Source organism: Streptomyces sp. NRRL F-5630 (assembly GCF_000719475.1).
Lineage (GTDB): Bacteria > Actinomycetota > Actinomycetes > Streptomycetales > Streptomycetaceae > Streptomyces.
Genome location: NZ_JOGO01000037.1, coordinates 1 through 56934 on the forward strand (window position 1 = coordinate 1; position 56934 = coordinate 56934).

At 72.2% G+C, this 56934-nt stretch carries 35 protein-coding genes and 1 pseudogene; 18 read left to right on the forward strand and 18 right to left on the reverse strand.

The features are described 5' to 3' along the window. Positions 1–17778 (reverse strand): type I polyketide synthase (locus tag IF99_RS34985; protein ID WP_051703553.1); only part of this gene is annotated, 17778 nt, incomplete at its 3' end. A gap of 251 nt (positions 17779–18029) precedes the next feature. Then, positions 18030–19181, reverse strand: coding sequence for a glycine amidinotransferase (locus tag IF99_RS0118230; RefSeq protein WP_030997593.1), 1152 nt, complete (start codon positions 19179–19181; stop codon positions 18030–18032). Between the two features lie 266 nt (positions 19182–19447). Between IF99_RS0118230 and IF99_RS0118235 the strand changes: the two genes are divergently transcribed. Further along, a complete protein-coding gene (locus IF99_RS0118235; RefSeq protein ID WP_030997594.1) occupies positions 19448–20653 on the forward strand; it encodes a cytochrome P450 in 1206 nt (401 codons plus the stop codon). 175 nt (positions 20654–20828) lie between these two features. Then, positions 20829–21611: a thioesterase II family protein gene (locus tag IF99_RS0118240; protein ID WP_030997595.1), complete on the forward strand. Its 783-nt coding sequence runs from the start codon at positions 20829–20831 to the stop codon at positions 21609–21611. A gap of 419 nt (positions 21612–22030) precedes the next feature. Here the strand turns inward: IF99_RS0118240 and IF99_RS0118245 are convergent, their stop codons facing one another. Then, positions 22031–22831 carry an aminoglycoside adenylyltransferase domain-containing protein gene (locus IF99_RS0118245; protein ID WP_107048980.1) on the reverse strand — a complete coding sequence of 267 codons (801 nt, stop codon included), beginning with the start codon at positions 22829–22831 and terminating at the stop codon, positions 22031–22033. A 341-nt stretch (positions 22832–23172) separates the two neighbouring features. After that, the gene (locus IF99_RS0118250) at positions 23173–24111 is read right to left on the reverse strand and encodes an alpha/beta fold hydrolase (RefSeq protein WP_030997598.1); all 939 of its coding nucleotides are present in this window, start codon (positions 24109–24111) and stop codon (positions 23173–23175) included. 254 nt (positions 24112–24365) lie between these two features. Here IF99_RS0118250 and IF99_RS0118255 point away from each other — a divergent pair, with 254 nt between their 5' ends. Together IF99_RS0118255 and IF99_RS0118265 are read left to right on the forward strand one after the other, a co-directional pair. Continuing rightward, entirely contained in the window at positions 24366–24950 is a 585-nt protein-coding gene (locus tag IF99_RS0118255; protein WP_030997599.1) for a TetR/AcrR family transcriptional regulator, read from the forward strand. 701 nt (positions 24951–25651) lie between these two features. Beyond that, positions 25652–26434, forward strand: coding sequence for a hypothetical protein (locus IF99_RS0118265; protein ID WP_234340742.1), 783 nt, complete (start codon positions 25652–25654; stop codon positions 26432–26434). A gap of 573 nt (positions 26435–27007) precedes the next feature. Here the strand turns inward: IF99_RS0118265 and IF99_RS0118275 are convergent. Further along, positions 27008–27793: an SDR family oxidoreductase gene (locus IF99_RS0118275; RefSeq protein WP_030997602.1), complete on the reverse strand. Its 786-nt coding sequence runs from the start codon at positions 27791–27793 to the stop codon at positions 27008–27010. Between the two features lie 36 nt (positions 27794–27829). Further along, a complete protein-coding gene (locus tag IF99_RS0118280; protein WP_030997603.1) occupies positions 27830–28192 on the reverse strand; it encodes a nuclear transport factor 2 family protein in 363 nt (120 codons plus the stop codon). A 78-nt stretch (positions 28193–28270) separates the two neighbouring features. Between IF99_RS0118280 and IF99_RS0118285 the strand changes: the two genes are divergently transcribed. Next, positions 28271–29065, forward strand: coding sequence for a MerR family transcriptional regulator (locus IF99_RS0118285; RefSeq protein ID WP_030997604.1), 795 nt, complete (start codon positions 28271–28273; stop codon positions 29063–29065). Positions 29066–29197: 132 nt separating this feature from the next. Here IF99_RS0118285 and IF99_RS0118290 read toward each other — a convergent pair whose 3' ends face one another. Further along, positions 29198–30148, reverse strand: a complete 951-nt coding sequence (locus IF99_RS0118290; protein WP_030997606.1) for an SDR family NAD(P)-dependent oxidoreductase — start codon at positions 30146–30148, stop codon at positions 29198–29200. Between the two features lie 285 nt (positions 30149–30433). Here IF99_RS0118290 and IF99_RS0118295 point away from each other — a divergent pair, with 285 nt between their 5' ends. After that, complete coding sequence (locus tag IF99_RS0118295; protein WP_030997607.1) at positions 30434–33577, forward strand: discoidin domain-containing protein; 3144 nt, start codon at positions 30434–30436, stop codon at positions 33575–33577. Positions 33578–33934: 357 nt separating this feature from the next. Here IF99_RS0118295 and IF99_RS0118300 read toward each other — a convergent pair whose 3' ends face one another. The 4 genes from IF99_RS0118300 to IF99_RS0118315 all read right to left on the reverse strand — a co-directional run bounded on the left by IF99_RS0118300 (position 33935) and on the right by IF99_RS0118315 (position 38425). Beyond that, positions 33935–35140 (reverse strand): NAD(P)/FAD-dependent oxidoreductase, encoded by a 1206-nt coding sequence (locus IF99_RS0118300; protein WP_030997608.1) that lies wholly within the window; start codon positions 35138–35140, stop codon positions 33935–33937. Then, positions 35137–35331, reverse strand: a complete 195-nt coding sequence (locus tag IF99_RS0118305) for a ferredoxin (RefSeq protein ID WP_030997610.1) — start codon at positions 35329–35331, stop codon at positions 35137–35139. The genes IF99_RS0118300 and IF99_RS0118305 overlap by 4 nt, the downstream gene beginning before the upstream one ends. A gap of 26 nt (positions 35332–35357) precedes the next feature. Further along, positions 35358–36587, reverse strand: coding sequence for a cytochrome P450 (locus tag IF99_RS0118310; protein ID WP_030997611.1), 1230 nt, complete (start codon positions 36585–36587; stop codon positions 35358–35360). A gap of 1007 nt (positions 36588–37594) precedes the next feature. Beyond that, positions 37595–38425: an alpha/beta fold hydrolase gene (locus IF99_RS0118315; RefSeq protein ID WP_030997612.1), complete on the reverse strand. Its 831-nt coding sequence runs from the start codon at positions 38423–38425 to the stop codon at positions 37595–37597. A gap of 767 nt (positions 38426–39192) precedes the next feature. Here IF99_RS0118315 and IF99_RS0118320 point away from each other — a divergent pair. The 3 genes from IF99_RS0118320 (at position 39193) to IF99_RS0118330 (ending at position 41829) form a co-directional block, all read left to right on the forward strand. Further along, a complete protein-coding gene (locus IF99_RS0118320) occupies positions 39193–39831 on the forward strand; it encodes an SMI1/KNR4 family protein (RefSeq protein WP_030997614.1) in 639 nt (212 codons plus the stop codon). 730 nt (positions 39832–40561) lie between these two features. Continuing rightward, complete coding sequence (locus IF99_RS0118325; RefSeq protein WP_030997615.1) at positions 40562–41410, forward strand: IS5 family transposase; 849 nt, start codon at positions 40562–40564, stop codon at positions 41408–41410. Further along, positions 41407–41829 (forward strand): hypothetical protein, encoded by a 423-nt coding sequence (locus tag IF99_RS0118330; RefSeq protein WP_030997616.1) that lies wholly within the window; start codon positions 41407–41409, stop codon positions 41827–41829. The genes IF99_RS0118325 and IF99_RS0118330 overlap by 4 nt, the downstream gene beginning before the upstream one ends. Before the next feature lie 59 nt (positions 41830–41888). Here the strand turns inward: IF99_RS0118330 and IF99_RS0118335 are convergent, their stop codons facing one another. After that, complete coding sequence (locus IF99_RS0118335; RefSeq protein ID WP_030997617.1) at positions 41889–42512, reverse strand: DUF6461 domain-containing protein; 624 nt, start codon at positions 42510–42512, stop codon at positions 41889–41891. Positions 42513–42934: 422 nt separating this feature from the next. Next, on the reverse strand, positions 42935–43846 hold the full coding sequence (locus IF99_RS0118345; protein WP_030997618.1) for an SDR family oxidoreductase: 912 nt from the start codon (positions 43844–43846) through the stop codon (positions 42935–42937). A gap of 113 nt (positions 43847–43959) precedes the next feature. On the opposite strand from IF99_RS0118345, the gene IF99_RS0118350 reads away from it, so the two are divergent. Continuing rightward, positions 43960–44583 (forward strand): TetR/AcrR family transcriptional regulator, encoded by a 624-nt coding sequence (locus IF99_RS0118350; RefSeq protein ID WP_051703554.1) that lies wholly within the window; start codon positions 43960–43962, stop codon positions 44581–44583. A gap of 50 nt (positions 44584–44633) precedes the next feature. Here the strand turns inward: IF99_RS0118350 and IF99_RS0118355 are convergent, their stop codons facing one another. Together IF99_RS0118355 and IF99_RS0118360 are read right to left on the reverse strand one after the other, a co-directional pair. Next, positions 44634–45662 (reverse strand): P1 family peptidase, encoded by a 1029-nt coding sequence (locus IF99_RS0118355; protein ID WP_030997620.1) that lies wholly within the window; start codon positions 45660–45662, stop codon positions 44634–44636. Positions 45663–45739: 77 nt separating this feature from the next. Beyond that, positions 45740–46576, reverse strand: coding sequence for an endonuclease I family protein (locus IF99_RS0118360; protein ID WP_030997621.1), 837 nt, complete (start codon positions 46574–46576; stop codon positions 45740–45742). Between the two features lie 456 nt (positions 46577–47032). On the opposite strand from IF99_RS0118360, the gene IF99_RS0118365 reads away from it, so the two are divergent. Continuing rightward, positions 47033–47299: a DUF4235 domain-containing protein gene (locus IF99_RS0118365; protein WP_030997622.1), complete on the forward strand. Its 267-nt coding sequence runs from the start codon at positions 47033–47035 to the stop codon at positions 47297–47299. A gap of 557 nt (positions 47300–47856) precedes the next feature. Then, complete coding sequence (locus IF99_RS0118370) at positions 47857–48621, forward strand: MBL fold metallo-hydrolase (RefSeq protein WP_030997623.1); 765 nt, start codon at positions 47857–47859, stop codon at positions 48619–48621. A gap of 3 nt (positions 48622–48624) precedes the next feature. On the opposite strand, the gene IF99_RS0118375 is transcribed toward IF99_RS0118370, so the two are convergent. Further along, entirely contained in the window at positions 48625–49572 is a 948-nt protein-coding gene (locus tag IF99_RS0118375) for an SDR family oxidoreductase (protein WP_051703555.1), read from the reverse strand. 477 nt (positions 49573–50049) lie between these two features. Between IF99_RS0118375 and IF99_RS0118380 the strand changes: the two genes are divergently transcribed. From IF99_RS0118380 to IF99_RS0118390, 3 genes are all read left to right on the forward strand, one after another. Continuing rightward, positions 50050–50271 carry a DUF2945 domain-containing protein gene (locus IF99_RS0118380; RefSeq protein WP_030997626.1) on the forward strand — a complete coding sequence of 74 codons (222 nt, stop codon included), beginning with the start codon at positions 50050–50052 and terminating at the stop codon, positions 50269–50271. Positions 50272–50391: 120 nt separating this feature from the next. Beyond that, positions 50392–51123: a bifunctional class I SAM-dependent methyltransferase/NUDIX hydrolase gene (locus IF99_RS0118385; protein ID WP_030997627.1), complete on the forward strand. Its 732-nt coding sequence runs from the start codon at positions 50392–50394 to the stop codon at positions 51121–51123. A gap of 345 nt (positions 51124–51468) precedes the next feature. After that, a complete protein-coding gene (locus IF99_RS0118390) occupies positions 51469–52572 on the forward strand; it encodes a PP2C family protein-serine/threonine phosphatase (RefSeq protein ID WP_199806513.1) in 1104 nt (367 codons plus the stop codon). A 38-nt stretch (positions 52573–52610) separates the two neighbouring features. Here the strand turns inward: IF99_RS0118390 and panD are convergent, their stop codons facing one another. Further along, the gene (gene panD / locus IF99_RS0118395) at positions 52611–53042 is read right to left on the reverse strand and encodes an aspartate 1-decarboxylase (protein ID WP_030997629.1); all 432 of its coding nucleotides are present in this window, start codon (positions 53040–53042) and stop codon (positions 52611–52613) included. A gap of 434 nt (positions 53043–53476) precedes the next feature. Here panD and IF99_RS34035 point away from each other — a divergent pair, with 434 nt between their 5' ends. After that, positions 53477–53617, forward strand: coding sequence for a hypothetical protein (locus IF99_RS34035; RefSeq protein WP_158716619.1), 141 nt, complete (start codon positions 53477–53479; stop codon positions 53615–53617). 121 nt (positions 53618–53738) lie between these two features. On the opposite strand, the gene IF99_RS0118405 is transcribed toward IF99_RS34035, so the two are convergent. Beyond that, entirely contained in the window at positions 53739–54035 is a 297-nt protein-coding gene (locus IF99_RS0118405) for a hypothetical protein (RefSeq protein ID WP_030997630.1), read from the reverse strand. Positions 54036–54124: 89 nt separating this feature from the next. On the opposite strand from IF99_RS0118405, the gene IF99_RS33500 reads away from it, so the two are divergent. Together IF99_RS33500 and IF99_RS30895 are read left to right on the forward strand one after the other, a co-directional pair. Further along, positions 54125–55005, forward strand: a protein-coding gene (locus tag IF99_RS33500; protein WP_107048981.1) for an IS5 family transposase whose coding sequence is annotated in 2 segments (ribosomal slippage) — positions 54125–54491 and positions 54491–55005 — 882 coding nt in all. Because the reading frame shifts where the segments join, the coding sequence is not laid out codon by codon here. A 75-nt stretch (positions 55006–55080) separates the two neighbouring features. Next, positions 55081–56696: pseudogene (locus IF99_RS30895) on the forward strand (tyrosine-type recombinase/integrase). The last annotated feature ends 238 nt before the right edge of the window (positions 56697–56934 follow it).

A 56934-nucleotide genomic window follows, 5' to 3' on the forward strand; every position in this document is an offset into this window, starting at 1 on the left:
AGCCCCCAACCACCGGGCCAACTGCACCGCGGCCATCCCCACCCCACCCGCCGCCGCATGCACCAACACCGTCTCCCCCGACCGCACACCCGCCACATCCACCAACGCGTAAAACGCCGTCACAAACGCCACCGGAACGGACGCCGCCTCCACGAACGACCATTCCTCCGGGATCGCCACCACGACCCGCTCGTCCACCACGACGGAGGACCGGAACCCGTCCTGCCAGACGCCCATCACCCGGTCGCCGACCGCGACACCTGTCACGCCGGGACCGGTCCCGGTGACCACCCCCGCGCCCTCGCTGCCCATCCGCGCGTTCTCCGCGTCCGGGTACATGCCCAACGGGATCAGCACGTCACGGAAGTTGAGCCCGACGGCCCGGATGGCGATGCGCACTTCGTGTTCGCCCAGCGTGCGACGGCCCTTGCCATCGCCACCCTCGTTCTCGGGCGACGGACCCCAGACGATGCCTTCGAGGGTGCCGTTCCCGGCGTGGGCGAGCCTCCGCTCCCCGGCCAGGTCCTCGTCGTGCGCCGGGACCGGCTCCGCCCGCTCCCCCGCCGGGACCGACTCCGCCCGTTCCCCCGCCGGGCTCGGCCGGTGCTCCGGCGTCGGCGGCTCCTCGCCGCGCACCAGCCGCGGAGCGAGGATGTCGTCACCGCGGACGGCGAGTTGGGCCTCGCCCGTGGCCAGGGCACGCAGCACCGTGCCGGGCGTCGCGTCGGTCCGGTCGAGGACGTCGAGGAGGACGAAGCGCCCGGGGTGCTCGGTCTGTGCCGAACGCACCAGTCCCCACACGGGGGCGGCCGCGAGGTGGTCCATGCGTTCGGCGCCGTGGACCTGCACGGCGCCGCCGGTGACGAGGACGAGCCGCGACTCCGAGAAGCGCTCGCTCGCCAGCCACCGCTGCACGAGTTCCAACGCGCGAAGGGCGAGGCTCTCGGCGGCCTCGGCCATGTTCTCGTCGGCGCCCGGGGACGCGTCGGTCCTCAGGTCCACCAGGACGTGACCAGGCGCCGACAGCTCTTCCCCGCCCGTCAGGTGTGCCTCCAGTGCTTCCAGGTCGGCGAATCCGGCGTGCTCCGAATCCGTCCCGGGCAGCCCCTCAGCCGTGTCGCCGAGCACCGCCACCCGCGACGCTTCACCCTTCTGGTCCGATGCCGGTACCCGGGTCCAGGCGACCCGGTAGGCGGCGGCGACGCCGTCCTCGGGCGGAGCCGGGAGCCGCGCCTCGTCGAGCGGACGTGTCAGGAGTCCGTCGGCGGACAGGACCGGCAGCCCGGCGCTGTCCGTGACCTGTACCGAGCAGGCGCCCTCAGCGGTCGGGACGAGCGTGGCCCGCAGCCGCGTCGCGCCGGTGGCGTGCAGGGTGACGCCGGTCCAGAGGAAGGGCAGACGTCCGATGGCCTCGTCGTCCGCGCAGGCGGGCCAGGCGTGCAGCGCTGCGTCGAGGAGCGCCGGGTGGATGCCGAAGCCCATCACGTCCGCCTCGGGCAGGCGGACGTCCGCGAACAGTTCGCCGTGCGGCCCGCGCCAGACCTGGGTGAGCCCTCGGAACTGATCCCCGTACGTGAAGCCCCGCTCGTGCAGCCGCTCGTAGAGGCCGGTGATGTCCACGGGCTGCGCGTCGGCCGGGGGCCAGTTCCCGGAGCCCGTGGCTTCCGGGTGCCCGGCGTCGTTCACGAGCGTCGCCCGTGCGTGCCGCACCCACTCCGTGTCCTGGGAAGCGGGGTCCTCGGACGCGGGGGCCTGGACCCGGGCGTGCAGGTCCACCGTACGGCTGCCGTCCTCCGCCGGCCCGGCCACCAGCACCTGTACCTGTGTCGGCCGGGAGGCGTCGAGGAGCAGCGGGGTTTCGAGGATCAGTTCCTCCACGCGGTCGCAGCCGACGGCGTGCGCGGCGCGCAGGACCATGTCCAGGAGGGCCGTGCCCGGCACCAGTACGCGACCGTGTACGGCGTGGTCGCGGAGCCAGGGGGAGTCCCGGAGGGACAGCCGCCCGGTGAACAGGGCCCCGCCGGTGCCGGGCAGCGGCACGGCGCGGCCGAGCAGGGCGTGCCCGGTGGCTTCCGCGCCGTCCTGGTGCGGGGCGCTGCGGCGGCCGGCGGCTCCGCCGTCCGCCACCCAGTAGCGCTTGTGCTGGAAGGCGTACGTGGGCAGCTCGACCCGCCGGACCGGGCGGCCTTCGTAGGAGCGGGCCCAACGCACCGGTACGCCGGTGACGAACGCCTCGGCGAGCGACCGCACGAGGCGGGGCCGGCCGCCGTCGTCGCGGCGCAGTGTGCCGGTGACTGTCACGTCCGTCCCGTGGTCCTCGGCGGTGATCTGCACCCCGGTGGTCAGCACCGGGTGGGCGCTCGCCTCGACGAACCTGCGGAATCCCGCGTCGAGCAGGGCGCGTACGGTCTCCTCGAAGCGGACGGTGGACCGGAGGTTGCGATACCAGTAGGCGCCGTCCAGCTCCGTGTGGGCGAGTTCGCCTCCGGTCACCGTGGAGAAGAACGGAATCCTCGTGGGCCGGGGCACCACATCGGCCACCGCCTTCTCGACCTGGGCGCGGATGGTCTCGACCTGTGAACAGTGAGAGGCGTAGTCGACGGGGACCCGGCGGGCCCGGATGCCGCGCTTCTCGCACAGCGCCATCAGGCCGTCGAGCGCCTCCGTGCCGCCGGAGACCACCGTGGTGGCGGGGCTGTTCACCGCGGCGACGGTCAGTTCCCCGTCGTAGGCGGCGAGGATTTCCTCCACCTCGGCGACGGGCTGTGTCACGGCCACCATGCCGCCGAGGCCCGCGAGTTCGGCGGCGATGGCCCGGCTGCGCAGCGCCACCACGCGCGCCCCGTCCTCCAGACTCAACGCACCCGCCACGACGGCCGCCGCGATCTCACCCTGCGAATGACCCACCACAGCGGCCGGACGCACCCCGAACCACTCCCACACCCGCGCCAACGACACCATCATCGCCCACAAAGCGGGCTGCACCACCTCCACCCGCTCCAACGCCGCACCCTCACCCAACGCCTCCAGCAGAGGCACATCCATGAACGGCTCCAACGCCGCCGCACACTCCCCCAACCGCTCAGCGAACACCGGAACATCCGCCAGCAACTCCCGCGCCATACCCACCCACTGCGACCCCTGACCCGGGAACACGAAGACGACGCGGTCGTCGGAGGGGGTGGCCGTGCCGCGGACGATGTCGGGTGTCTGCCGGCCCTCCGCGAGGTCGGTCAGGGCGTCGGCCAGGCCGCTGCCGTCGGCGCCGAGGACGACCGCGCGGTGGTCGAGTACGGCGCGTGCGGTCGCGAGGGTGTGACCGATGTCGCCGCTCCGGGCGGTCCCCTCCCGTGCCAGCGGGAGCAGGCGCCTGGCCTGCTCCCGCAGCGCCGCGTCGGACCGCGCCGACAGCGTCCAGGGGGTGAAGGTGCCGTCGGGGCGGTGGTCGTCGTCGTGGGGGTCGGTGTCCGGTCCCTGTTCCAGGATGACGTGGGCGTTGGTTCCGCTGACGCCGAACGAGGAGACTCCGGCCCGCCGGGGCCGTCCCGTCTCGGGCCAGTCGCGCGGCGCGGTGAGGAGGGCCACGGCGCCGGAGGACCAGTCGACATGCGCTGACGGCTCCTCGGCGTGCAGGGTGGGAGGCAGGGTGCCGTGCCGCAGGGCGAGGACGGTCTTGATGACGCCCGCGACACCGGCGGCGGCCTGGGTGTGCCCGATGTTCGACTTCACCGACCCCAGCCACAGGGGCCGTTCCGGGCCCCTGCCCTGCCCGTACGCGGCCAGCAGCGCACCGGCCTCGATCGGGTCGCCCAGCTTCGTACCCGTGCCGTGCGCCTCCACCGCGTCCACGTCGGACCCGTCGAGTCCGGCGTCGGCCAACGCCGCCCGGATGACGCGCTGTTGAGCGGGTCCGCTGGGCGCGGACAGACCGTTCGACGCACCGTCCTGGTTGACCGCGCTGCCCCGCACGACCGCGAGGACCTGGTGGCCGTGGCGGCGGGCGTCCGAGAGTCGTTCGACGACGAGGACGCCGACGCCCTCGGCGAACCCGGCGCCGTCCGCGCCGGCTCCGAACGCCTTGCTGCGCCCGTCGGGGGCCAGGCCGCCCTGGCGGGTGAACTCGGTGAAGATGCCCGGGGTGGACATGACGGTCACGCCACCGGCCAGGGCCAGGTCGCTCTCGCCCTGGCGGAGCGAGCGCACGGCCAGGTGCAGGGCGACGAGGGAGGCCGAGCAGGCGGTGTCGACGGTGAGGGCGGGGCCCTCCAGTCCGAGGGTGTAGGCGACGCGGCCGGACAGGACGCTCCCGGTGTTGCCCGTGGCGACGTATCCGGCGGTCTCCTCGGGGACGTCGGGGCTGATGGCGAGGTAGTCGCCGCCGTTGGTGCCGGTGAACACGGCGGCGCGGGTGCCGCGCAGGGCGGTCGGGTCGATACCCGCCTGTTCGAGCGCCTCCCAGGAGGTCTCCAGGAGCAGGCGCTGTTGCGGGTCCATCGCCAGCGCCTCACGCGGCGAAATTCCGAAGAACTCCGCGTCGAAGTCGCCCGCGTCGTGCAGGAATCCGCCCTCCTGGGCGGTCGACGTGCCGGTCCGCTCACCGGAGCCGGTCCCCCGGAGGGTCTCCAGGTCCCAGCCGCGGTCGTCGGGGAACGGGGTGATGGCGTCGCGCCCGTCGCGGAGCAGTTGCCACAGTTGCTGCGGAGAGCGGACGCCTCCGGGGAAGCGGCAGCCCATGCCGACGATGGCGATCCGGTCGTCGTCCGCCGGAGCCGGGGCGGGGCCGGGGGCGGCGGTAGGGGCGGGGTCCGTGGCGCGTCCGCCGAGGAGTTCGTCCCGCAGATGGGCGGCGAGATCACGGGCCGTGGGGTGGTCGAAGACGAGGGTGGAGGGGAGCCGGAGCCCGGTCGCCTTGTTCAGGCGATTGCGCAGTTCGACGGCGGTGACCGAGTCGAAGCCGAGATCGCGGTAGGCGGTCGTGGGGTCGACGGCCTCGGGGCCGGAGTGGCCGAGGACCTTGGCGGCCTGTTCGCGGACGAGGGAGAGCAGGGCGGCCTGCTGTTCGGCGCGGTCGCCCAGGGCGGCGACGCGCGCGGCGAGCCCGTCGGCGCCCGGGGCCGCGTCGGGGGCGGGCCCGGCGGTCCCGGTGGTGAGCTGCCGGACCTCGGGAAGATCGGAGAGGAAGGGGCTGGGACGGGTGGCGGTGAAGGCCACGTGGAACCTGTCCCACTCCACGTCCGCGATCACGACGGTCGGTTCGGTGTCGCCGGCGACCGCGACGAGGGCCGAGGCGGCCAGGTCGGGGTCCATGACGGGCAGACCGTGGCGGCCTGCGGTCGCCTCGATATCGCCCTCGGTGGCCATACCGCGCTCGTCCCAGATGCTCCAGGCGATGGAGGTGGCGGGCAGGCCCAGGGCGTGCCGCTGCTCGGCGAGCGCGTCCAAGTAGGCGTTGCCGGGCGCGTAGTTGCCCTGCCCGGAGGCGCCCAGGGTGCCGGCGAGGGACGAGAAGAGCACGAAGGCGTCCAGGTCGGCGTCCCGGGTCAGCTCGTGCAGGTGCCGGGCGCCGTCGGCCTTGACCCGCAGGACCTGGTCGATCCGGTCAGGGATGAGGCCGTCGACGACGGAGTCGTCCAGGACCGCCGCGGTGTGCACGACCGCCGTCAGGGGTCGCTCGGCGGGCACGGTCGCGAGCAGTTCGGCGAGGGCAGCACGGTCTCCGACGTCGCACGAGCTGAGGGTGACGCCGACGCCACTCTCCTCCAGTTCGGTGCGCAGTGCGGCGGCGCCCGGCGCGTCGGGGCCGCGCCGGCTGACCAGCAGGAGGTGCTCGGCACCCTGCCCGGCGAGGTGACGGGCCACGCGGGCGCCGAGACCTCCGGTGCCGCCGGTCACCAGGACGGTGCCGCGCGGACGCCACCCCGGTCGCGCCCCGGAAGCGCCGGCGCGGGACAGGCGCCGCACGAGCGCGCCGGACGGGCGCAGGGCCACCTGGTCCTCGCCGCTGTCTCCGGCCAGGACCGCCGCGAGGAGGCGGCCCGTGGGCCCGACGGGGCGGGCGGGCAGGTCGACGAGCCCGCCGAACCGCTCGGGGTGTTCCAGGGCCGCGATCCTGCCGAAGCCCCACACCATCTGCTGGGCGGCGGCACGGTCGCGGACGGTCCGCGCGTCCTGGGCGGTGGCGGTGATCGCGTCGTGGGTCAGGCACCACAGAGGGCCACGGTTCTCGGCCTCGCCGAGCGCCTGGAACAGAGCGGCGGTGGTGGTGAGGCCGGTGCGCTCGACCCTCTCCTCGGTGTCGCTGTGGCTGTCGACGACGCTCAGCAGGGACAGCACCCCGGAGAACGTCCCCTCGGGCAGCAGCTCCGCGATGTCGTCCCGGGTGGCGTCCGCGGCCACCGTGAGCGTGGTCACGTCACCCCCGTGGTCGCGTACGGCGGCGGCGACCGTCTCGGCGCAGCCGGCCGCCACGACGGAGTCGGCGGGGACCGCCAGGAGCCACGTCCCGGTCAGAACGGGAGCCGCGGGCAGCGCGGTGGGAGCCCAGCGCACGTGGTACCGCCAGGAGTCGACGGCGGCCCGCTCCGTACGGTGCCGGCGCCAGGTCCGCAGAGCGGGCAGCACACGCGCCAGGGCGTCGCCGTCCACGTCGAGCAGGCCTGCGAGGGTCTCGGTGTCGTCGCTTCGCACCGCTTCCCAGAAGCCGGTGTCGTCGCCGGGGCGCGCGGTGTCCTGCGCGGCGGCGGGCCCGTGCGGCGTGGCGGGCTCCCACCAGTAGCGTTCGCGCTGGAAGGCGTAGGTGGGGAGATCGACGTGCGCGGCGTCGGCGGCGGCGAACGCCCGCGCCCAGGCCACCGGCGCGCCCTGCGCGAAGACCTCGCCGAACGAGGCGAACAGGCGTCGCGTCCCTCCGTCGTCGCGGCGCAGGGTTCCCGTGACCGCGGCCTCGTGACCGGCTTCCTGAAGGGTGTCCTCCACCGCCGCGGTCAGCACCGGGTGCGCGCTGCACTCCACGAAGGCGCCCGGACCCGTCGCGGCGAGGGCGCGTACGGCTTCCTGGAACCGCACCGGCCGGCGCAGGTTGCGCACCCAGTAGGCGGCGTCCGGCACGTCGTCGCCGAGCCAGTCGCCGGTGACCGTCGAGAAGAACGGCACCTGGGCACGGCGCGCCCGGATCGGGGCCAGGTCGGCGAGGATCCGGTCGGCGAGGGCGTCCACCTGCCCGGAGTGGGAGGCGTAGTCGACCGGGACGCGGCGGTAGCGCACTCCCTCGCGCTCGCACCGGGTCCTGAGCGCGTCGAGCCCTGCGAGGGTGCCGGAGACAACGGTGGTGGCCGGCCCGTTGACCGCGGCCACGGTCACGGGCTCCGTGATGCCGTCCAGAAGGGCCCGGACGTCCTTCTCCGAGGCCGCCACCGACGCCATGCCGCCGTGACCGGCGAGTTCGGCGGCGATGGCCCGGCTGCGCAGCGCCACCACGCGCGCCCCGTCCTCCAGACTCAACGCCCCCGCTACGACGGCCGCGGCGATCTCACCCTGCGAATGCCCCACCACAGCGGCCGGACGCACCCCGAACCACTCCCACACCCGGGCCAACGACACCATCACCGCCCACAAAGCGGGCTGCACCACCTCCACCCGCTCCAACGCCGCACCCTCACCCAATGCCTCCAAGAGAGGTACATCCATGAACGGCCCCAACGCCGCCGCACACTCCCCCAACCGCTCCGCGAACACCGGAACTTCCGCCAGCAACTCCCGCGCCATACCCACCCACTGCGACCCCTGACCCGGGAACACGAAGACGATTTGTGCGGCGTCATCTCCGGCCCGAGCCGCCGAACCGGCGTCGCCCTCCCCCCGGGCCACCGCCCGCACCGCGTCGAGCAGTTCCTCGCGCGACGCACCGGCCACCACCGCACGGTGCCCCCGCACCGCACGGCCCGTCGCGAGTGCCGCGCCGATCTCTGTGGCCGAGGTGTCCGGGTGTGCCTCCACGAAGGCGGCGAGGCGACCGGCCTGTGCCCGCAGGGCCTCGCGGTGGTGTCCGGTGATCACCCATGGCACGACCGGGGGTTCGACGCGTCGCTCCGCTCCGGACCCGGTCTCGACGGGTGCCTCTTCCAGGATGAGGTGGGCGTTGGTGCCGCTGATCCCGAACGAGGACACACCCGCCCTGCGCACCCGCTCCGCCCCGGACCACTCCTGCGCCCGAGCCAGCAACCGCACTCCACCCGACGCCCAATCGACGTGCGGCGACGGCCGTTCGGCGTGCAGAGAGGCGGGCAGCGCGCCATGACGCAGCGCCTCCACCATCTTGATCACACCCGCCACACCCGCAGCGGCCTGCGTATGCCCGACGTTGGACTTCACCGACCCCAGCCACAACGGCCGCTCAGGACCACGCCCCTGGCCATACGTCGCGAGCAACGCCTCCGCCTCGATCGGGTCACCGAGCCTCGTCCCCGTCCCGTGCGCCTCCACCACGTCCACATCGGAGGCCCCGAGCCCCGCATCCGCCAACGCCGCCCGAATCACCCGCTGCTGGGCCGGACCGTTCGGTGCCGTGAGGCCGTTGCTCGCCCCGTCCTGGTTGATCGCGCTGCCCCGCACGACCGCGAGCACGCGATGGCCGTTGCGCCGGGCGTCCGACAGCCGCTCCAGGACGAGGACGCCCGCGCCCTCGGACATGCCTATGCCGTCGGCGTCCGCCGAGAAGGGCTTGCACCGGCCGTCGGCCGCCAGGCCCCGTTGCCGGGAGAACTGGACGAAGGGGGCGGGGGTGGCCATGACGGTCACGCCGCCGGCCAGGGCCAGATCGCACTCGCCCGACCGCAGGGCCCTTCCCGCCAGGTGGATCGCCACCAGGGACGAAGAGCACGCCGTGTCCACCGTCACCGCCGGGCCCTCGAAGCCGAACGTGTAGGCCACCCGGCCGGACAGGACACTGCCCGCGCTGCCGGTCATGAGCAGGCCCTCGACGTGCCCGGGGGTCTGGTCCGGGGCCGGTGCGTAGTCGTGGTAGACCTGCCCCGCGAAGACTCCGGTGCGGCTGCCGTGCAGCCCGTCCGCGTCGAGTCCGGCTTGTTCGAGGGCTTCCCAGGAGGTTTCCAGGAGCAGCCGCTGCTGCGGGTCCATCGCCAGCGCCTCGCGTGGCGAGATCCCGAAGAAGCCCGCGTCGAAGTCGCCCGCGTCGTACAGGAATCCGCCTTCGCGGGTGTACGAGGTGCCGGTGTGGTCCGGGTCGGGGTGGTGCAGGCCGTCGAGGTCCCAGCCCCGGTCCGCCGGGAAGCGGCCGATGCCGTCGCCGCCGGTGGCGACCAGCTCCCACAGTTCCTCGGGGCTGGTGACGCGTCCGGGGTAGCGGCAGGCCATGCCGACGATCGCGAGGGGTTCGTCGGTGGGGGCCGTGGGCGCGGCGGGCTCCTCCCTCGGTACTGCGCCGACCAGTTGATCCACCAGGTGGGCGGCGAGTTCCGTCGGGGTGGGGTGGTCGAAGACGAGTCCTGCGGGAAGGCGCAGTCCGGTGGCGTTGTTCAGCCGGTTGCGCAGTTCGAGCGCGCTGAGCGAGTCGAAGCCGAACTCACGGAACGCGCGCGTGACCGGGACGCGGTCGGCCGAGGCGTGGCCGAGGACGGCGGAGGCCAGATCACGTACGAGTCGGAGGGCCAGGTCGAGCCGCTCGTCGGACGACAGCGCCGTCAGGCGCTCGGTGAACGTTCCGTCGCCGCCCGCGGGCCGCGGGGGCCGGACGAGGCCGCGCAACAGGGCCGGTATCCCCTCGCTCTCCGCCTGTTCACGCACCTGCCGGAGGTCAAGCCGCGTGGGCACGGTGAGCGGAGCGGGGTCCGCGACGGCCCGGTCGAACAGCGCGAGGGCCTGCGCCTCGGGCAGCGGCGCCACGCCGAGCCGGGCAAGCCTCGCGCGGTCGGTGGTGCCGAGCCCCGACGCCATGCCGCCGCTGTGGTCGTCCTGGTCCCACAGGCCCCAGGCCTGGCTCTGTCCCGGCAGGCCGAGGCCGGCCCGGTGGGCGGCCAGGGCGTCGAGGAAGGCGTTGGCGGCGGCGTAGTTGGCCTGTCCCGCGCCGCCGAGGACGCCGGAGACCGAGGACAGGAGGACGAACGCGGTCAGCGGCTCGTCGCGGGTGAGGTCGTGCAGGTTCCAGGCGGCGTCCACCTTGGGACGCAGTACGGTGGTGAGCTGGTCGGGCGTCAGGGAGGTGACGGTTCCGTCGTCGAGGACGCCCGCCGCGTGCACCACGGCGGTGAGGGCGTGGTCGGCGAGGGCGCTCCGCAGGGCGTCGTGGTCCGCGGGATCGCAGCCGAGGGTGGTCACCTCGCAGCCGTCTCCCGCGAGTTCCGCGGTGAGGTCGCGGGTCGCCTCGCCTCCCCGGCGGCTGACGAGGACGAGTCGGCGTACGCCGTGCTCACGGACCAGACGCCGGGCGATCAGGCGGCCGATGTGTCCGGTGGCGCCGGTGAGCAGGACCGTGCTGTCGGGACCGAAGGGGACGGCGCTGTCCTCGGCCCGGCCGGTGACACGGGCGAGCCGGGGGACGTGAGCCTGGCCCGCGCGCAGGGCGACCTGGGGTTCGTCGCCCGCGGCGACGGCGGGCAGGACACGCAGCGACGCGGGCTCCCGGTCGGTGTCGGCCAGGAGGAACCGTCCGGGGGTCTCGGTGTGCGCGCTGCGCAGGAGGCCCCAGACGGTGGCGGCGGCGATGTCGGTCACCGGGGCGGGGCCCGCCGCTCCCTCGGTGACGGCGAGCAGTCGCGTACCGGCCAGCCGGTCGTCGAGAAGCAGGGCGCGGGCGGTCGCCAGAGCCGTGGCCGCGTGGGCGTGGGCCGCGGTCACCGTGGCGTCCCGCCGCCGGTCGTCCACGGTCCCTGGCCCGTCGCCCACGGCCCATACGAGGATGTCGGGAGCGGCGGCACCGGCGTCGAGGGCGGCGCGCAGTCCGTCGAGATCGCGGTGGGCCTCCGGCGCGGCGCCGGCGTTCCGGAGCGCTGCGAGGACGGGCGCTTCGTCATCGCCGAGGAAGGCCCACTGCCCTGTGGGGCGCGCCTCGCCGGGCAGCGTCAGCGGCTCCCATTCCACGGCGAACAGGGACCGGGGCGTCGTCTCGCGGGAGGTGGTGAGCCGTGCGAGGTCCGCGGGCAGCAGCGTGAGGGACCCGATACTCGCCGCCCGCTGACCCGACGGTGCGGCGAGGTCGAGGGCGACGGTGGATTCACCGGAGGGGGTGATCCGCGCGCGCAGTGCGCGGGCGCCGGGTGCGGTGACGGCGACGTCGTGGAAGGCGTACGGCAGGCGCACGCCGTCCTCGGAGCGGGTGGTGGTGATCACGGCGTGCAGGACGGCGTCAAGGAGGGCCGGGTGGAGGGCGAAGTCCTCGTCGTCCGGGGCGGCGGCGTCGTGCTCGGGCAGCCGCGCCTCCGCGTAGACGGTGTCGTCGGGGGCCTTCCAGAGGCGGGCGAGGAGCTGGAAGGCGGGGCCGTAGACGTAGCCCTCGTCGGCCAGTTCGTCGTAGAGGCCGGTGAGGTCGGTCTCGGTGGTGCCGGGGGGCGGCCAGGTGGCGGCCCAGTCGAGGGGGGCGGGGGCCGGTGCCGGGGCGGCCGTGCGCAGGGCCGCTGTCGCGTGGTGCGTCCAGGGCAGGTGGGCGTCCCGGGCGTCCTGGCGGCCGTCGGTGGCGGCCCGGCTGTGCACGGTCGCGGTGGCGCGGTCGGGGCCGTCGGCGGTGACGGTGACCTGGAGATCCGTGGCGCCGCTTCCGGTGGGCAGCGGAAGCGGCACGTGCAGGGTGAGTTCGTCGAGGTGGGGGGTGCCGTTGTGGACCCCCGCGTGCACCGCCAGTTCGAGCAGGGCGGTTCCCGGCAGCAACGGGAGGGCACCGACCGCGTGGTCGTGGAGCCAGCGGTGGCTGTGCGGGGTGAGCCGTCCGGTCAGGACGAGGCCCCCGTCGCCCGCGGTGCGCAGGACCGCGCCGAGCAGCGGATGGCGGGCCGGGGTGAGCCCGGCGGACGCGACGTCCGGGGCACCGCCGCCGGTGACGGGATCGAGCCAGTAGCGCTCGCGCTGGAAGGCGTAGGTGGGCAGCGCGACACGACGGGCACCGGTGCCGGTGTAGAGGCGGGTCCAGTCCACGGACCCGCCGTGGGCGAAGACCGTGCTCAGTGAGGTGAGCAGGCGCCGCAGGCCGCCGTCGCCGAGGAGCAGGGAGCCGGTCACGACCGCGTCCCGGCCGGTCTCCTCCAGGATGTGCGTCATGTTGCCGGCGAGCACCGGGTGGGCACTGCATTCCACGAAGGCGTCGAAGCCGTCCGCGGCCAACTCCCGTACAGCTTCTTCGAAGCGGACCCGGTGGCGGAGGTTGCGCACCCAGTAGGCGGCGTCCGGCACGTCGTCGCCGAGCCAGTCACCGGTGACCGTCGAGAAGAACGGCACCTTGGCGCGGCCCGCCCGGATCGGGGCCAGGTCGGCGAGAATCCGGTCGGCGACGGCGTCCACGTGCGCCGAGTGGGAGGCGTAGTCGACGGGGATGCGGCGGGCCCGGATGCCGCGGCTCTCGCATCGCGCCATCAGGTCGTCGAGCGCGGCGGTGCCGCCGGAGACCACGGTGGATCCGGGCCCGTTCACCGCGGCGACGGTCAGTTCCCCGTCGTAGGCGGCGAGAAGCCCCTCCACCTCGGTGAGGGGCCGCTGGACGGCGACCATGCCGCCACGGCCGGCGAGTTCCTCGGCGATGGCCCGGCTGCGCAACGCCACCACGCGCGCCCCGTCCTCCAGACTCAACGCCCCCGCTACGACGGCCGCGGCGATCTCACCCTGCGAATGACCCACCACCGCGGCGGGGCGCACCCCGAACCACTCCCACACCCGCGCCAGCGACACCATCACCGCCCACAACGCGGGCTGCACCACCTCCACCCGCTCCAACGCCGCACCATCACCCAGCGCCTCCAGCAACGGCACATCCATGAACGGCTCCAACGCCGCCGCACACTCCCCCAACCGCTCAGCGAAAGCCGGAACGTCCCCCAGCAACTCCAGAGCCATCCCCACCCACTGCGACCCCTGCCCCGGGAACACGAACACCGTCCGTGCCACATCCGCGGCCACACGAGTCACACCGGAATCGCCCTCGCCCCGCGCCACCGCCCGTACTCCGTCGAGCAGCTCTTCCCGTGACGCGCCCGCCACCACCGCCCGGTGCCCGTGCACCGCGCGGCCCCCCGCCAGGGAGAGGCCCACGTCCGCCGCGGACACGTCGGGCCGGGCGTCCACGAACGCCGCCAGCCGCTCCGCCTGGCCCCGGAGCGCGTCGACACTCCGGGCCGAGAGCACCCACGGCACCACGGAGGGCACCTCGCGGCTGCACACCGGCTCCGCCTCAGCGGGTGCTTCCTCCAGGATGAGGTGGGCGTTGGTGCCGCTGATCCCGAACGAGGACACCCCCGCCCTGCGCACCCGCCCCGCCCCGGACCACTCCTGCGCCCGAGCCAGCAACCGCACTCCACCCGACGCCCAATCGACATGCGGCGACGGCTGCTCGGCGTGCAGAGAGGCGGGCAGCGTGCCATGACGCAGCGCCTCCACCATCTTGATCACACCCGCCACCCCGGCAGCGGCCTGTGTGTGCCCGACGTTGGACTTCACCGACCCCAGCCACAACGGCCGCTCAGCACCACGCCCCTGGCCATACGTCGCGAGCAACGCCTCCGCCTCGATCGGGTCACCGAGCCTGGTCCCCGTCCCGTGCGCCTCCACCACGTCCACATCGGAGGCCCCGAGCCCCGCATCCGCCAACGCCGCCCGGATCACCCGCTGCTGCGCGGGCCCGCTGGGCGCGGACAGGCCGTTCGACGCACCGTCCTGGTTGATCGCGCTGCCCCGCACGACCGCGAGCACACGGTGCCCGTTGCGCCGGGCGTCCGACAGCCGCTCCAGGACCAGGACGCCCACGCCCTCGGACCACGCCGTACCGTCGGCATCGGCCGAGAAGGGCTTGCACCGGCCGTCGGCCGCCAGGCCCCCCTGCCGGCCGAACTCGCGGAACATTCCGGTCGTCGCCATGACGGCCACGCCACCGGCCAGGGCCAGATCGCACTCGCCCGACCGCAGGGCCCTCCCCGCCAGGTGCGTGGCGACCAGCGACGACGAGCACGCCGTGTCCACCGTCACCGCCGGGCCCTCGAAGCCGAACGTGTAGGACACCCGGCCGGAGATGACGCTGGGGGTGCTGCCGGTGAGGATCTGGCCCGCGAGGTGGTCCGGCGCCTGGTCGGCGCGGGGGCCGTAGTCGTGCGGCGTCGCGCCCACGTAGACGCCCGTGGCCGAGCCGCGCAGACCATCCGGGTTTAGTCCGGCCTGTTCGAGGGCTTCCCAGGAGGTCTCCAGGAGCAGTCGCTGCTGCGGGTCCATCGTCAGCGCCTCGCGGGGCGAGATCCCGAAGAAGTCGGCGTCGAAGTCCGCGGCCCCATTGAGGAAACCGCCGCTGGGCGCGGCCTGGCCGTCATCCGTCACGGGTGGCGTCCAGCCGCGGTCCGTGGGCCAGGCCGAGGGGGGTGCCGCGCCGTCGGCGACCAGGCGCCAGAGGTCGTCCGGCGAGGCGACGCCGCCGGGGTAGCGGCAGGCCATGCCGACCACGGCCACGGCATCGTCGTCGGGGTGCCGGGGGCGGGTCTCCTGGGCGGGTGCGGGGCCGGTCGTGCCGTCGTCCGGGAGAGCGGTGTGCGCGGTGCGGCCGGGGTGGCCCGCGCGCGCGTCCGGGCCCGTGACACCTGGCGCCGCGGAGCGTGCGGCCAGTCCGGTGGCCGGCTTCCGGGAGGGGTCGGTGGCCCCGGGGACGGTGGTGAGCGAGGCGTCGAGGTGTGCCGCCAGTGCTTGGGGCGTGGGGTGGTCGAACACCGTGCTGCCCCTCACGGGCAGCCCCGTGCACGCCGCGAGAATCCTGCCGAGCTCCTCGATCATGACGGAGTCGAAACCGAGGTCCTTGAAGCTGCGCGCCGGGTCGACCGGGGCCGAGTCCCGCATGACGACGGCCGCCTGCTCGCACACGAACGTGCGCAGGGCCGCCGTCCGCTTCGCTCCGGTGAGCCCGCCCAGCGCGGCGATTGCCTCTCGTCCGGGATGCGCGGGGTCCACGGCGGGGGCGGTGGCCGTGCCGGTCGCCACGGGTGTCTGCGCGGCGGCCGGTGCCTCAGCGGCGACCGGTGCCTCCGTGGCGGCCGGTGACGGCGTCGTGGTCACGACCTGCGGGGTGGACTGTTCCGGTCCCGTGTCGAGCCAGTAGCGACGGCGTTGGAAGGGGTAGGTCGGCAGGTCCACGCTCCGGACGCCGCCCAGCACGGGCGCCCAGTCGACATCGGCGCCCGCGACCCACAGCGTCGCCAGCGACCTGACCGATACGCGGCCCTCCGCGATCAGCGGGACGAAGGCGGGAGGGACGTCGTCGTCGTTCGAGGCGGCCGAGGAGGTGAGAGCCGCGTCCCGTCCCGCTTCCACGACGAGCGACAGATCGCCGTCCCGCAGCAGCGCCGCGCCGTCGGTGAACGGGGCCGTCTCCCGCGCCTGCCGCAGCCAGTGCTCAGGGCCCTGGAGGAGCCCGGGCTCCGCTGTCCCGCCCAGCATCGTCGACACCACGGTCAGCCGGGAGACGCCGGGCTCGGCCGTGGACAGCACCCTGCGACAGGCGTCCGCCCCGTCGGCCGGTGAGGTCTCCCCGAGCCAGCCGCGCGCCAGCGCCAGGCGAGCGGCGTCCCGCAGCGACCACACACCCGCCGCGTGGGCGGCCGTCACCTCGCCCACCCCGTGTCCCGCGACCGTCGTCGGGCGAAGCCCCCACGACGTCAGCAACCGCCACGAGGCCACGCCGAACGCGAAGGCGCCCGCTTGGTCCCGGCCGCCCTCCCCCGGGCCCGGCCCCGCCTCGTCGGCTGCCGACGTCATGGCCTGACGCAGTGCCGCACCGAACCTCCCCTCCGCCGGTCCCCGTGCCACTCGCGCCCGCTCCGGCAGGCCCAGGGTGTCGGCGACCTCGGCGGCCACCTCGTCGAAGACCTCGCACACCTCTGCCAGCGCCTCGGCGAAGACCGGGAAGACGGACAGGGCCATGGCCGCGCCCGCGCTCTCCGGGGCCGCGCCCGAGAAGACCACCCCCACCTCGCCCCGGGTCGTCGGGCCGGACAGCACCACGCCGGACATGGGGTCACCGTCGGCGAGGCCGCGTACTCCGCTCAGCAACTCCTCGTGCGTGGCCGCCACGACGGCCGCGCGCCGCTCGAAGCCCTTGCGCGTCGAGGCCAGGGACCACGCGACCTCCGCAGCCGACACCTTCGTGCCGTCGGCCGCGCCGCCGCCCGCCAGCCGGGAGGCGGCGTCGCGCAGAGCGGCGTCGGTGCGGCCGGACAGCAGCCACGGCACGTCGGTCAGTGCCCTGGCCGGTGCGGCGGATGCCGTCGGTGCGGCGGACGCGGCCGGCGGGGCCCAGTCGGACAGCACCACGTGGCAGTTGGTGCCGCCCATACCGACAGAGCTGACACCGGCGACGAGTTCACTGCCCTCGCCTTCCGGCTCCGCGGGGCCGTCGGGCCACAGACCCGGGTCCCGCTGCACACGGAGGTTGAGTTCGTCGAGCGGAATGCGCGGGTTGGGGTTGTCGAAGTTGAGGCTGGCGGGCAGCCATCGGTGCTTGAGGGAGAGAACGACTTTGATGAGCCCGGCGATTCCGGCGGCGCCGCTGAGGTGGCCGATGTTGGTCTTCACCGAGCCGACGGCGAGAGGCCGCTCGGCGGGGCGGTGGCGGCCGAGGGCCTCGCCCAGTGCGGCAGCCTCGACAGGGTCGCCGGTGGGGGTGCCGGTGCCGTGGAGCTCGACGTAGCGTACGGCGCCGGGCCTGACACCGGCGTTGCGGTAGGCGGAGGTGAGCACCTCGGACTGGGCCTCGGCGGTCGGTGCCGTCAGAGTGGCGCCGCCCGGGTCGTTGTTGGTCGCGCTGCCGCGGACCAGGCACAGAATGCGGTCGCCGTCGGCGAGTGCGGTGTCGAGGCGCTTCAGGACGACGGCGCCACCGCCCTCTCCGGGTACGTAGCCGTCGGCGCGCTCGTCGAAGGTGAAGCAGCCGCCACGGGTGGACAGCGCGCCGAGGCGAGCGGCGAGCAGCACGCTCTGCGGCAGCAGATGCAGGTTGACCCCGCAGACCAGGGCGGCGTCGGACTCGCCCGCGCGCAGGCTCGCGCCTGCGAGGTGGAGCGCCACCAGGGAGGAGGACTGCGCGGAGTCGACGGTGATGCTCGGTCCGCGGGCGCCGAGGAAGGCGGCCAGCCGGTTGGCGAGGACGCCACGCTGCACGCCGGTCAGTGCGTGTTGCGTGGCGAGCGTTCCGGCGTGGGGGGAGAGGAGTTGGGCGTAGTCGTCGCCCGTGACGCCGACGAACGTGCCGAGCCGGGTCCCGCGCACCCGGTCCGGCGTGATCCGGGCGTCCTCCAGCGCCTCCCAGCCCAGTTCGAGGGCGAGCCGCTGCTGGGGGTCGACGAACGGGGCCTCACGCGGGGAGATCCCGAAGAACGAGGCGTCGAACGTGTCGACACGCTCCAGGTAGCCACCGATGCGGGGGGTGTGCTCGGCGGCGGCTCCCGTCCAGCGGCCGGGCGGTACCTCGCCGACGCCGCTGCCGCCCGAGGCCAGCAGTCGCCAGAACGCGTCCGGGTTCTCCGCTCCGGCGAAACGGCACGAGACACCGATGATGGCGAGCGCCGAGTCCCGACCGTCCGCTGCCCTCATGAGTACGACTCCCTAGATTTCCTGGATTCCCCGGAACTCCGGGCTCTCCATGAAAAGGAGCGGAGGAACTGGGTGAATACCTGTAGCCGAATGCGCCCGAATTCGAGTTCTGGCGGTATGCGAGCGGTGTTCCCCCGCCCTACGCTTTCACCCGGCGGATACGGCACCATCGGCGAACGCCGCCGTTACGCCCCGGGCGGCGGGGGGAATGTCCCGGCCGACGCGGGAATGCCCCGGGCGCCGCGGCCTGCTCATTCGAGGTAGTCCTCCGGGCCGCCGTCCCGCACGGTGTCGAGGGTGAAGCAGTGGAATCCGCCGCCGAAGAGGCGCCGGTGCCGGTGGCGTACCGGCACGACGGTGAACTTCGCGTCCTCCAGGGTCCGGACCAGCTCCGGGCTCGCCTCGTTGACCAGTACGGTCTCCGGGTCGACGGACAGCACGTTCAGGTCGATGAAGGGGCTGGTCAGGATGAGGTCATCGTCGTCGTAGCGCGGGAAGTTGTTCCGCGTGGGGGTGGGGGCGACGATCCGGTCCCAGCGGCGCAGGGCAGGCGGCAGGAACTCGACGACCGCCTCGGAGCGGACCAGCAGCAGACCGGGACGGAGGGCCAGCACCATGCTGTCGATGTGGCTGTCGCTCAGCCGGTGGACCCGGTGGACGCGGAAGCGGCCTTCGACGTGGCGCTCCAGCCAGGCGACACCGAGTGCGTGGTTCTCGGTCGAGACGTTCGCGATGATGTCCCGGCCGAGCCGCAGGCACTGGGCCGCGTCGAACATCATCTCCAGGCCCACGTCGTAGGGCGACGGCTGTGGTTCTCCGATGGGTTCGGTCGGTCCTCCGACGGTCGCCGAGCGCACGTAGGACAGGTCGAAGGACGCGTCCGTCATCAGCGGGCGGGGCATGACGGTCCAGCGGCAGCCGTGGCGGAAGTACTCCTGGAACAGCGGTTTGAGGAACTGGGTCTCGAAGTACCGGGAGCGGATCATCGGCGAGGTCTCGATGATCTCGTCGCCGAGGACGAGCGTGTTGTCGCGGATGTTCAGCGGCGGCACGACGGAGGCGGACCAGGCCGGGGTGGTGACCTCGGCGGTCGTGGCGGGCAGCGCGCGCGGGCGGTGGACGGTGACGCCGAGGCCCCGCAGGGTCTCGGCCAGCCCCTCCAGATCCTCGTTCAGCTCGTCGACGTAGCGCTGGGCCACCGGCTGCCGCTGCCGGTCGGACCGCTCCCCGCGTGCGGACAGCCGTGGGTAGTACCACTCGGAGCGGCCGGGGTTGTCCTGGGCGAGGTTGTCGTGGAAGAACAGGTCGAACGAGAGCTCCCGCTCGTGCGAGACGTAGTTCTCCGCCGATCCGACGACGACCTCACGCAGTCGCGACCACTCGTCAAAACTGTTCAGAAGCATGCAGTGAACCGCCTACTCGTCGGGGGCCTGCCGTGAGCCACGCAGAGCACTCGCCATCCTCACCGGGCTCCGCCCCCCGCGGGCATCGGGGTGTTCCACCGTTACGGCACGGATTTCTTTTCCCGGTGAAGCAGCGGCGGTTTCACCGGAGAAGCGAAAGGCAATGACGGGAGAGCGGGTGGACATGTCCGCCGCCCGGCGGGTAGAAAGGCGCATGTCCTTTCCGGCTCTACCGAATTCGTTCTCTCGTGAGATGAGGAAGAGTCATGGGTGACCCGTTGCACACCGTCTCCACATTGCCGTCCGCGCGGCGACCGGGCTGCCCCTTCGACCCTCCGGAGGAACTTCTCGAAGCCCAGAGCCACGGCCCTCTCAGCAGCTACACGTTCCCCGGGGGACACGTCGGCTATCTGGTCACGGGGTACGACCTGATCAGGTCGGTGCTGTCGGACCCGCGGTTCAGTTCACGACGGGATCTGATGCGTCATCCGACCGTCGACTACGGCGGCTTGAAGCTGCCGCCGGTACCGCCGGGCGAGTTCCTGCTCATGGACGACCCGCAGCACAGCCGCTACCGCAAGCCCCTGATGGGCAAGTTCACCGTGCGCCGGATGCGGCTGCTGACCGAGCGCGTGGAGGAGATCACCGCCGAGCACCTCGACGCGATGCGGGAGACGGGCCCTCCCGCAGATCTCGTGAGTGCCTTCGCCAAGCCCGTCCCGGCCAGGGTGATCTGCGAGTTGCTCGGTGTCCCGCCCGCCGAGCGAGCCTCGTTCGAGGCACAGTTCGAGTCGTTCATGGACGCCGAGGCGCGGGACGAGGACCAGGTCGCCGCCTACACCGCGACGCGAGAACGCCTCGGCGAACTGGTGGCCGCCAAACGCGCGCACCCCACCGACGACGTGCTCAGCGAACTCACCGACAGCGACCTCACGGACGAGGAGCTGCTGGGGATGGCCCTGGTGCTGCTCGCGGCCGGCCTCGACACCACGGCGCACATGCTGGCACTCGGCACCTTCGCGCTGCTGCGCCACCCCGAGCAGCTCGCCGCCCTGCGTGACGATCCCGGCCTCACCGACCGGGCCGTGGAGGAGTTGCTGCGGTATCTCAGCGTCGGCAAGACGTTCATGCGCACAGCGCTGGAGGACGTCCGCCTCGGCGACCACACCGTCAAGGCCGGTTCGTCGCTCATCCTGTCCTACAACACCGCCAACCGGGACCCCGCGCGCTTCACCGACCCGCACAAGCTCGACTTCCAGCGCCGGGAAGGCGGACATGTGGCCTTCGGACACGGCGTTCATCAGTGCCTGGGGCAGCAGTTGGCGCGGGTGGAGATGCGCGTCGGGTTCCTCGCACTGCTCCACCGTTTCCCCTCGCTGCGTCTCGCCGTACCGGCCGAGGAGATCGCCCTGCGCACGGAGCTGTCCGACATCCACGGGGTGAAAAGCCTTCCGGTCACGTGGGACGTGTGAGAAACAGGGACGTGGCGAAAGCCTGGCGCCGAGCAGGGGCCGGGAGTCGGGCCGGGACCTGAGGCGCGCCCTGGCGGCTTGTAACGGCGGCACGCACGGATGCCGTGCCCCACCGGACTCGGAAGGGTCGGGCCGAGACCACGATCCCCACCGAATCGAAGGGAGCCGCTCCCCCATGGCACGACCCCTTCCGTTACGGAACACGTGGTTCCGTACGTTCCACGCGCGTCCGGACGCCCGCGTCACTCTGGCGTGCCTGCCCTACGCCGGAGGCTCCGCGAGCGCCTTCCTCTCACTGTCGGAGCGGCTGCCTCCTTGGATCGAGGTGTTCGCCGCGCAGTACCCGGGCCGCCAGGACCGCATCCGGGAGCCCTGTCTCTCCACCGTTCCGGAGCTCGCCCAAGGCGCGTTCGAGGAGTTGCGAGCACTCGTCGCGCTGCGCCCGTGTGCCCTCTTCGGACACAGCATGGGCGCTGCCGTCGCCTTCGAACTGACACGCCTGCTCGAACGCGACGGTCCCTCCGCTCCCCGGGCCCTCTTCGTCTCCGGACGGCGAGCGCCCTCCATCAGCGGAGACCGCGGCATCCGTTTCCGGGACGACGCGGGCCTCGTGGACGAACTCCGGAAGCTGGAAGGCACGGACAGCCGTGTCCTTGACGAGCCCGAACTGCTCCGGCTCATCCTGCCGACGGTGCGCGCCGACTACGGTGCCGCGGAGACCTACCGCACCGGACCGGACGCCATGGTGGGCAGCCCCCTCGTCGCGCTCACGGGGGACCGAGATCACCATGTCGCGCTCGGCGAGGCGGCTTCATGGAGAGAGCACACCACTGGCGCTTTCGAGCTGAAAGTCTTCCCGGGCGGTCACTTCTTCCTGGCCGACAACGAACCCGAGATCGCCTCGCTCGTCACCGATACGCTACGCGCCCACACCCGCCCGGAATCTGTCGCGGAGTGACGCGGGAGGGAGCCCGACGGAAGGACGGCGCTTCCCGAACCATGGAGCCACCGCCCGCCCCCTCTCACACCGCGACGGCGGTGACCAGCTTGGCCCGCCACCAGCGGCCATCCAGAGGGGGCGCCGGCCTGTGCCAAGGTCAGCAGCTATCTGCGTCCCCGGCCGTTTGATCGTTTCTTGCGCCCGGCGTGACGCCGGTCGAAGTGCGGGGAGCATCGGCAGGCTTACGCGGGGCGCCGGTTCCGGGCGCGCTCGGCCGCCTGGCGGTGCCGGGCTCCGAGACCCGGCATACCCTACGTGGGCGGGAGCCGGGGGCATCCGCATCCCGAAGCCCCGAGATTACGCCGAAAGCCGCGCGTCTCACAGCGTCACCGCACGCCGTGGCCACTTGGTCATCCGGCGCGCCAGTGCCCTGTCTGTCAGGCGCCGGCCGCCGCGGCGTACTCCTCCACGCGAGCGCGCACCCAGGTGAGGAACGCCCGGACCTGCGGGCCGGGCAGGGACAGCGCGGCGGAGCGAGGACGTTCGAAGCTGCGGACCGCGGCCTCGATCAGTGGACGGAAATCCTCCTCGGCGGCGGCTACCTGACCGGCCGCGTCGCGTTTGGCGAGCCAGCGCCCGGTGCGGCAGTACACCACGGAGCGGCAGCCGTTGAGGACCCGGTTGTCGGCAAGATGCCCCTCGCCGTCGCCGTGCTCGCGCACCGAGGCCCGGATCGCGGCGTACAGGTCGCTCGCCGGAGGCGCCGCGATCACCTCCGATGCGGGCGGCCCGTACAACGCGATGCCGTCCTGATGGGCCACGGAGCGGTCGATGACGTACCAGAATGACGGTGTCCCGGCCGTGTCGAAGGCGGCCCGGCCGGGCAGCTGAGAGCCCGTGTTGAGATCCAGCAGGAACCCGGCCTCCCCGGAGGGGGTACAAGCGAAGTCCGCCGGGTAGACGACCAGTTCCAGTCCCGTCGCCGGGCACGGCAGCCGCCGGTGATCGAGGACGTCCGCCAGTTCCCGCAGGACCTTGGTGTCAGGCGAGCCCTCTACCACGACCGTGACGTCGATGTCGCTGCGGCCGTTCCGGTAGTCGCCGAGAGCGAGGGAACCGACCGCGACCACTCCGGTCAGACGGGGGCCGCACACCGCACGCGTACGGCGTACGAGCTCCCTCAGGTAAGGCCGCACCTCGGCAGGAACGGCACGAGACAACTCACTCTCCGCGCCCATCGGGCCAGTATGGGGCATCACCGAGAGCGGCCCGACAGGTTTCGACGGCAATGCGCGCTCCGCCCCGCCACCTCAGCGTGGCACTGTCCGTCACCAGCGCCGAAAGGAACAGTCGCGTTGAACCTCACGGCGCCACCATGCCCGGGGCCCCACAGCACAAGGCGCGACACGTGTCCGGCCATGGCGCGGTCCAGTCACGACAGGACGCGGCGGTGACAGCCACCCGCCCAGCGGCACGTGCCCCCGGGAGCGAGCAGGCCGGTCCGATGCGAGGCCACCTCGGGGACGGCGCCAAGCAGCGGCCCCGGCGGCCCCGCGGCTCCGCCCGGCCCGGCTGTGGGTCAGGCGTGCTCGGCCAGGAAGGCCGTCAGCGCGGCGATGACAGCCTCGGGCTGCTCTTCGGGGATGTAGTGGCCGGCGTCGGGCACGACGACGCGGGTGGTGTGGTCGGCCCAGGGACTGAGGGACGCGGCCATGTCCGGGATGGAGCCGTGACTGCTGGAGATCCCGAGGATCGGCACCGTCAAGCGCCGGTCCTCCAGCGCCTCGCGGTTTTTGCGCGCCGACTCCCCCGCCTCCCGGTAGTACGCGAGGGTGGAGCGCAGGCCGTCGTCGGCGGCGACGGCCGCCGCGAAGAGATCGAGGTCGGCCTCATCGAACACGTCGGGCCTCAGCGCCTTCGTCCCCAGGAACCAGCCGACATACGCGCGTTCGCGACCGGCGAGCAGCGTCTCGGGCAGGCCGGACAGCACGTGGAACGCGAAGTGCCAGGTCTTCCACGCCCGCTCCGGGTCGGTGGGGATCGTCTCCGGGAGCGTGATGCCGGGGATGCCCGCGTCGAGCAGGGCGACCCCGCGCAGGCTGTCCTCGACGCGGAGGGCGAGGGAGAAGGCGACCCAGGCCCCGATGTCGTGGGCGGCGACGAAGTACGTGGAAACGCCGAGTGCCCGCACGGCGGCGTGGACGTGCGCGGCGAGGGTGTGCGTGTCGTAGCCGTGCTCCGGACGCTCGGAGTGGCCCTGTCCCGGCAGGTCGACGGCGATGACACGGTACTGGTCGGCGAGGCCGGGCATCACCTTTCGCCAGGCCCACCAGGTCTGCGGGAATCCGGCGAGCATGACGACGACCGGGCCGTCCGGCCGGCCGCCTTCGACCGTGTGGAGACGGACTCCGTCCGCGTCGACCCAGCGGTGAGTGAAGCCGGGCAGATGCTGGAGGGGCAGGTCACGGACGGGATTGTTCTCGGAGAGGTGCGGGGTGCTGGTGGTCGGCTCGGTCACGGGGATCCTCCATCGGTGTCAAGGGTCAGGCGGCGGTGGGCGGGCCTGGCGCGGCTGAGGGCGAGTAGCGCGGCGCGGCGGGCCGCAGCGAACGGGTTCCGGCCCCGCGCGGCAGCTTCCGCACGTCACGACGTGTACGGGGCCTGCGGTCCTGGCCACACGGGAAGACTACACATCTTGAACTGATTAGTTCAAGATAGGATGGTGCGCAGCACAGTCCGGACCCTCGACGCATCGGCAGGAAGCGCTCCCCCATGGCAGGCAAGAAGCAGTTCGACATGGACGCGGCGCTCGACGCCGCGATGATCCAGTTCTGGCGCGACGGCTACGCCGACACGTCCTTGGACGACCTGTCCCGGGCGACCGGCCTGAACCGCAGTTCCATCTACTCCTCCCTCGGCGACAAGGACCGGCTCTTCCTGCGCTGCCTGAGCCGGTACGCCGCGCGGTACGGCGAGAAATACGACGCTGCCCTGGCGGACGCGGCCTCGCAACCGGTCGCCGCCGTCCGCGCCTTCTTCGACGTCACCCTCACGCGCATCGCCGATCCCGACCTGCCCGACGGCTGCCTGATCGCCCAGTCGGCCATGACCAGCCCCGTGCTGAGCGCGGACCTCGCGGCCTACGCCAAGGAGGCGCTCGCCTCCCAGCGCGGACGCCTGTACGCCGCGCTGAAGGCCGCCCGGGTCCCCGACCGCGCCGCCGAGGACTTCGCCCTCCACGCGGCGGCCGTGAACCAGTCGCTCGCCGTCATGAGCAGGGCCGGGGCGAGCCCGGCACAGCTCCTGGCCGTGGTGGGTGTGACCGTCGACGCCCTCGCGCACACGCTGCGCGCATGACGCCTCCGGCCCGTTCGCCCGGCCTGCACTGAGCAGCGAGCCGAGCGCGAGGGGTGGGGCGGCGGCCGCCCCCGGATGGTGGGCGGGCCGCTCCCGGGCGGCGCCTGGGCCGCCCCCGGCGGCGGCGCCTGACGGAGAGAGCACCACCGCCCCCGCCACGGTCGCCGCGACCGGCGGGTGCTCTCGCTGGGCGCGCGCCGGGGGCGCCGCGCCCTCGTGGCCTCTCGATGGCTTCCTCCGTGACGATCGGGTTGGCCGTCTGTCGCTCCGCGGTCTTCTGCGTCGGCGGGAGCGACAGGACGAGCAGGTTGCCGTCCGGCCGCCGGACGACGCCGACGTCGTTCGCCACCCAGCCCTCGACCCCCGAGCCAGCCGCCTTCGGCGCGCACCACTCGTTCTCCCGAATCTGGAAGTCGGCCGCGAGACAACACCACATGGAGACCCCGGCGGGTTTCGCCTTCGGGCGCCACCCACTGGCCAAGGGCCCCGAGCTCGGCTTGACTTGCTCGAAAAGGGCAAGGGTCATGTGAAGGGACACGGGCGTGCGCGCACGGGGCATCAACTACGACACGGGGTTCCTCCCAGGGGAGCAACTGTCCCGCAAGAGCTTCACCTCGGAGACGGTCCGGCACGACATGGCGGTGATCTCAGGAGATCTCCACTGTGACGCCGTTCGTATCTCCGGACGGGAGCCTGAACGGTTGAGCATCGCCTCCAGACACGCCGCGGATGCCGGCCTTGAGGTCTGGTTCGCTCCCTTCCCCGTGGACCTTCCCCCCGACGCGTTGCTCCCGTTCTTCGCCGACTGCGCCGCTCGGGCCGAAGCCGTACGGGAGACCGGCGCCGATGTGGTGTTCGTCGCCGGCTGCGAGATCAGTGCGTTCTGCGTCGGTTTCATCCCGGGCGACACCTATGGCGAACGCCTGCGGGCCATGGCCGACGCCGACATGGCGTGGTGGTCCTCCCTCGGGCCGATGCAGGAACGCTTCAACGACTTCCTCGCCCAGGTCGCCGCGACCGTCCGCACGCGCTTCGGCGGACAGGTCACCTACGCCTCGGCTCCCTGGGAGTTCGTCGACTGGAGGGCGTTCGACCTCGTGGGCATCGATGCCTACCGGGCCGCCTACAACGCCGACAGCTTCCGCGACGAGCTGCGGGGGCACCTCGCCCACGGCAAGCCCGTCGCGGTGACCGAATACGGAACCTGCGCGTACCAGGGCGCGGGAGAACGTGGCGGAATGGCCTGGCAGGTGCCGCACGGCGCGGTCCCGGACGAGGACGAGCAGGTGCGCTACCTCACCGAATTGCTGGACATCTTCGAGGAGGAAGGCGTGGATACCGCGCTCTGGTTCACCTTCGCCGGTTACAGCAGGCCCGGGGAGCAGGACCTCGGCTCCTACGGCGTGGTCCGGATGCTCGACGAGAGGCGTTGGGAGCCGAAGAAGGTCTTCCACATGATGGCCGCCCGATACCGACGCGGCTGACGACCCAGACCTCCAGCCTTTGACAGCACCCGTCCACAGGCAGCCCCCGATCATCCCACCCGCCGGGGCGGGGCGACTGATGACCTACCGCTCAGCCTGTCGCCCCGACCAGAACGAGAGCCCGGGAAGCGGTCCCACCAGCCCTTTACCCCTGTAGACGTGTCCTACGTGGTGACCCTCCCCTGCGAGATGTAGACCCGGGTGACGCCAGGAATGAAGCTGCTCTCGCTGCAGGGCACGGAGGCGACCCAGTCGTTGTCGAGGACAACCGCAGGCAGCACCGCTGACACCCCGACCCCAGATACGTCATCCAGCTCGAAACGAGGACCCTGCTCAGACAGAAGTCAGCCTCGCGCTTTCACGAGTTGGGGCGCCGAGGATTGATCGAATAAGTAGAGAGCGCCCTTGAACTGCAGCGATTGGGCTTTTCCAGGGTTCTGTTGGCTGCACGAAAGGGGGCGCTCTCCAGGTGAAGAAGCCTATCGGGTTGTACCCACGTGGTCCTTGCGAAGGAGGGGGTTCCACCACCGGATCGAGCTGTTCGCGAGTGGTTACTCGGAACCGGTGCCCGGCTCAGACGGTTCGTACAGTGCCGCCGTCGATGACGTACTCCGCGCCCACAATGGATGAGGCTCGGTCCGACACGAGGAAGCCGACCAGGTCCGCGACCTCTTCCGTCGTTGCGAACCTTCCGATGGGAACCCCGCCGAGGGAATCCATCAGGCCCTGCTCCGCCTCCTCGCGGGTCAGTCCGTTGCCCTTGGCGAGCTGGTCGATGAAGCCCGCGTACGCTCCGGTCTGAATCCCCCCGGGGCTGACGGCGTTTACTCGCACGCCTCGTGGGGCCAGTTCGTTCGCGAGACCCTTGCTGTACGTGCGCAGGGCACCCTTCGCTGACGCGTACGGCAACGTCGCGTCGTGCAACGGCATCTGACGCTGGATCGACGTGACGTGGACAACTACTCCTGATCCCGCCTCCACCATTGCCGGCAGCAGCGCTCGATCCAGTCGGACAGCCCCCAAGAGGTTCAGGTTGAGCTCCGCCAGCCAGTGCTCCTCGGTCGCGGCAGCGAACCCGCCAGGCGGGGCCGAGGATCCTCCGACTACGTGCACCAGGATGTCCAGCGCACCTCCCTCAGAGATCGTGGACACCACAGCCTCTACACCGCCCACCGTGGAAGTGTCCGCCTTGATGAACCGGTCGGGGCGCTCGTAGCCACCGGGCATAGTGCGTGCCGTGGTCCACACGTCGGCACCCATCTCTCGCAGTCTCTCCACGACGGCCTTGCCCGAGCCCTTCGAACCGCCCGTGACCAGCGCCCGGCGACCGTCGAGACGATCGCGATCTGAACTAGACATTTCAATCTCCTGAAGATCGAGGTGGCGTAGGTTCGGTCAGGCCGGGTGGTTGGCGATGACGAGTTCGGCGATGAGGTCGCCCCGCAGCGCGAACCGGTAATCGAGCTCGGCGACGCCTCCCGGGAAGGTGCCTTCGAGCCGCACGGTGAGCACCCAGTGGGTGTCATCGACGCGGTGAGCGCCGATCTGCTCGGTCGTGTATTCGAACTCGGATCCGGCGCCCCGCAGGAACGCGTGGGTCTCCTCCCGGCCGCGGAAGGTCTCGTCCTGGTCGACGATCACCGCGTCCTCGGTGAGAAACGACGAGGCGGTGTCGGCGTCGCGGGCGATGTGGGCGGCGAAGAACTGGCCCACGGTGGTCGGAAGCAGATCGGACGGAAGATCGGTGTGCTGTGTCATGAGCCCACCGTGTGACCTCGCGGAGCGGGAGGGTCAAGCCATGGACTCTCCCCCTGGGGGAGAGTCCAGAATGAGGGGATGCTGACCATTGGCGAGTTCTCGCGGCTGACCCACCTGAGCGTCCGGACCCTGCGCCGGTATCACGAGGCGGCCCTGCTGGAGCCCGCCGTGGTGGACGAGACCACCGGTTACCGCTACTACGGCGTCGACCAGATCCCGACCGCGCAGGTCATCCACCGGCTCCGCGAGCTCGATGTCCCCCTGAACGATGTGCGGCAGATCCTCCGCACCCCCGACCCCGGTGTCCGGGCGGCGCTGGTCGCAGACCACCTCCAACGCCTTGAGGATGCGCTCGACCGCACCCGGGCCGCGGTCGTGTCGCTGCGCCGCCTGCTCCGGCCCGACCCCGCGCCCATCGATGTCGAGCTACGTGCGGAGGCTGCCCGGACGGTCGCGGCGGTGGAGGCCGTAGTCGGGCACAGCGACATCGAGACCTGGTACGCAGGCGCGATGGCCGAACTGGAGGCGGCCGTCGGCACCGCCGTGACCGGACCGCCAGGCGGCATGTACGACAACGCCCTCTTCGAGCAGGAGCGCGGGCGCGCGCTCGTCTACCTGCCGACCGCTGCGCCACCTCGCACCGGACGCGTGCACCCCGTGAGTCTGCCGGCCGCGGAACTCGCGGTCACCACCCATGTCGGCGAGCACGACGGCATCGAGGTCACGTACGGCGAACTCGGGACCTGGGTGGTGGAGAACGCGATGTCGGTGGCCGGGCCGGTGCGGGAGGTCTACGTTGTCGGCCCCCGTGACACGAGCGATCCCGCCGCGTGGCGCACCGAGATCGGCTGGCCGGTCTTCCGTGTCACCTGAGGCGGTCAGTGCGGTGCGGAGTCCTGGAACGACGGGGCGCACACGTTGAGCGTCGCGCTCTCACGAGTTGGAGCACCGAGGCTTGATCAAATAAGCAGAGAGCACCCCTGAACTGCAACGATTGGACTCTTCTTACCGGAAGCCGAGGTGCGGGTCGGTGTCGGTCAGCTCGCGGCTGAGGGTCCACAGGCGAGTGGCGACGGCCGGATCGGCCATATGAGCGGGGACGGGCTCACTGCGCGGTACGCCACGCAGACCGAAGGCCCTCGGTCCCCACAACTGGCCTCCCCGCACGTCGGGGTCGAGGACGGCACGCACGAGGGGCCATGCTCCGGCGTCCTTGCCCTGTACCAGGAGAGCGGCGGGCAGGGCGCGCAGCCGCTCGCCGGGGGTGGTCACGTGCACCCGGGGGCGGGATGGGGTGAGGGAGTCCAGTGCGCCGCCGGGGTGGGCCACCACGCTCAGCACGCTGCTGCCGAGGGCACGCAGGTGGCGATCGAGTGCGAAGCCGAAGGACATCTGTGCCAGCTTCGACCGGCCGTAGGTGCGCTTGGGCCGGTAGTCCCTGGTCGATTGCAGGTCGTCGAGGTCCAGTCGTTCGGAGCGTGCCGCGAAGCTTCCCACCGTCACGACGCGGCCCGCGGGCGCCGCGGACAGCACAGGTGCCAGCCACTGGGTCAGCGCGAAGTGGCCGAGGTGGTTGGTGCCGAACATGAGCTCGTGGCCGTCTCTGGTCTCCCGACGCGGCGGGTCGTCGAGCGCGACCCCGGCGTTGTGGACCACCGCGTCGAGATGGTCCAGGCCGAGTCCGTCGACGGAGGTCTTCAGGGACGACAGGTCCGCAAGGTCCAGGGCGAGGTGCCGCACGCGGGCGCCGGGAACGCGCGAGCGGATCGAGGCCATGGCGGCGTCGGCCTTCGCGCGGTCCCGGCTGCCGAGTACGACGACGGCGCCTGTGCCGGCGAGTTGCTCAGCGGCGAAGTAACCGATCCCCGCGTTGCCCCCGGTGATCAGGACGGTTCTGCCCTCGGCGGACGGCAGCCGGTGGACGTCCCACGGCCGGTTCTGGGATGCGGAAGACACGATGGCAGGCTCCTTGCGCTCGGGGCAGCGTGCTCAGGAGGAACACGCCGCCCCCACAACCTCGCAGCCCTCACCGACACACCGCCGACAGCGCACGCCCACCACCGGCAGATCGCCGACAGCGATCCGGAGAGCCGCTGGGCCACCGGGGGCGAGGGCTTCCGCGGGCGGGCTCGCTCCGGACAGAAAGCCCTTACCACGACCTGAGACGCACCCGTTGACTCTCGCCCGGACGAGCGTCGACAATGCTGCCTTGACAACGTTGTCTGAACGGAAGGCCCCGCCGTGTCGCTCCATCCCGCCCAGGTCGGCCGCCGACGTTTCCTCCAGCTCCTCGCCGCGAGCGGCGCTCTGGCCGCTCTGCCCGTCGGCACCGGGGCGGCACAGGCGGTGGCCGTCGGCCCCCACGCCGGGACCGCCGCGGCCCCGGACGACATCGCCGCCACCTACCTCCGCGTACTCGCCCAGCACACGCGGTGGTCCGAGACGCAGTGGGACGCGGCCCGCGGCTATTACACGGACAAGGACTTCGGCTTCGCCGTCGTCCTCGGCAACGCCGTGCTGCTCACCCACGGCAGCTACGACAGCGATCTGACCGGCGTCGACCGTGACACGCTGCGGAGCCGCACCCTCGCCACCATCCGCCACTTCGCCGCCTCCAACCGCCTCAACGGGGGCACCCAGTGGGGCCGCAAGCTCTTCTTCGACACCACTTTCCAGTCGTACTTCGTCATGGCCGCGAAGCTCCTGTGGTCCGAGCTGGACGCGACGACCCGCGACCACGTCGACGCGCTGCTGCGCGGTCAGGCCGCCTACACCGACGGCCTCGGCACCGGGGACGACCCGGACTCGGGTTCCTGGACCCCGCACGGACTCACCGGCGGCTTCGAGGGCGACACCAAACTGGAGGAGATGGGCGTCTACACGCAGTCCCTGGCCCCCGCCCTGGCCTGGGCCGGGGACGACGACCGGCACGCCGCGTGGAGCGAACGCTTCGGCACCTGGTCGCGCAACGAGGCCGGGCTGCCGCCCGCCGACCTCGCCAACCCCGCCCTGGTGGACGGGGTGGCGGTCTCCCGGAACACCGCGCGCAACCTCTACGACACGTTCATCGTCGAGAACCACGGCTCCTTCGGCCCGCACTACCAGGAGGAGCTGTGGCGCACCTCGGGCCGCAACTCCTCGCATTTCCTCGCGGCGGGCAAGCCGCTGCCGGAGGTGCTGACGAAGCAGCCCAACGCCGACCCTCTGTGGCGGACCCTGCTCGGCGTGATGAGCGACGCGGGCGAGCCGTTGATGCCGATGGTCAATGACCGCGAGCACCTCTACGGGCGCGACATCATCCCTCTCGCCTTCCTCGCGCGGGTGATGAAAGACCGTTCCGCGGCCCGCGCCGAGACCGAACTCGCCGCCCGCCTGGAGGCGTACCAGCAGTACGCGCCGCGCTACAGGCTCGCGAAGTTCTCCGGCGAGCCGAAGTACGAGCCCGAGGCGCGCGCCGAACTCGCCCTGAGCTACCTGCTGCACGTGTGGACGGCGGGCTCTCCCGTGGAGCCCCTCTCCCGCGAGGAGTTCTTCGCGCACGCTTCCGGGGTGACGGACTTCGGTACCGGCCCCGGCCTCGTCTCGCACCAGTCCCCCGCCGCGTGGGCGGCGGCGGTCAGCAAGCCGGGGTTCGTGAAGTTCGCCTGGCAGCCGGCGCACGACGACTGGCTGTTCAAGCTGAGCGGCGGCACCCCGATGTTCCTGCCCTCGACGGCGGGGAAGGTCGCGGGCCGCACGGTGGAGACCTGGACCAAGGTGCGCGACGGCTTCGACGGCAGCGCCACGCTGCTCCGGCTCGACACGGGCTGGGCCGGCTTCACGACGCTGGGCTCCGGCGCCGTCGTCTACGCGAGCAGTGGTACGGCGGCGGCCGAGGGGCATCTGGAGGTCTACAACCTCACCATGCCGGGGATGGCGGGGCTCGAAGGAGCCCGCACCTTCCGCTTCGCGGAGGGCTCGGTGAAGGTGGCTGCGCGGGACGGGGAGAGCGCGCCGGCGGCCGGCGGGCGTGTCGACACGCTCGACGTGCCGCGTACCACCGTCCGGCATCTGCGGATGCAGGGCGTGCGGCCCGATCCCACGTACGGCTACTCGCTGTTCGCCTTCGAGGCGCGTGCGGAGGCCGGTGGCGAGGATCTCGCGCGGGGCGGCACGGCGACAGCCTCCTCCGCGGCCCCTGGCATGGGGCCGGCGCTGGCGGTCGACGGTGACGGGGCGACCCGCTGGGCCGTGTCCACCGCGGACCGCAAGCGGGAGGACAGCTGGCTCGCGGTCGACCTCGGCGCCTCGCGGGAGGTGGGAGAGGTGACGCTGCGCTGGGAGGCCGCGGCCGGACGCGGCTACCGCGTGCAGGGCTCGGCGGACGGGGAGCGGTGGGAGGACCTCGCCGTCTACCCCACGGCTCGGGCCCGCAGCCATGGCGGCTGGCTCGACGTGGACGGCCGGGCCGGTCTCGTGGTGCGCGGCGCCGACCGCGACCACCCTGTCTCCGTCTACGACGACGCGCTCGTCCTCAGTGACGGCCCCGCCGCCCCGGTCGTGATCGAGGGCTATCCGGCCGCCTCGCCCGCCCGGCTGCGGGCGCTGGCGGCGCGGGAGGCGCCGTCGGCCGAGCACGCGCGGGTGCGGGCGGCGTACGTGGACGAACACCTGAGCCTCTTCAACTTCTCCGCCGAGGAGATCAGCACCCGGGTCTCGGTGCCGCAGGAGGGCGCCGAGCGGTACGTCTTCGCGGGGACGCAGACCGTGACCCAGGAGGGGATCGTCCACGAGAGCGAGCTGCCCGCCGCGGGGGCGCTGCTGCTGGCACCGCGGTTCACGCTCGCGCCCGTCTCGGGCCGCGCGCTGCCCGCCGGGCTGCGGGTGAGTGTCGATGACGGGGCCTCGCTGCGGCTCTCGGGGGCCTCCTGCCGGGTGCGGGTGCGCGCGCAGGGCCGGACGACGGTGGTCTCGGTGCGTTCCAGCGGCCGGCCCGCGGTGGTCCGGTTGCACGGGGCGACGGCGTATCCGGTGGACGATCTCGCGCTGGGGCGCACGGTCTTCCCCACCAGCCCGCTGCCCGCGGGCATGTCGGAGCCGGGCGCGGCGGTCGACGGGGACCCGGACAGTTCGTGGCGGCCGGGCAAGGACGGCCGCCTCGTCGTGGACCTCGGCGCGGCGCTCCCGGTGCGGGAGATCGAGGCCGAGTGGACCGGCGGGGACATCCCCGGACTGCGCGTCGAGGGCAGTACCGACGGCATCGCTTACCAGGACTGGGGTCGCGCCTCGGGGCGCGGGCGCACCCGCACGCTGGGAGTCCGCGCGACGGCCCGTTACGTCGCCGTGCGCGTCGAGGGCGGAGACGGGCGCCGGGCGGCGCGTCTGGTGCGGCTCTCGGTGCGCTGACGGACCGAGCGCGCGTCCCGCTCCGGAACGGGCGCGCGGCGCCGGGGGCCCGTGCGGAGGAGTCCGGCCGACTCCGCACGGGTCCCTCCGCTCGTGCGTGCCACGGAAGCCGGTGCCCTCCGTGGCGCGCCCCACATCCTCCCCGCACGGGCGGGGAGTTGTTGCCGGTCCGCGCGGCGTGCGCACCGCGACGACCTCGTGCGAGGAAGGTGCTCGGGGCCACTTCCCGGCAGGCCGGCCAGTAGGGAGGTGCGATGCGGGTGGGACTTGGCGTGGCCGGTTCGCGTCGGTGTCGCGCGCCCGGTGGACGTGGACGTGCCCTCGCCGTACGGACTCTCCCGCTGGACGGCCCTCCGGCTATGTCCGCGTCGACGCCGCCCAGTCCGCGCGGGCTGCGACGGCGGCCCGCCACGGGCGCAGGGTCTTCGGTGGCAGGCCGAAGGACAGCGCGCCGACCACGGTCCGGCCGCGGCGGTAGGCGACGAGGAAGCGGCCCTCTGCCGGGTCGCCCGCGACCACCCGCGTCTCCTCGTGGTCGCGGAGATGGCCGTACGCCTGTACCCGGACTCCGTACTGGTCCGTCCAGAAGTACGGGACCGGCGCGAAGGGGCGGGCTTCTCCGGGGTGGAGCAGGTTCCGTGCGGCGGCCATGGCCTGCTCGGCGGCGTTGGTGCGGTGTTCCAGGCGCATCGAGGTCCCGAACAGCGGGTTGTGCCAGCGCGCCACGTCCCCGGCGGCGTAGACGCCCGGCGCGGCGGAGTTGTGCACGTCGCACACGACGCCGTTGTCGAGAGGCAGCCCGCTGCCGGTGAGCCAGTCGGTGGCGGGTTCGGAGCCGATGGCTACGAGGACGTCGTCGGCGGGAACGTGCGTCCCGTCCGACAGCCGGACCCCGGTGAGACGTCCGGCGGAGGTCTCGACAGCGGCCACCGACGTGCCGGTGCGCAGGTCCACACCGTGCTCGCGGTGCAGCCGTGCCACGTGGGCGCCGACCAGGCGTCCGACGACGTGGGCGAGCGGGACGGGTGCCGGTTCGACGAGGGTGACGTGCGCGCCGAGGGCGCGGGCGGACGACGCCACTTCCGAGCCGAGGAAGCCCGCGCCGACGATGACCAGCCGGCGGCCGGGGGCGAGCCGTTCCCGCAGCGCGAGGGCGTCGTCGAGGTGGCGCAGCACGTGTGTGCCCGGCAGCCCGCACCAGGGCAGCCGCCGGGGGCGTACCCCCGTCGCGATCAGGACGGCGTCCCAGGCGAGGTCCTCGCCGTCCGTGAGAGTGACGGTCCGGGCGGACTGCGACAGGGCGGTCGCGGCGGTCCCGAGGCGCAGGTCCAGCCCGAGGGCCGTGACCTCCTCGGGACGCCGCAACCGCGTGCGCGCGGCCGTCCACTCTCCGGCGAGTACCTGTTTGGACAGCGGTGGGCGGTCGTAGGGAAGGTGCCGTTCCTCACCGACCAGGGTGAGGGCGCCGTCGTAGCCCTCCCTGCGCAGTGTCTCGGCGGCGGTGAGGCCCGCAGCCGAGGCGCCGACCACGACGATGCGGCGCGGCGCCCGGGCAGTGGTCACCTCGGCGCCAGACGGATGGCGGCGGCGGGGCAGACGGCGGCCGATTCCCGTACATCGTCGTGGTGTTCCGGGGACGGGTCGGCGTCGAGCAGTTCGACGATGCCCTCGTCGTCCTGATCGAAGACGTCGGGCGCCAGCAGGACGCACTGCCCGGACGCGACACACTTGGGCTGATCGACTTCCACGTGCATGGGGGTCTCGCTTTCGTGGGGGGAGTTCACCAGGTGACGGGCAGTTCGTAGACGCCGAAGATGGCGCCGTCGTGCTTGAACTCCACCCGCTCGATGTCGGTGGCCAGGGCGAGGGTGGGCACGCGGCGGTACAGGGTGCTGTAGACGACCTGGAGTTCCATACGGGCGAGCGGCTGTCCCAGGCACTGGTGGACACCGAAGCCGAAGGCGACGTGGCGGCGGGCGTCGCGGCCGAGGTCGAGCCGGTCCGGGTCGGGGAACGCCTCCGGGTCGCGGTTGGCGGTCTCGCCGGCCAGGATGACGCCCTCGCCCGCCCGGATCGTCACTCCCCCGTACGTGATGTCCTCCAGCGCGACGCGACGGCGACCGCTGTGCACGATCGTCAGGTAGCGCAGGAGTTCCTCGACGGCCGCGGCGACCGTCTTCGGATCGTCGGCCGCGCGGAGGGCGTCGAGCTGGTCCGGGTTCTGCAGCAACGCGAGGGTGCCCAGGGCGATCATGTTCGCGGTGGTCTCGTGGCCGGCGGCCAGCAGCAGGACGCCCATGCGGGCCGCTTCCCGCCGGGTGAGCTGTCCCGCCGCCACCTGCCGGGTGGCGATGTCGGACAGCAGGTCCTCCTCCGGGTGCGTCTCCTTCTCGACCAGCAGGGCGTCGAGGTAGTCGGTGAGGGCCTCGGAGGCGGCGACCACCTCCTCCGGCTTGGAGGAACGGCGGACGAGCACCTGGGTGTGGCGCTGGAAAAGGCCGTGGTCCGCGTAGGGAACACCGAGGAGCGCGCAGATCACGAGGCTCGGAACGGGCAGTGCGAACGCCTGGACCAGATCGGCGGGCTTCGGCCCGGCGAGCAGGTCGTCGATCAGGTCGTCGACGATCCGCTGGACGGCGGGCCGCAGCGCCTGCATCTTGCGGATGGCGAAGGGGGCCGTGACCATCCGGCGCAGCCGGGAGTGTTCCGGGTCGTCCATGTTGATGAAGGAACGCCGGGTCTCGCTGCCCGCCTTGGAGCCGGGGCTGACGTGCGGGAAGCCGGAGCGCGTGACGTCGGCGCTGATGCGCGGGTCCGCGAGCAGGGCGCGCACCTGGTCGTACCGGGTGACGAGCCAGGGGTTGCTGCCGTCCCAGATGCGCACCCGGGACAGCGAGGGCTCCGCCTGCCGGGTCCGCAGGGCCGGAGCCGGGTCGAAGGGGCACTTGGCCGCCCGGGGCATGGGGAACTCGTCGAGGTCCTCCGGTGAGTGCGACACGGTCTCGGTCATACCTGCCTCCGCGAAAGTGAGGGGTGGTGCCGTGAGTGGGATGCCGTGGTGACGACTCCGTGTCTCGAATCCTCACAAGATTAGATGCCTGAGGCAACCAGTTGGCCGGAAGGAGCCCTTCCGCCGCAACGCGATCGAGTCAGCCCGGCCCCACGGCCTGGCACGGCCGGCGACAGAGGGGGCCTCGGCCACCCGGGGTGCTCGCGGCAGAGGCCGGAGGAGGGAGGCAGACACCCGGGTTCCTGTTCGCCCCGCCGTCAGCCCTAGGCTCGGACCCCGAGGCACATCCACGCCGCTTCGTGCGGTGTGCGCGGCGTCCGGCACGAGGCTCCCGGCGATCGGGGCCCGGAGCCTCCTACTGGATGTACGTGGGGCCCGGGGTCAGTGCGACGAGAGTGCGCGCTGAGTGCCGAGGGTGATGTGCGGGACTGTGCGGGCAGGCCCGTGAGCCTTCGTGGGCAGTCGGCCCCGGCAGGACCACGGGGCGCCGGAAGTGGGCCGCCCGGCCAGCCGCCCCCCAGCAGAAACCGCCATATTGTGGCCGGAAGCGAGCGCTCCGCAGATCCCACTACCGAACGCGAGCAATCAAAAACCGCTAGTGAGGATCGAGAAAGCGCCATCCGCTCCTTCAGCTCCGCATCCGGCGGATTTCTGAACCCCTCGGCCCTCACAGCGGCCTCTGATCGGATCTTCACTCGATCTGCCGAGTCGCGTCGGCGGCCTTCGAGCGGCGACCGGTTTTCGGCGCACGGAGCACCGGGGCGTCCGCACGCCTGCGGAAACCTCGCGTCTCAGCTCTCCCGGCGCCACGCGGCGGACACGGACGGGGCGCGCGCCGTGACCGGGGGCGCGGAGGGGACCTGGTGGACGGTGCGCTCCTCCCCCGGCGTGACACGTGGTGACTCGGCCGCGTCCGAGGCGGGTGCCCCATCGGCCCCCGCCTCAGCCCGCCGGACGACAAGGCACGGACGCTCGTCGCGGCGCCGTGCCCCTCTCCCCGGGCGCGGTCACTCCTTGACGAAGGCCAAGAGGTCGGGGTTGAGGACGTCGGCGTGGGTGGTCAGCATGCCGTGGGGGTAGCCCTCGTAGGTCTTCAGCCGGCCGTTCTTCAGGAGCTTCACCGAGAGCGGTGCCGCGTCGTCGTACGGGACGACCTGGTCGCCCGTGCCGTGCGCGACCAGGACGGGCGCGTCGATCTGCTTGAGGTCCTCGGTGAAGTCCGTCTCGGAGAACGCCTTGATGCACTCGTACTGGGCGTTGGCGGCGCCCATCATCCCCTGCCGCCACCAGTTGTCGATCACGGCCTGCGACTTCTCCACGCCGGGCTGGTCGAAGTTGTAGAACGGCCCGGAGGGGACATCGACGTAGAACTGCGCGCGGTTCGCGGCGAGGGCGGAACGGAAGCCGTCGAAGACCTCCAGCGGCAGTCCGCCCGGATTGGCGTCCGTCCGCAGCATGAGCGGCGGCACCGCCGAGACGAGTGCCGCCTTGGCGACCCGGCCGGGCTTCGCCCGCGCCACGTAGCGGGCCACCTCGCCGCCGCCCGTCGAGTGGCCGATGTGGACGGCGTCGCGCAGATCGAGCGCGTCGGTGAGGGCCGCGACGTCTGCGGCGTAGGTGTCCATGTCGTGGCCGCCGGAACTCTGGGTGGAACGCCCGTGGCCGCGACGGTCGTGGGCGATGACGCGGTAGCCCTGAGCGAGGAAGAACAGCATCTGGGCGTCCCAGTCGTCCCCGGTCAACGGCCAGCCGTGGTGGAAGACGATCGGCTGGGCGTCGCGGGGACCCCAGTCCTTGTAGAAGATGTGCGTGCCGTCCGTGGTGGTGATCTCACTCATGGGAAATACCTCCGTGTTGGCTTTTCCGCCCAAAAATTCATTATCCCTGCACCGCTTCCGCGTGCGACTCGGAGCGGGCGTCGTGGCGGCATCTGACCCCCGTGCCCCGGATTCGGCCGTCTCAAGCGGACTGGACCGGGCCTTGGCCGACCGTCTCGGCGCGCACGCCGACCGCAGCGGGTCCGCCCAGGGGTACGCATCGGTGGCCTGCGGTTGCCTGCCGGCGGGGGCGTTACGCACGGAGCCGGAGGAGTACGCCATCGTGGGCTTCGTGGGCGGCGAGGATGCGGGGCTCTTCGCGCGAGGGGCCGCGTCGGGTGTCATCGGCCGGGGCGGGTGCGCCGGTTACCCCCGGGCGGCCTGGGGAGGCAGCCCAAGCACCTCGCCCGAGCCCGTTGCCCTACCCGTCCCGGGACCTGCTTGCCGCAAGCCCCTGTCCTCGTGGCGGTGTATCGGGGCTGGCGCGAGAGAACCGGCCGCAGGAGCGCCTTCGTTTTCGGGTACGCCGCGTTGAAGGGGGCCGACGGGTGTCCAGCCGTCCTGACGGTCTCCATGAGCGCCCGAGCGTTCCGCTTGGCTGAGGCGCTCGGGGACGGGGTGGCGCCGCAGACCGGTCCGGAATCCTCCCAGCAGGCAGAGCCCCGCTCAGAGCCCAGCCAGGCCGGCGGGGCACCCAGCCGGAGCCGGGGACCTCAGCGACGAAGGCCGCTGTCCCTCGCACGCGGCGTGGTCCCCACCTATCGGCGTTGTCGTACCCCTCTGGCACCATGACCGGCATGAGTGAGACAACTGGGCCTGAAGAGAATGAAGTTGCCGCTGTTCTGACCACGCCGGAGGAGTGGCGTGCCTTTCTGGAGCGCTACGGCGAGCTGTACGTGAAGGTCCGTGCCGAGGAGGAGGAGCTCGCCGACCTGCTGGACGACGATCAACTGGAGGCCCTGGACGAAGGGGAGCGGGTTCAGCCGTGGCTGGGGGCGGCCCCCGCTCGGGAGGAAGCGCTGGTGGCGTCCGAGGAGCGGCTCGGAGTGCGGTTCCCACCGAGCCTGCGGGGATTCTTCCTGGCCAGCGACGGGTGGAGGTGCCTGGACGATGAGTGGGTGGACGAGGTCCATCCCAGCGGCCACGTCGTGTGGATGCGGGACAGCGAGGCCGGCAAGCGCGTCACCGAGGTCTATGACTCGATAGTCGGCAACGAGGACGACGTTCAGCTGTTCCGCCGGTCCATCGAAATAGCCCGGGGAGAGGACTTCTGGCTGCTCGATCCGACCGATGTCGGATCGGACGGCGAGTGGGCCGCCTACGAGTTCGCACCGAAGTACGGCGACACGACGAAGTACCCAAGTTTCTCCGCGCTGTTCCACGCCGGGTACACGAGCATGGAGGAGGACGAGGAGGACATGGACTGAGCTGGCTCGTCAGCCTTCACACCCAACACCGGGGCTGACGCGAGGACGACGGCCGCTCGGCGGGCCTGACCGGCTTGACGTACCGGAGGGCGATCCCTCCCCACCGCCGCAAGCGGTCGCGTCGGCGTTCCCACCGTGTCGCGGCGCGTTCAGACCTCACGAGAAAAGACCGGCGGGCGGCTTCCCCCGGCCGCTCCGCCGGGCCCGGTCGGCCCGCCCGTGGAGTGCTGAGCGAGGTGCCCTGGCGGCCAAGGGGTCGCACGATCAAGCGTGTTCATAAACGACGCGGGGAGGCGTTCGTTCCAGCGATGCGCCTCGTGCCGGGCAGATCAAGCTGCACACGGTAATGAGTGTGACTGCGAGGTCGAAGGCGGCGTCGGTGGCGGTGGCTCGGCGCACGTAGTGGCGAATGAGGGGGTGAAGCCGCTTTGCCAGACCGTCCGTTCGGCGCCATCTTTGGCGGTCCTGGATCGGCGCCTTCTCCCCCTCGCGCCTGCGGTGACTCCGTGCGGGCCGCGTTCCTCCAGCAAGCCCGGGTCCTGTCCAAGTCATAGTCGGCGTCCAAGCGCACTGTGAGGACGTTGGGCAGCGGCCCAAGTCGTTCGGGCCAACGGCTGGGAGCTGTGAGAGGGCGGTTCGTGAGGTTATGGGCGGCTCTGCCGTCGCCTGATGGTGTGGGTGCGGGGCAGAATCCGCCGGTCCTCAGCCACTCGTATGCTGGTGTGGTGATATGAGTGAACGCAAGCCGTATCCGAGCGACTTATCGGACGAGCAGTGGTCGTTGATCGAGCCGGTGATCGCCGCGTGGAAGGACCGGCACCGCTCGGTCAGCGGCCACCAGGGCGTCTACGCGCTGCGGGAGATCATCAACTCGATCCTCTACCAGGGGCGGACCGGCTGCCAGTGGGCCTACCTCCCGCACGACCTGCCGCCCAAGAGCGCGACGTACTACTACTTCGCCGCCTGGCGGGACGACGGCACTGACCAGGTCATCCACGAACTTCTGCGCTGCCAGGTTCGTGAACGAGCCCGCCGATTAGAGGACCCGACCCTGGTGGTCCTGGACACCCAGAGTGTCCACGCGGCCGCCGGGGTCCCCGCCGCCACGACCGGCCGGGACGCGGCGAAGAAGGTGCCGGGACGCAAACGGGGACTGGCCGTGGACGTGCTGGGCCTGGTCATCGCCGTCATCGTCCTGGCCGCGAACACCCACGACAACGCAGCCGGCATCGCCCTGCTGGACCAGGTCGCCGAGCACACCGGCGGCATCGTCCGCAAAGCCCTCGTTGACCAAGGCTTCAAGACAGCCGTGGTCGCCCACGGTGCCGCGCTCGGCATCGACGTGGAGATCGTCGAACGCAACCCGCAGGAGACGGGGTTCGTCCCACAGCCGAAGCGGTGGAGGGTCGAGCAGACCTACGGAATCCTCATACTGCACCGACGCCTGGTCCGCGACTACGAGCACCGCCCGGCCTCGTCCGCCTCCCGCGTCTACTGGGCAATGACCCAGGTCATGGCCCGACGGCTCACCGGCGCGAACACCCCCACCTGGCGCGGACCGTTGGCGATGGCAGCGTGAACATCGAGCCCCTCCTCGACGCGCTCGGCCTCCAAGAGGACGCCGCTCGGGCCCTGGCCGACGACCTCCGCACCCGGATCGAAGAGCTGCACGGCCGACTGCGGGAGGCGGAGACTCACCTCGAACACCTCGCGATCACGCGGAAGACCGTCACCGCCCTCGCCGACCGGCTCCCAACCGTTCCGCCGGACCTGCCCGAGCACCCGGACTACCCCCGCATCCTCGGTGTCTTCAACGAGGCCACCGGCTCGCTGCGGGCCCGTGACGTCTGCGAAGTCCTCGACCACGAATTGCTGCCGAAGAACATCGAGGGCACCCGCGCCAAGCTGAAACGCTTGGTCAAGCTCGGTGTCCTCACCGAGGTCGACGTCGGCAGCTTCACCAGGAGGCAGCAGCCCACCGAGCACCGCGACCAGTAGTTGTGACTGAGCGCTTCAGCTGACGAGTGAACACATGGGTTGGTGGCCCCCGCGATCGCTCAGATATGCATGTCCGGGGTGCCGCGAACTGCATACGCCGGCAGGCGGGCTTCCTTCAGGTAGGCCGGGGAGAGCGAGAGGTCGAACCGCTGCTCGATAACGCCGAGGGTGCGCCGGTAGGTATCCGTGTAGTGCTCGCCTTCGGGGGCGATGAGCGTTTTCCCGTCGGGCTGCAGCACGTACCCGCTAGCGAGCTCGGGAAGCAGCAGGTCAGGCTCCCGACCCCAGCGCCACACTTCCTCGCCCAGCCCAAAGCCACACAGCTCCACGCCGTCCCGAGCGTAGAAGACTGTGGCCGGCGGGTGCTCTTGCATCGGCACGTAGTGGAGGGCTTCCCCTTCTCGGGAGATCTCTGCCAGACGGTCCCCGCCGGTCGAGTCCCCGTACTCCAGAGCGAAGGACCAGCCTTCATGCTCTCCGACCCGTACGACACCATCGCCTTCCTCGCCGGGTCGGTACCACTGGCCGAGATCCCACGCTTCGGCGTCGGTGATCGGCTCGGTAGCGCCGTTCCGGTCACCTCCCATGCGCACCGCCAGTTCCTGCGCGGATATCCCGCGTGCGAACACCACGCTGGACATCCAGTGCTCCAGATCGACAAGCCACCGAATCCCGTCGCGCATGCCTTCGCCTCTCACCTATAGCCAGTGATCCTCGGGTGCACCCTATGCAGCCCCACCGACAAGGCGATCTCATCGTGCAGCGCCAAGGTGATCACGCTGTCGGCCGGAAAGCGCTGGAGCCGCCGTTGCCGGCGCTCAACTGGCCAAGCAAAGCGCTCAGCGACAGCAGCCTGTCCCAACCTCAGCCGGGAATGGACATCAGCTCACGAACCGCCCTCTGAGGGTGCACGCCGGAGAGCAGGCGGCCGAGCGTGTCGCAGCGGCCGGGGAAAGCCGACCCGTCCAAGCCCGCGCACAGCTTCCAGCCCGGCACATGTGGGCCTCCCGACGGACGAGGCCGTTTCACCGCTCCGCGCCGCGCTCCGCTCCCCCCGTGCGGGAGCAGAGCGCGGCACGCGAGCGGAGTGCGGCGCCGGGAGGCGTCAGGCGGTGAAGTAGTGGGCCGCCATGTCTGCCAGAAGGCCGGGCTGGGTGGGGTTCCAGTCGAGGAGGGCCTTCGTGCGGGTGGCGGAGGACGGGGAGTCCAGGGCGGCGAGGCCCGCGAGCCAACCGAAATGGGCGGGGGCGTCGGCCGGAGCGACGGACGTGACGGGGAGGTGCAGGTTCTCGCCGATCACGGTGGCGATGTCGCGCTGCGAGACGCCTTCTTCCGCCGTCGCGTGCAGGACGGTTCCGGCTGGGGAGTTCTCCAGGGCGAGGAGGAAGAGGCGGGCGGCGTCCAGGCGGTGGACGGCGGGCCAGCGCTGGGTGCCGTCGCCGATGTAGCCGGCGACGCCCTTCTCGCGGGCGATGCCGACGAGGGTGGGGACGAAACCGGCGTCGCCCTCGCCGTGGACGGTGGGTGCCAAGCGGACGACCGAGGAGCGGACGCCCTTCTCCGCGAGGGCCACGGTGGCGCGGGCGGTGGCGGCGCGCTGCGAGCCGGGGTCGTCACCGTCCCCTACGGGCCAGGTGGCCTCGGTGGCCACTTCACCGGGGGCGAGGCCGATGAGTCCCGAGGCGATCGTGAGCGGCTTGTCCGTGCCGGCGAGGGCCTCGCCGAAGGCGTCCACGGCGGCACGGTCGGACTGGGCGGCGCCCGCGAAGTCGCCGCCGGCGAAAGCGATGTCGTGCCGGAAGGCGAGGTGGGCGACGGCGTCGCTGCTGCGGGCCGTTTCCGCGAGGAGGTCGAGGTCGGTGAGGGAGCCGTGGACGGGCTCGGCGCCGGCCTTCTCCAGGGCGGCGGCGGATGCCTCCGAGCGGGCGAGGCCCAGCACCTGGTGTCCGGCGGCGAGCAGTTCGGGGACGAGGGCGGAACCGATCCAGCCGGAGGCCCCGGTGACGAAGACGCGCATGACGGTACTCCTCAACATGATCACACTCGATGTCAGTGACTGTCGTCGTTCAGGCTAACACTCTCACGTCAGTCACTGACATCACGAGGTGGGGGCCGCATACAATCGGACTCATGGCGAGATGGGAGCCCCACACGAAGGAGCGGCTGGCGCACGCCGCGCTGGAGCTGTACAGCGAGTACGGGTATGAGCGGACCACCGTCGCGCAGATCGCCGCCCGCGCCGGGCTCACCGAGCGCACGTACTTCCGGCACTTCCCCGACAAGCGGGAAGTGCTTTTCGGCGGCTCACGCGGACTGGAGACGGCGCTGGTGGAGGCGGTGGCGGCGGCTCCCGAGGGCGCCTCGCCCGGTGCCGCGCTGGCGGCCGGGCTCGACGCGCTCGGCGCTCACTTCCGGGGGCTGCGCGAACAGGCGCGTACACGCCAGGCGGTCATCGGCGCGCACCAGGAACTGCGGGAACGCGAGCTGATCAAGCTCGCCTCCCTGGCCCGCGCGCTCACGGAGGCCCTGCGCCTGCGCGGGGTGGAGCCGACGCGTGCGAGCCTCCTCGCCGAGGCCGGCTGCTGCGTTTTCAAGACCGCATTCGCCCAGTGGGTCGGCGAAGAACGGCCCGAGGGCGGGGCAGCCTCGGAGGAGGTGCCGCTGACCGCTCTGCTCCGCGAGGGGCTCGCGACTCTGAGCGACGCGCTCACCGGCGACTGGCACGGGCGGCAGGGGCCCCAAAGCGACGGTTGAGGACGACGGCGCTCACCACGCCGGGCGACTCCCTGCCCCGCCGCCGATCCTCAGCCGTTTCCGAGGAAGCTCAGGAGCCGTGCGGCGGGGAGACCGTGGCGGACGTCGCCGCGCGGGCCCGTCGTGGTCGTCGCGGCGAGGAGGGAGTTGAGGACCGCTTCCTCGACCGCGTCGAGCGCTGCCGTGAAGAGCGGGTCGAGGTCCGCGTCGGGGACAAGGGGGGCGGCGGCGCGGGTGGTGGTGAAGGCGAGGCCGTAATCGCCGGAGCCGTGGCTGTACGAGGCGCCGCTGCGGGCGAGGGCGAAGACGGCGCGGCGTGCGAGGCGGGTCAGCCGGCGGGCGTCGAGCGCGGCGTCCGTCGCGAGGACGACGACGCAGGAACCGCTGTCGGGAAGCGGTGCGGGGGTGGGCAGGCCGAGGTCGGCCGGGGTGACGGTACGGGAGCCGAGGCGCAGGGTGCCGCCGAAGTTGGCCTGCACGAGGGCACCGAGGGTCACCTCGCGCCCGGCGAGGGGCAGGACGCGCGAGCTGGTGCCGATGCCCGCTTTGAAGCCGAGCGCGCTCATGCCCGTACCGGCGCCGACGCAACCTTCCGCCACGGGTCCGGTGCTGGCCGAAGCGAGGGCAGCACGGACGTGTTCCTCGGTGACCGGGCGGCTGCGGATGTCGGAGAGGAGGCCGTCGTTGCACTCGCCGACCACGGGGTTGAGGCTGCGGACGTCCTCGGCTCCGGGCTGTTCGAGGACCCAGCCCACGAGGGCGTCGGCGACGCGGAACGCGGAGAGGGTGGAGGTGAGCAGGAGGGGCGTCTCCAGCTCACCGAGTTCGGCGAGCTGGGTCGTGCCGATGAGCTTCCCGTAGCCGTTGCCCGCGAAGAAGCCCGCGGGCAGGGGGCTGCGCGGGCCGATGTCCTCGGGGAGTACCGCGGTGACGCCGCTGTGGACCCGGGGCGGGTCGGTCACGGTCGTGTGGCCGACGCGGATGCCGGGGACATCGGTGATCGCGTTGTGGTGCCCGGTCGGCAGCGTTCCGGCGCCGAGGCCGAGGTCTCTCGCCCGGGGTGACGTGGTGGCGGTCATGCGCGGAGGCTACCGCCCGCCGGGGAATCGTTTCCCCGGCGGGCGGAGGAGGTGTCAGCTCATCGGCGGGGCCGGGGTCACCAGATGGACTCGACCCACTCGGGGTGGTCGATGAACGGGTTGCGGTTGTGCTGGTAGCTGTCGAATATGACGTCGTTGCGGTGTTCTTCGAAGGAGCTGGGCGGGTCGAGTTCGTTCCACTCCTTGAGGACCGAGAGGCGGCCGATGGCGGGTGCGGAGCCGTTGCCCGCCTTGTCGTTGGGTTCGAGGTCGGGGAAGCCGTCGCCGCCGTCGTAGCGGACGGCCATGTAGAGGATCATGCGGGCGACGTCGCCCTTGACGGCATCGCGCGGCTCGAAGCTGTCGCTGTCGGTGTAGTTGCCCGGCGCGCCGCTGACCGCGCCGCCGCCGTCGTCGAAGTCCTTGTTGCCGCGGACGCCGTTGACGGCGACGTCCTCGGGGCGCAAGTGGTGGAGATCGGTGCCTGGGCCCGTGGCAGTGCCGAAGTCGCCGTGGCTCTTGGCCCAGACGTGCTCGCGGTTCCAGTCGCCCTGCGCGCCGCCCTGACGGGACTTGGCTATGGACTTGCCGGTGTACAACTCGATGACGTTGGCGGTGTTGGCGGGGTCCTCGTCGGTTTTCTTCAGGGCGTCCCACACCTGGCTGTAGGTGACGGTGTCCTGGTCGCTGATGAGGGTGTGCAGGGCGCTCTTGAGGGCCGGGCCCGTCTTCCCCTCGACGCTCGCGTAGTAGTCGGCGGCCGTCGCGGTGCGGTCGCTCGCCGCGACAGTGCGGGGGGCGTCGGCCGCCGCGGGCAGGCTCTGGCTGGTGAGCAGGAGTCCTGCCGCCGCCGCGAGGGCGAGGGCGGTTCTGCGGACGTGGTGGGCGGGGCGGGGGTCATGGGGGGTCGTCATGCGGGGCCCTCTCGCTGGGCGCCGCCTTGCGGGCGGCGTGGCGCTCCGTCAGGTCCCGGGGAATGTCCCATGCGGGGCGCCCTCGGAGGGCGCCTCTCACACAACCCTTACTTGTTGTTCTCGCAGGGCGACAGCAAGCGGTGCTTGATATCGCTCCTTACAGCCTCATATGGATCGTCTCTTTCACGGCGTGCTCAGAGAGGGTGAGGGCGGACCTCGGCCGGGGCGCGGAGGCCGCCGGGCGGGGTCGCGGACCCGGCGGCCGTACGGCCCCGCCGGGGGTCGCGCTCGTCGTCCGGTCGCAGCACGGCACGCCGTACCCGCCCGTGCCCCGAGTACGCCGGGCGGCTCGCCGTCGCCGACGACCGTGTCTGACCGGGGCCGCGGGGGGTACCCGGGGGCGGACGCCACGGTGAGGTGGCGCGCACAGGAGCACCAGGAAGGGGTGAGCGGGACGTGAGGGTCGACAAGGTCGCGTACAAGCCGGTGGGGATGGCGCTGGGCATGGGCGCCGGGATGGTGGCCGGTGCGCTCTTCCGGCAGGCGTGGAAGAGGCTCGGGCACGAGGGCGAGGCTCCGGCGGCCGGTGACGAGGACCGGCAGTGGGGCGAGATCCTTCTGGCGGCGGCCCTCCAGGGGGCCATTTTCTCGACGGTGCGTGCGGCCGTGGAGCGGGGCGGAGCGACGGCGGCGAAGCGCCTGACGGGAAAGTGGCCCGGCTGAGCGCGGATCGACCGCCTGGGCCAGCACCCGTGGGGCGCGTTTCGGGCGCGCCCCACGGGTGCCGGCGGTCGTCAGCGGGCCCGGGTGGAGCCGCGTCCCCGTGCGCGTGTCACCCCGGGAGGAGCCGAGGCCGCCGCCCCGGGACGCGGCGGCGAGCAGGGCCTTCTCACGCGGCGCTCGCGGCAAGACCGTCCGTCCGCGTCGAGGGCGGCGTGCACCGGTGTCCCCGTGGCGCGGAGGCGGCTCCTAGGCCGCGTCCTGAGCCCATTCGTCGCGTCCCTCCGCACGACGCTTCCCTCGCCCCCACCCGCGCCGAGGAGAACGTCGGCGCGCGGCTCCATGTCACCGCCGTACCGGATGCCAGCAGCCCGCAGCCCGCCAGCACCACACGGGCAACTCCCGTGCGCACCCGCCCCATCCGCCCCCGCTTTCCCTCTACACGTGACGCGGGGCAGTATGCGGCGGGAAAGCAAGCGGCGGGCGTTTGAGGTGCCTGCCGTGACCACAACGGTGGCGCCACCTCCTGAAGAGGTGTCACCGGCAGGAAAGGGCGGGTCATGACGGCAGGACTGCGGGACGAGGACATCGTCGAGGTCGGGGCGGGGGTGCACCTGGTCCACGGAAGCGACACGAACTGGGTCGTCGTCAAGGACGGGGAGGCGGCGACGCTGATCGACTCGGGATATCCCGGGGACAGGGAGGCGTTGCTCGCCTCGCTCGCGAAGCTGGACATCGCGCCGGAGGCCGTACGGGCCCTCCTGATCACGCACGCGCACGGCGACCACATCGGGGCGGCCGAGCACCTGCGCACCACCTACGGGACCGATGTCCTCATGCACGAGGAGGAAGTCCCGCACGCGCGCCGGGAGTTCCTGCACCAGGTGACCGTCGGGAAGATCCTCGCGCGAGCCTGGCGGCCTGGAGTGCTTCCCTGGGCCGTGGGTGCCGTGCGCTCGGGAGGGCTGGGCGCGGTGCCGGTCGCCGGGCCGCGGGCCTTCCCCGTCGCCGGGGCGCTCGATCTGCCGGGCGGGCCCGTGCCCGTGCACACGCCGGGCCACACGCGCGGGCACTGCGCGTACCACCTGCCGGAGCACGGTGTGCTCGTCAGCGGCGACGCGCTCGTGACGGAGCACCCCACCTCGCGCCTCGCGGGCCCGCAGTTGCTGCCCGGGATGTTCCACGCCGACCGGGCCCGTACCCTCGCCTCGCTCGCCGCGTTCGAGGCGATACAGGCCGACACGCTGCTCGCCGGGCACGGGCCCGTCTACCGGGGGGACGTGCGCGAGGCCGTCGCGCGGGCCAGGGAGCACGCCGGGGCGTGAGGTTCAGGTGTGCGGGGGCGTCACGGGGCGTGCGGGGCCGCGGTCCTCGGCGCCCCAGTCGGCGCGCCCGCCCGGTCCGAGGACTCCGGCCTCGCGGGCGAGGTCGGCGGGCGCGAGGCGGGCGAGGGCGCGGCGTGACACGAACGAGACGGCGTACGGGAAGACCGGCCGCAGGGGCTGGAGGAAGCGGAGCCATGGCGGCGCGTAGACGGTGGGTGTGCGGCGGGCGATGCTCCTGGTGAGCCAGGCGGCGACCTGCTCGGGCGGGTGGACGCGGGCGGCGAAGGCCGGCTGGTGGGCGCGCAGCGCACGCAGGACGGGGTTCCTGTCGAGGTCCTCGATCATGCCGGTGCCGGTCCAGTGGAGGTAGGCGATGCCGACCGTGACACCCGCCGGGGCGGTCTCGTTGCGCAGTGCCTGGGCGAAGGACTCGACGCCGGCCTTCGACGCGCAGTAGGCACTCATCATGGGCGCGGAGCCGAAGGAGGCCGTGGAGGCGACCTGGAGGAAGTGGCCGCGCGTGGCGAGGAGGTGCGGGAGGAAGACGCGCGCCGTGGCGGCGCTGCCCGTGAGGTTGACCGCGATGACGCGGTCCCACAGCGCGGCGTCGGTGTGCGCGAAGGGGCCCGCCGCGGCGATGCCCGCGTTGGCGACGACCACGGAGGCGGGTCCGAGGCGGTCCCGCACGCAGTCGGCGGCGCCGCGCAGGGCGGGCTCGTCGGTCACGTCGACCTCCAGCGAGCAGGTCGGCACGGGCAGTTCACGGGCGACAGCCTCCAGCGTCGCCAGTTCCCTGCCGAGGAGGGCCACGGCGAGACCACGGGCCGCGAGGGCACGGGCGAGGGCGGCGCCGACGCCGCGCGCGGCACCGGTCACGACGGCGACGCGGCGGGGCACGGGGGCCTCGGGCACCGCGTGGCCGGGGGCCGCGTCCGGCACTCCTCGCCGCATGTGCGTGTCGGCGAGGTCCTGGGTGGTGCCCGGCGCGTGCTCCCGGTGTGCCGGCTCCTGATCCTCGTGCTGGACGTACGGGGATCTGGGGCCGGCGCGGCGAGAGCGCGTGCGGGGCGCCGTGGCACCTGTGCGGGACCTCGCGGACACGCCCATGGGACCTCCATGCCGGTTCGGCCGTACGTTCTCGGCTGCGGGCGGCCACCTGCTGCCGGGCGGGGTGCCCGTGGCGCCGTCCGTACCGTCCTCGGTGCTGCTCGGTCCTGACCTCCGTGCGGCTCCGTGCTGCCCTCGGTGCCGGCGTGCGTCCTGCGTTCGCGAGCCAGCCGACCACGCGGGGCGGGCGGACGCCAGCGGGCGGGGGCCGGAAGAGGCCGTTCGGCGGTGCCGGGGCGCGCGAGCGCCGGGAGCACGGAAGGCTGGGCAGGGACGGCGCGTACCGGTGTTGGCACGCGCCCCCGTACGGGAGGCGGTCTCATGGCGAAGAAGGACAAGAAGCTGCGGCGCGGCGACGACGTGACGTGGAGCAGCCACGGTCAGGAGGTCGAGGGCGAGGTGACGAAGAAGGTGGACACGCGCACGGAGGCGGCCGGGCGCACCGTGGACGCCTCGCCGGAGGAGCCGCAGTACGAGGTCGAGAGCGACAAGAGCGGCAAGCGGGCGGTTCACAAGCCGGAGTCGCTGCGCAAGAAGCGCTGAATCCGGCACCACCGGTCCCGGCGCGGAACCGTCCTCTTTCCGTGCGGGACCGGCCCTTTTCCGTGCCGGGACCGGCCACGCCTTCCGTGGCGGCGGGCGTCCGGCGGGCACGGTGGCGCCATGACTGACGGCGAGAGCGCGGACGCGTACCGGACGACGGCGGAGTTCTACGACATCCTCCAGGCCGAGCGGGACAGCCGGCTCGTCGCGGAGTGGTACGGGGCACGGGTCGCCGCGGCACGAGGTGCGGTGGTGGACGTGGGTGCCGGGAGCGGGACGGTGAGTCTCATGGCGCTCGCGCGGTCGGGGGCGCCGGTGCACGCCGTGGAGCCCTCGGCGGCGATGCGCTCACTGCTGCTGACCCGTCTCGCGTGGTCCCGGGCGGACCGCCGGGCGCGCGTGACCGTACATCCGGGTACCCTGCCGGACGCGGACATTCCGGAGTCCTCCGCCGAGGTGGTGGTGTGCCACAACGTCGTCCCGACGCTCGACGACGCGGCGCGCCGTGAGCTGTGGGAGGCGGCGGCACGTGTCCTGGAGCCGGGCGGGCTGCTGTTGCTGGACCGGCCACGTGCGCGGGCACCGCGCGAGGCGGAGGGCGCGGTGTTCACGCCGGTCCGGGTGGGAGCCGACACCTACGAGGGCGAGGTGCGGGAAACGGCGTGCGAGGAGGGCGCAGAGCTGGCGTTCACGTACACCGTGCGGCGCGGGGAGCGGGTGGTGCGGCGGCGCGGGGAGCGGTTCCTGACGCGGATGCTGCCGCTGGAGGTGCTGACCGGGGAACTCGCCGCGTGCGGGCTGCGGTGGGAGGAGACCGGGGAGCGGGTGCTCGTGGCGCGGCGTGAGCGGTGAGGGCGTTTGGTAGGGCCGCGCAGGTCCGTGCCGAGCGCCGCGTTCCCTTCCTGCGTGCCGGTGGTGGGCGACGGTGATGTAGCCGAGGGGGCGAGTCCGCGGGACCTGGACGCAGGCGGTGTCAGGACAGGGGCGGGAAAGCCCGCCCCTGCATCACGTCGTCGTGCACGGGGCCGCGGCCGGGCTGCACCGCCCGGTCACCCGCGACCCCGTCCGCCCCCGCTTAGCCATCACCGCGCTCGCCCACGCAGCAAGGCGGCGATCGTCGGAGCGCTTGGCGGCGGGACGGCGCGCGGGCGGGCGCGTCACCCGAAGCCGGGCGTTTGATTCCCTACCATCCCTTTCATGCGTGTTCTGGGTGCGAGAGCGAAGTGGGTCGCGGCGTGGCGAAGGGACCCGGTGCTTCTGGCCCCCGCGGCGGTGACGGTGGCGATCACCCTCCTCGCGGTGCTGACCCCGCCCCAGCTTCCGTTCACGCGGCTGCTCGTCGTCGCTCCCGCGCTCGCGGCCTCACTGTGGCGGGTGGGGGCGACACTGGTGCTCGGCGGAGCGAGCGCGCTCGCTGTGCTGGTGTACGCGGTGCTCGCCGCGAACGACGACTCGCTGTTCACGGCGGGTTCGATCGCGGCGGTGACGCTCGCCGCCTCGTACGCGAGTCATCTGCGCACGCAGCGGGAGCGGACACTGAGCGAGGTGGAGGCGGTCGCGAACACGACGCAGGAGGTGCTGCTGCGCCCGGTGGCACGGCGCGTCGCCCACCTGGAGATCGCGACGCTGTACCTCGCGGCGGCGCCGCACGCGAAGGTGGGCGGGGACTTCTACGCGGCGGCGGACACCCCCTTCGGACTGCGGCTCCTGCTCGGAGACGTACGGGGCAAGGGGCTGCCGGCCGTGGGAGTCGCCGCCGCGCTGCTCGGCTCGTTCCACGAGGTGGCGTACGAGGCCCACGACCTCGCCCACGTGGCGGAGCGCCTGGACACGAGCATGGGCCGTTACTGCCGTTCGCGGCCGGGCGCGGGCGCCGAGGAGTTCGCGACGGCGATCCTGGTCGAGATCCCGCACGGCGGCACGCACCTGTCGTTCCTGAACTGCGGGCACCCGCCCGCCCTGCTCTTCCACGACGACGCACCGCGCAGCCTCGAACCGCGCACGGCGTCTCCGCCCATCAATCTGGCGGAGATCCTCGGCACCACGTACACGGTGGAGCGGGTGCCGTTCGGGCCTGGGGACACGCTGCTGCTGTACACGGACGGGGTGACGGAGACCCGGGCCCAGAACGGCGCGTTCTTCCCGCTGGAGCAGTGGGCGGGCGGGGTGCCGCCGGGCTTCATGCCGCAGGAGTTGCTCCGGCTGCTGCACCGGGCCCTGCTGAAGCAGAGCCGGGGGAAGCTGGACGACGACATCGCGTGTCTCGCCGTACGGTACGAGGGACCCGCGAGCCCCGTCTGAGAGCCGCCCCCCGGGCTCTCACACGGGGGTCCCGCGCCTCAGACGTGCTGCGCGGCGGGGACGGCGCGGGGACTGCGCCGCGAGGCCGTACCGGGGACAGGCGCGGAGGGGTCGCTGCCGAGGGCGATGATCTTGTTGTCGGCGTCGACGTGGACGACGCGCGGCACGAGGGAACGCGCCTCGGCATCCTCGACCTGCGCGTACGACATGAGGATGACGAGATCCCCCGGGTGCACCAGATGCGCGGCGGCCCCGTTGATCCCGATGACTCCGGAACCGCGTTCACCCGGAATCGTGTACGTCTCCAGGCGGGCCCCGTTGGTGATGTCGACGATGTGCACCTGCTCGCCGGGCAGCAGGTCGGCGGCGTCGAGGAGATCGGCATCGACGGTGACCGATCCCACGTAGTGCAGGTCGGCCTCCGTGACGGTCGCACGGTGGATCTTGGACTTGAACATTGTACGCAACATCGGGGCACTCCCACAAGTAGGCTCCCTGCCTGCATTTTTGCAGGTCAAGGGCTGTTTCGACACCCTACAACGAGTCGCATGTTCGAGCAGCTGTCCCCAGGTTTTTCAGGACTCATGCTGACCACTTGCTGACTTTCCTGACGCCCCGTCAGGTGACTGGAGGAGGGCTTCGCCCACTCTCGCGGACCCCACCGTGGCGACGACCCAAGCCTACGCAGCACCCCCCGAAGGACGTCCGTGATCACCGTCACGCGGGGCGCCCGGATGCGGCGGACAGACTGGTAGACGTGCTGCTGGCCGCCGCATCGGCTTAAGTTTCCGATCCGTCTACGCGCGGCCGGGGGCGGTCGCGTCGAGTACGTCATGTGCGGCGCGTACGACGAGGGCGACGTCGGCCCACGCCCCCCCCCGGCGCCCGGACCGCCCGCCAAACGATGCTCATTCGCGACCACCTGGCCGCACTCCTCCCGTACGGCACGGTCCTCGAACTGGCCGTCGCGCTGACGCGCGAGGGGCTCGGGGCCCACCTGCGGGCGGAATTCACGCAGGTGGTGAGGAGCCGAGCCCAGTCGTGATGTCCTCCCGGGAGGGTCAGGGGTACGGCGAGCGCCTCCCACCCGTACCCCGCTCGGCCAACTCGGCAGCGGCCGGGCGGAGACTTCCTGGGTAGGCTTTAAGGATTCTCCGGCAGGCTCGTCACTCGGCCGGCAGGCGGGTGCCACGGGGTTCCCCGGAGCCTTCCTCTGTGCCTTCCTGGAGGCGGTGCAGTTCCGCGAAGAGTGAACGCTCGTTGGCGAGGAGTTCGGCGTAGGTGCCGGTTTCTGCCACGCGGCCTTCGTGGAGGACCACGATGCGGTCAGCGGTGCGGCAGTTGGCGAGGCGGTGGGTGATGAAGAGGGCGGTTCGCCCTTCGGCGAGGGCCCGCAGACGGCTGAAGATCTGGTGTTCGGCGCGGGCGTCGAGTGCGGCGGTGGGTTCATCGAGGACGACCACGGGTGCTTCGCGGATGAAGGCGCGTGCGAGGGCTAGGCAGTGTCCGGCGGATCATGTGACTTTCTGACTGATGGCTCGTTGGTTCGGATATGGGCCGGGGGGATCTGACGAACCGCGAGTGGTCGTTACTGGAGCCGCATCTGCCACCTCTGGGGGGCCGGGGCGGCCGTTGGAACGATCACCGTGTCGTGGTCAACGGGATCCTGTTCCGGGTCCGGACCGGTGTCCCGTGGCGTGACCTGCCGGAACGTTATGGCTCGTGGAAGACCGTCTATGAACGGCATCGGCGCTGGTCGGCGGACGGCACCTGGGACCGGATCCTGCAAGTGGTCCTGGCCGACGCCGACCTGGCCAGGCGGATCGACTGGCCGATGGTCGGTGTCGACTCGACGTCCTGCCGGGCTCACCAGCACGCGGCCGGCGCCCGCAAGGCCCGTCCGCGGATCCCGAAAAAAGCACGACGCCCCGGCACCACCGGCCCGACGAGGGACTCGGACGGTCCCGGGGCGGCCTGACCAGCAAGATTCACCTCGCCGGCGAAGGCAGCTGCCGCCCCATGCCCCTCTTGCTCACGCCGGGTCAGTGGGGCGACGCCCCGCAACTGGCCGAGGTCCTGGACCGGATACGAGTTCCCCGCCCGCTGGGCGGGCGGCCCCGCACCCGGCCGGACCACGTCAGTGGCGACAAGGCTTACAGCTCCCGCCGAAACCGCCGCTACCTGCGAAGACGCCACATCCGGCACACGATCCCGGAACCCAGGGACCAGCGGGCCAACCGCCGCCGCAAAGGCAGAGCAGGCGGCAGACCAACCGGCTTCGACCGCGACCACTACCGCCGCCGCAACGAGATCGAGCGGACCATCAACCGGCTCAAGAACTTTCGCGCGGTCGCGACCCGCTACGACAAGCGGGCCTACGTCTTCCACGGCACCGTCACCGCCGCAGCCATCCGACTCTGGCTTCGCCAGTGATCCGCCGGACACTGCCTAGGCGGCGAGGTCGTTCGTCGACGAGGCCGACATGCACCCCGAGGGCGAGGATCGTGAATGAAGAACGGCACCATCACGCGACGGTGCCGGTGCACTGACCCCGAGACCGGTAAGGACCTCGGGGCGTCGTGCCCGAAGCTCCAGTCGCGACGGCACGGGACCTTCGGGGTGTTCCAGGAGCTGGACCCAGCCCAGGACGGCCGCCGACGGCGCTTTCGTCGTGGTGGCTTCGAGACCTCCACCAAGGCCCAGGAGGAGCTGGGCAAGGTCCGCGCCCTCATGGCGGTTCCCGAGGAGGACGACGCCTGGGGCAGGACGCAGATCAGCGATCTGCTGGAGGACTGCGTCAAGGAGAAGACCCCTCTGCCGGACTACGACGAGACCCGTCGTCGGTTCCAGACGGGTCAGTCGCTCAACTCCAAGACCACCGTCGGGGAGTGGCTCGATACCTGGCTGGCGGGGCGGAAACGTCTGCGCCGTGGCGGTGCGTCGCGCTACGAGTGCGATATCCGCCTCCACCTCAAGCCGCACCTGGGGCATCTTCGCCTCGACAAGCTCCGGGTCCACCACATCGACAAGATGTTCGACGCCATCAACGAGCGGAACATCGAGATCCAGGAGCAGAACGCCCAACGCCGTGCCGTCGCCGATGAGCTGAAGGCCACCCCGAACAAGGGGCAGAGAATCGAGCACGCCGGAAGTGGTTCCGCGCCCAGCTCGACACGATGCCGCCGTTCCGCCGGGTCACCGGGTTGAACACCCAACCCCACATTCGCGACACGCTCCGGGCTGCCCTGAACGTCGCCATCGCCCAGCAGGTCATGCCCGCCTTCAACCCGGCCGCTCACGTCGAGCTCCTTCCGGGGACGAAGCCGAAGGCCCTGGTCTGGACCGAGGAGCGCATCGCTCGCTGGCAGGAAACCGGCAAGAGGCCGTCGCCGGTCATGGTCTGGACGCCGGAGCAGACCGCCGTCTTCCTCGACTTCGTCGCAGGAGGCCGGCTGTACCTGCTCTGGCGACTCATCGCCTTTCGAGGCACCCGCCGAGGAGAAGCCTGCGGCGTCCGGTGGGAGGACTACTCCGCGAAGCACTGCTCGCTGGCCATCGCCACTCAACTCGTGCAAGACGGCTGGGAGGTCCACGAGGGTGCGCCCAAGACGGACAGCGGCCTCCGGCTGATCGCCCTGGACGGCGAGACCAATGAGGGCTTCCTCACGCACAAGAGTCGCCAGCAGAGGGAGCGCGAGGCGTGGGGTGAAGGCTGGCAGGACACCGGTCGCATCTTCACCCAGGAGGACGGCTCCCTCCTCCACCCGGGCAAGGTGAGCGACCTGTTCGAGCGTCTGACGGAGGCGGCTGGCCTTCCGCCGATCCGCCTTCACGACCTGAGGCATGTCACCGCGACGCTGATGCTCGCGGCGGGCGTCGACATCAAGGTCGTCTCGGAGACCCTCGGCCACTCGGACACGCGGATCACGAGGGACATCTACCAGTCGGTCCTCGACGACCTGGCACGCGATGCCGCCGAGAAGGTCGTGCAGCTCGTGCCTCACGCGCGTAAGGCGCTGGCGGCTGTCCCCGAAGTAATGCCGCAGGCAGCCCCAGCCGCTCGGCTGCCGAGGATGGCACCGCCGCGTAAGGGCGACGCGTCACAGCAGAATCGTTCCTCCTGACCACGTATAGCCGAGGACAGCTGCTACCGGCGTCGGGGCCTATGAGCCCCGACGCCGGCGCCTATTCACCGGGGGCAGACCGGCTGGCCTAACGAGTTGGTGCGTGATAGCGGGTGAGGTGTCGTGCCAGGTGATGGCGTGATCCGGCTGTGGCGATCATGGTCAATCGGGCGGTGCTGGCGCATCAGCTGTTCACGGGACTCTCTCGGTTTCATCTTGCGTGCCTGGTCGAAGAGTT

What these genes read in the sequence shown, in the direction of transcription:
- IF99_RS0118230 (WP_030997593.1), bottom strand. Translation starts at nt 19,181, where the DNA reads ATGCTTCTGAACAGTTTTGACGAGTGGTCGCGACTGCGTGAGGTCGTC.
- IF99_RS0118235 (WP_030997594.1), top strand. Translation starts at nt 19,448, where the DNA reads ATGGGTGACCCGTTGCACACCGTCTCCACATTGCCGTCCGCGCGGCGA.
- IF99_RS0118240 (WP_030997595.1), top strand. Translation starts at nt 20,829, where the DNA reads ATGGCACGACCCCTTCCGTTACGGAACACGTGGTTCCGTACGTTCCAC.
- IF99_RS0118245 (WP_107048980.1), bottom strand. Translation starts at nt 22,831, where the DNA reads ATGGGCGCGGAGAGTGAGTTGTCTCGTGCCGTTCCTGCCGAGGTGCGG.
- IF99_RS0118255 (WP_030997599.1), top strand. Translation starts at nt 24,366, where the DNA reads ATGGCAGGCAAGAAGCAGTTCGACATGGACGCGGCGCTCGACGCCGCG.
- IF99_RS0118275 (WP_030997602.1), bottom strand. Translation starts at nt 27,793, where the DNA reads ATGTCTAGTTCAGATCGCGATCGTCTCGACGGTCGCCGGGCGCTGGTC.
- IF99_RS0118280 (WP_030997603.1), bottom strand. Translation starts at nt 28,192, where the DNA reads ATGACACAGCACACCGATCTTCCGTCCGATCTGCTTCCGACCACCGTG.
- IF99_RS0118285 (WP_030997604.1), top strand. Translation starts at nt 28,271, where the DNA reads ATGCTGACCATTGGCGAGTTCTCGCGGCTGACCCACCTGAGCGTCCGG.
- IF99_RS0118305 (WP_030997610.1), bottom strand. Translation starts at nt 35,331, where the DNA reads ATGCACGTGGAAGTCGATCAGCCCAAGTGTGTCGCGTCCGGGCAGTGC.
- IF99_RS0118310 (WP_030997611.1), bottom strand. Translation starts at nt 36,587, where the DNA reads ATGACCGAGACCGTGTCGCACTCACCGGAGGACCTCGACGAGTTCCCC.
- IF99_RS0118315 (WP_030997612.1), bottom strand. Translation starts at nt 38,425, where the DNA reads ATGAGTGAGATCACCACCACGGACGGCACGCACATCTTCTACAAGGAC.
- IF99_RS0118320 (WP_030997614.1), top strand. Translation starts at nt 39,193, where the DNA reads ATGACCGGCATGAGTGAGACAACTGGGCCTGAAGAGAATGAAGTTGCC.
- IF99_RS0118325 (WP_030997615.1), top strand. Translation starts at nt 40,562, where the DNA reads ATGAGTGAACGCAAGCCGTATCCGAGCGACTTATCGGACGAGCAGTGG.
- IF99_RS0118335 (WP_030997617.1), bottom strand. Translation starts at nt 42,512, where the DNA reads ATGCGCGACGGGATTCGGTGGCTTGTCGATCTGGAGCACTGGATGTCC.
- IF99_RS0118345 (WP_030997618.1), bottom strand. Translation starts at nt 43,846, where the DNA reads ATGCGCGTCTTCGTCACCGGGGCCTCCGGCTGGATCGGTTCCGCCCTC.
- IF99_RS0118350 (WP_051703554.1), top strand. Translation starts at nt 43,960, where the DNA reads ATGGCGAGATGGGAGCCCCACACGAAGGAGCGGCTGGCGCACGCCGCG.
- IF99_RS0118355 (WP_030997620.1), bottom strand. Translation starts at nt 45,662, where the DNA reads ATGACCGCCACCACGTCACCCCGGGCGAGAGACCTCGGCCTCGGCGCC.
- IF99_RS0118360 (WP_030997621.1), bottom strand. Translation starts at nt 46,576, where the DNA reads ATGACGACCCCCCATGACCCCCGCCCCGCCCACCACGTCCGCAGAACC.
- IF99_RS0118370 (WP_030997623.1), top strand. Translation starts at nt 47,857, where the DNA reads ATGACGGCAGGACTGCGGGACGAGGACATCGTCGAGGTCGGGGCGGGG.
- IF99_RS0118375 (WP_051703555.1), bottom strand. Translation starts at nt 49,572, where the DNA reads ATGCGGCGAGGAGTGCCGGACGCGGCCCCCGGCCACGCGGTGCCCGAG.
- IF99_RS0118380 (WP_030997626.1), top strand. Translation starts at nt 50,050, where the DNA reads ATGGCGAAGAAGGACAAGAAGCTGCGGCGCGGCGACGACGTGACGTGG.
- IF99_RS0118385 (WP_030997627.1), top strand. Translation starts at nt 50,392, where the DNA reads ATGACTGACGGCGAGAGCGCGGACGCGTACCGGACGACGGCGGAGTTC.
- IF99_RS0118390 (WP_199806513.1), top strand. Translation starts at nt 51,469, where the DNA reads ATGCGTGTTCTGGGTGCGAGAGCGAAGTGGGTCGCGGCGTGGCGAAGG.
- panD (WP_030997629.1), bottom strand. Translation starts at nt 53,042, where the DNA reads ATGTTGCGTACAATGTTCAAGTCCAAGATCCACCGTGCGACCGTCACG.
- IF99_RS34035 (WP_158716619.1), top strand. Translation starts at nt 53,477, where the DNA reads ATGCTCATTCGCGACCACCTGGCCGCACTCCTCCCGTACGGCACGGTC.